Source organism: Profundibacterium mesophilum KAUST100406-0324 (assembly GCF_009835145.1).
Taxonomy (GTDB): domain Bacteria; phylum Pseudomonadota; class Alphaproteobacteria; order Rhodobacterales; family Rhodobacteraceae; genus Profundibacterium; species Profundibacterium mesophilum.
Map to the genome: position 1 here is coordinate 54,931 of NZ_APKE01000007.1, position 54,689 is coordinate 109,619.

The window sequence follows — 54,689 nt, forward strand, 5'->3', positions numbered from 1 at the left end:
CTGCTCGATGTCGGCAACCGCGTTTCCGGCCTGGTCGATCACGATCTCGTTCGCCTGAACGTTGCCTGCCATCACCGCGATCACGGCCGCACTGGCCAGAAGTGTCTTCGAATTCATAATTTGTATCCCAACAATGCGAACACCATATTCTCGTCCGCTTTTTCAATCTCCCCGCGAATGAACGCGAGGCCCTTAAACCCAATCGATGAAACCTCGGAGCATGTCTGCCATATCCACAACCGGGCTGCCGTCTGTTCCTCCCTGCGCCGACGGTGGCGAAACGTCTGATCCCGACCTCACGAAAGTGAGATCAAGGGCACTATAGAAATTTTTTTTTGGGGAGTTCCAGAAAAAGTCATGGCCTAGACGGCTTAAAGACACAGGCATGACATGGTTTTGCCATCATTTGATGCAATAATACAACTGCTTCACAGCGTTTTCCTTTAGAGGAAACCTTTTGAGCATGTAAATTTTTCTGATCGCGCGATGTTGCGCGGTCATGGTTAATTAACCTTGATGTCTTGGATCGTATGCCAGCCGGGAACGATTCACTCGGGCGGGCGATCGAGAAGTGCCACGGCAGTGGAGATCGATTCACCCCCTTGCGGGCGGGAGCCGAGTGCAGGCTCGTCGGCGCTTGGGGCGGGTGGCGTCTCGTTCGCGGGGGAGGCGGGCGTCGGCATCTGCTGCGGCTGCGCGGCGCGCGGTGTTCCTGCGGGAAGTGGCCGGGTGACCTGAGTGACCTTTGCGGTTCGGCTGGGCGCCGGAGGCCGTGCAGCCGTCTGCACGACCGATGTCGGGTTCGCCGTGCTCACCCCGACCCTCGGCGCGGGCTCCAGCTGCATTCCGTTCCGATAGGCGGCGACGAGAGCGCGGCCTCCGGCGGGATCCGCGAAGTCCCATATCCCGATCTCGCTGCCTTCGAGGATCATCGCGATCACGGCTGCGTCGATGGCTTGGCGCACCGCGATATATCGTGGCTCGTTGATGCTGACGCCTGCTTCAGCCTCGAGAAGCTCCTCGAGGTTGATGAAACGGAACACGTTTCCCTGGGTCCGGATCGATGCGACCGCTTTCGAAGCGGTCACCGTGTTGAGCACCTCTCCCGTCTTGGCGGAGATCGCCCGCAGTGACACCGTGACGGTGTCGTGCTGGTATTTCTGATCCGCGCCGATCCCCAGAAGCCGCGCGCCGATACCGCCCGTTACGGTGTTGGTATCGTATCCGACGATCGCGCCTTCCATGATGATGGAGGCAGACAGAAGGGGGGGAAGCACGCTTGCTTCGACAGATTGTTCGCTGCGGTAGATGCGTCTCATCTCCGTCAGGATCTGGCGCTCCTGCAGCAGAATATCGAGCTCGGCGCGTTCCAGAACCGTGAACCATGTCCGTCCGCCCGCCTGCTGAAGGGCACGCATCAGCATGGGCGCGCCGCCTTGCGTGACGGCACGGCTGAGGGTCTGGCCGTTATCCTGTTCCTTGTATTGTCCCGTCAGGTCTTCGTTGGAGTAGACCGCAACGGGAATACGCGCCCTTGGAGGGGGCAGGGACTGCAACGCGAGGCTGACGCGGGTCGGGGTCGCCGTCGTCGGGGCAATCGGGCTTTCGGGGAGGATGGTGGTGCATCCGGCAATCGCGAAGGCCAGAACGGTATAGCGAAGATGACCGGAAAGGATCTTGGGAAATCGCATTTTCAGTTGATAACCAGTTGCGGCACGACGATTTCGGTCTGCGTGTTTGCTGCGAAGTCGTTGATCACCAGGCGGATCGCCTCGGAGGTGCGTTCGAAGCTGACTTCGGTATCCCCGAAGGTGACGGTTCCGGCGTTTTGCTGGTTCTCGCCGAAGATCGCCTCCGTGACCTGCGCGGAGAGTGCCGAGAAAAGGCGCCCCTGAAGCTGGTTGAGAAAGAGCTCTGCCCTGGCATCGGTCGGCTCTTCATCGGCCTCGACGACGGTCGGCTCATCATCGGTCTCGACCACCACGTCGCGCGCGGTTGCGTTGCGCTGTGCGTTGGCGATGGCCAGAAGATGCCCCGAGTTGAGCCCGCTTCCTCCGAATGACGGGTTCGTCGGCGTATAGACAAGATCGCCAGACGCTCCGGGAGTGGCGATAAAAACGCCGAGTGCGGCTGCACCCAAAATTGCGATACTGCGCATAAGTGTCGCCCTTCCAAAGAGTAAGCGTCGAAGCACGTTCTGAAACAATACCCGGGAAGCGTTACCAGATCGGTGGAATATGGCAAGTTTGCCAAGGCTACCGAGCATGCAAGTGTTGCACAATGCAAACTCGGAGCGCCGGATGCGGCAGGGGCCTGTCCTGATATCCTGCTCTTCCTCCAGTTCGGGGTAGAGGCCGCTCAACTCAGGAGACGGACATGAAGCGATCGCGTTTCACGGAAGAGCGGATCATCGGAATGCTGGAGCAGGAGGCCTGGCTATCGACGGCCGAGATGGGCCGCAAGCACGGCGTCAGCCAAGCCACCTTCCACAGATACAAAGCGCGCTTTGGCGGGCTGGACGTGTCGGACGCGCGTCGCGCCTGCGGGCGCTCGAAAACGAGAACGTCAAGCTCGGGAAGCTGCGGGCCGAGCAGATGTTCGACGACGCTATCCTGCGGGATGTCGCGGCAAAGAAAGTGGGAGCGCCCGGTGTCAGGCGGGAGACGGTGGCTCCTGCCTGCATCGCACGGGGTGAGACAGCGCCGGGCGTGTCAGGCACTGGCGATGGATGGATCGATCGAGCATGCGCTACTGCAGCGTTCGGCGCGGCTGTCAATCGGGCAGCATCGCTTTGGCTGTCTTGAGGCCCGCAAGTCGGCTTGCAACAGCCTGGTGAGGGTCTGGAGCTGATCAAGACCTCCGAGGCAACATAGCACACTGGGCTGCGTGCCATCGACGGGTTGGATGTCGTGACGTTCCGAGCCAAGGCAGGCCCGGAGGCGTCATCGGGCCGAAAAGCGTGACCCTCCGCATCCGAGCAGTCGGCGCATGCGTGGTTCCGGGTGCAGAAGGCCCAGCGGGGGTGCCGCGAGAAACCCCGCACTACGGGAGGGACGCGGATCGTCTGACATTGCTCAGGACGACCCGGTCAGCGGGCAGCGGGGGAAGCTCCTTCGGATCGAGCGCCGTATTCTGCTCCGGCACATCATAGTCGAGCGACGTGGCGAGATAGCCGCAGAACGCCTCCATCTGGCTGATCGCGATCCACTCGCCGGGACAGCGGTGGTTCGTCCCGTGGCGGCCGCCCCCTTGCGGAATGAACGTGTAGGGATCGCCGTGCCAGTCCTGAAACCGTTCGGGCCGGAAGTCATGCGGCGCCGTCCACGAGCGCGGATCGGTGTTGGTGCCGTGAAGGTCGAGCAAGACCCTGCGGCCTTCCTCGAACCGATAGCCCCGCCATGAGAAACCCTGGTGCACCCGCGCGGCCACGGCCGGGAAGAACGGGTAGAACCGGCGGACCTCCTGCACGAAGGGCTCCAGCACCCTGTCATCCTCTTTCAGTTTTCGCGCCCAGTCGGGGTATCGGTGCATGGCATGCGCGGCCTGGACGATGAACACCGACACCGCGACCGTCGGGCGCAAGACGTTCAGCAGTTCCACGGCGGCGATCTGCGGGCTCAGCATCTCGCCATCGGGATCGCGCCAGGTCGCGATGACGTGTAAGGCGCATTCCTCGGGCGGTTTCAAATCGCCGCCGCGCACCTGCTCGATGATGCCGGTGGCCCAGCGCTCCGCGAGACGCCGCGATCGCCGTGCGCGCCAATGGCTCCACCCGACCGCCCCGGCATCTTGGAAAAGTGCCGTCAGCTGCGCCGTCCGGATCCTGACATCGGTCTCGGGCAGGGGCACCCCGGCCCATGTGCAAACCGCCCTCGTCAGGATCTCGCGCACCTCGTCGTAGAGAATGACCGCACCGGTGCGCTCCCACTGCCGCGCGTAGACGTCCAGCAAGCCGAGCGATATGCGCCGCAGTTCGGCTATCCGCTCGCTGCCCATGAGCGTCATGAACATCCGCTTGCGGTGACGGTGCGCATGGCCGTCCAGATGTTGAACGCCGCCATCCCCGAGCAATGTCTTGCGGATGCGCGCCGGCATCGCCCCCGCCCGCACGAGCCGATCCTCGCGATAGAAAAGCTCGGCCGCCGAGGCGCCGGTCATGCAGATCGTCCTGTGAAGGAGGATGCGGGTCTCGAACAGGTCGCCGCCAAGGTCCCGGCAGGTGTTCGCGATGAACCCGTAGGGGTCGCGAAGCAAGGCGAGCGTGCTGTCGCCGGCCTTGGCGGGGGGGCTGCCGGATATCGTCTCGGATTGCATGATCTTCCTCTTTCATCGAACCGAGCCGGCTTCCACCGCTGTCGGCGTCCCGCCATCGCCGACTGGCGCGTCGGTCCGGTTCCGGCTTTTCGAGCCAACAGGAGAACAGGCGCGCATGTTCCGGCCTTGATCGCCTCCACCGCGGCCGGGGCTGCGGTCTCGCAGCCCGCCTCCTGTGGGGCCAGGCAGGAACATCCTTCGCCTTCGCCGGTTTTTGGTCATGCCGGCGCATTGTCGGTCAGCAACTGTGAAGGGAGACGGACATGCCTGCGAAATCGGGAGCCCAGCAAAAGGCGGCGGGTGCGGCGCTGTCGGCCAAGCGCGGCGATACCAAGGTCGGGGACCTCCAGGGGCCGGCAAAGGACATGTACGATTCGATGTCCGAGCAGGAGCTTGAGGAGATGGCCGGGACCAGCCGCAAGGACAAGCCCGAGCACGACAGCAACTGAGACCAGGCGAGCCTTGCGCGCGCGGCTGGTCATCGGTGGGCCCCATCAGCCCCGCCCCGACGGTCCTCACCGCCTTGACCGGCGCGCCGTCACGGTGTGCCGGGCGGCGCCTGCGCCAGCGTCTTTCGAAGGTGAAGCCCCGGCGCTGGCCGGCGCACTTGCGCCTGTGGGTGCAAGGCGGCAGGGGCCCCAGGCATCGCGGCAAGGCAAACCGGCGGCGCTTCGGAACCTTTCCGAAACTGGCCGGTTCAAAAAGTACGAAGCGGAGCGCAGCGCGGTCCGCAACGCTGTGAAAGGAACGAGTAAATGGCTATTTTCTCTAAAGACATCAAAACGATGGACGACCTCTACCTGCATACCCTGCGCGATATCTACTACGCGGAGCAGCAGATCGAGAAGGCCCTGCCCAAGATGATCGACAAGGCCCGCAACCCGCAGCTCAGGGACGCATTCAGCAGCCACCTCGACGAGACGCGCCAGCATGTGCAGCGCCTCGAGCAGGTGTTCCAGGTGCTCGGTGAAAAGGCCAAGAGCGCGACGTGCCCGGCCATCGACGGCATCATCAAGGAGTCCGAGGATATCGCGGGAGACATCGAGGATGACAAGGTCCTCGACGCGGCCCTCGCCGCGGCGGCCCAGGCCGTCGAGCATTACGAGATGACCCGCTACGGCACCCTGATCGCGTGGTCCAAGGAGCTTGGCCGCAATGAGTGCGCCGAACTGCTGTCGCAGAATCTCGCGGATGAGAAATCCGCCGACCAGAAACTCACCCAGCTTGCGGAAAGCCGGTTGAACCAGGCCGCCTGAGGCTATTCGGGGGATCCCGGAGCCGTTCCGGGGTCCCCCGTCCGGGTTTTGCGCCGCCTTACTCGGGCTTCGCACCCGCGCGATGAACCCGCGCCAGGATGCTCTGCGGCACGACACCGGCCAGCATCGTCAGGATCTTGCTGGTGACACCCGGGACCACGCCGCGCTCGCCGCGCATCATGGCGTCATAGCCCGCCCGGGCGACCTCGACCGGATCGTCTTTTTGACTCTCGGCGATCGGCGCATCCGCCAGATCGTTTTCGGGCCGGTCGAAGACCTCCGTCTCCGTGGGACCGGGCATCAGGCAAGTCAGCGTCACCGGCCCGTCCTTCCACTCGTCCTGAAGCGCATAGCAGAAGCTGTCGAGATAGGCTTTCGTCGCGTTGTAGACCGCATCGTAAGGCCCCGGCACGAACCCGCCGATGGACCCGGTGACGAGGATCCGTCCAGACCCGCGGGCATGCATCTTGCGGCCGACCCTGTGCAGGAGCGATGTCGTCTGCAGGAGGTTCAGGTCGATGCGCCGCTTGATGGCCGCCCAGTCCTGATCGTGAAACGCCTCGCCGAGCGCGCGTCCTGCATTTGCGAAGAACAGGTCGATCTCGCGGTCCGCGATGGCCTGCCAGAAGCTGTCGACACCATGGCGGGTGGCCAGATCGACCACCATCGGCTCGACCTCCGCCCCGAGCCGTCTCAGCTTGTCGGCGGCCTCGTGGATCTTCTCCTCGTCGGCGCAGATGATCAGGCTGTATCCGTCCTCGGCCGCGAAACGGGCGAGCTGATACCCCAGGCCGGTCGAGGCGCCGGTCACGACGGCAATCTTGTCAGTCATTGCGGTGGCCCTCCGGTTCGGCGAGGTTGCGGTGCATCGAGGCCAGCACGCTGTCGGGCACCACGCCCGAGAGTGCCGCCTGCACCTTGTTCATGAAGCCCGTGGTCACCCCGGACGAGCCCTTGAGCATCGCGCGATAGCCCGCCCTGGCGACCTTGGCCGGGTCATCCTTGTCCTTCTGGCCGACCGGCGTGTCCTCCATGTCGGCGCGGACGAAGAACTCGGTATCGGTGGGGCCGGGCATCAGGCAGGTGACGGTGACGCCGCTGTCCTTCAGCTCGTCCCGGATGCCCCAGGACAGGGTATCCAGATAGGCTTTCGTCGCGTTGTAGACCGCCTGGAAACTGCCGGGGATGAGGCCAGCGATGGAGCCGACGATGAGGATGCGGCCCGTCTTTCGGGCGCGCATCAGGGGGATCATGCGGTGCAGCAGCGAGGTCGTGCCGGTCACGTTGACGTGGATCACGTCCTCGATCCTGTCCCAGTCCTGCTCGAGGAAGGCGTCGCCCAACCCGCGCCCGGCATTGGCCAGCAGGTAATCCACCTCCCGGTTCCGCACCGCGTTCCAGAGCGTATCGAGCCCCTGTTCGGTGCCCAGGTCCGCCTCCACGACATCGACCGTCACGCCGCTTTGCCGCAGGCTCTCGGCGGCGCTGTGGATCTGCGGCTCGTCGGCGCAGATGATGAGGTCGCAGCCGTCTTGCGCCGCGCATCGGGCCAGCTCCAGCCCGATGCCCGTCGAGGCGCCGGTGACGACGGCGAGCTTGCGCATCTGCGCCATCAGATCGTCTCCGTGCCGGGCTTCAGAACGACCTTGGTCCATTCGTTCTGGTTGAAGCGGAAGCTTTCATAGCCGCGCGCGGCTTCTTCGAGCGGCAACCGGTGCGAGATCATGAAAGTGGTGTCCAGCTCGCCCTCGCCGATCCGCCGCAAAAGGTCCTTCGTGTATCGCTGCACATGGGTCTGCCCGGTGCGGACCTGCAGGCCCTTCTCCATCAGGGCGCCCAGCGGAAACTTGTCGAGGAACCCGCCATAGACGCCCGGGATCGACAGCCGGCCGCCCTTGCGCACCGCCATGATCGCCTCGCGCAGGGCATGCGCGCTGTCGGCACCCACGCCCACGGTCTGCTTGATATTGTCGAGGATGGTGTCGGGCGCCATGCCATGTGCCTCCATCCCGACCGCGTCGATCACGGCATCGGGACCCATTCCGCCCGACATCTCCATCAGCGCCTCCAGCACGTTGGTCTGCTTGAAGTCGATCACCTCGGCGCCCATCTTGCGCGCCAGCGCAAGGCGGCCGGGATATTCGTCGATGGCGATCACCTTGCCCGCGCCCATCACGAAGGCCGACTGCACCGCGAACAGCCCCACCGGACCGCAGCCCCAGACGGCGACCGTGTCGCCCGGCTTGATGTCGCAGTTCTCGGCCGCCATCCAGCCGGTCGGCAGGATGTCCGACAGAAAGAGGACCTCGTCATCGTCCATCCCGTCCGGGATCACGATCGGGCCGACATCGCTGAACGGCACGCGGACATATTCCGCCTGGCCGCCCGGATAGCCCCCGGTCAGGTGCGAGTAGCCGAAGAGGGCCGACATCGCGTGGCCGTAGAGCTTCTCGCTGATATCCTGCTTGTCGGCGGGGTTGGAGTTGTCGCAGGCCGAGTAGAGGCTCTGCTCGCAGAAGAAGCACTTGCCGCAGGAGATGGTGAAGGGCACCACCACCCGCTGGCCTTTCTTCAACGTGCTCTTGGGGCCTGTCTCGACCACCTCGCCCATGAATTCGTGGCCGAGGATGTCGCCGGCCAGAACGCCGGGGATCACCCCGTCATAGAGGTGCAGGTCGGAGCCGCAGATGGCGGTGGACGTGACCTTGATGATCGCGTCGCGGGGATTGACGATTTCGGGGTCGGGCATTGTCTCGACGCGGACGTCGTGTTTGCCTTGCCAGGTCAGGGCGCGCATGAACTGTCTCCTCAGGCGGTTTTGCGGTTGGCATTGGTGGCGATTTCGCCGGTTTCCATCAGCATCTTCAGGCGTCGCAGCTCGCGCCGCCCCTGTATAGCGGGCTCGGCCTGGAAGGCCTTGGCAACCCAGCGACCCAGCTCTCCGGCAGGGGGCACATAGGCGATGATCGCCTCGACCTCGGTGCCGCGATCGGCCGGGGCATCGCGAAAGGTGACCTTGCCCTCGGTGTCGATGTCGCTGCCCTCGATCGAGCGCCAGGAAATCATCTCGCCCTCCACGTCCTGCACGATCCGAGTGCGCACCGTGACCTCGCGGTCGAGGGGCGCGCGGATGGTCCATTCGGTGACGTCGCCGACCTCGCGAACGTCATGGAGGTTTTCCATGAACTGCGGGAGGTTCTGGAAGCTGCGCCAGAAACGGTAGAGTTCCGCCCTGGGCTTGTTGATCGTCACCGTGCGCCCGGTAACGGCGTAGTTGCCATAGCGGCTTTGGCGCGATGTGCGTCCCGGCGCGTCGTCCGGCGGACGGTGGCCGACACGGTTGCGGGTGGCCGCCTGGTACCAGGCATAGCCGGCCGCGCCGGCCAGCACGCCCAGTCCCAGCACGACGGCGGTCGTGCCCCGGTCCGGCCTATAGGACCCCTCGTCGTAGCGACGAGGCGCGCCGTAAGGGCTGGGCAGAAAGCGAGGATCATCATTGTCAGAATACATCAGAGCTCCTTCCTGGAAGCTCGGCCGGCCGTAGAGGGGACCACGGCTGCCGCGCACCGATCTTGTCGAGGCCGCCGCGGCGTGGTCCGTCCCGTTCGATGCGGACCCTGCCGGGGCAGGCCATGTGACAGCAGAACGGACGCTACGTGAGAATGTTCCGACAGTCCGCGCGCGCCGGTGGATTTCAGCTTGGGGAAAGGGGCGCCGGCGGCGGGCTTCAGCGATGGGGACCCGAACTGCGAGACCTGTCTTTTAAGTGCGTTCCGGATGTGCTTGAGTGCCTTCGGGCCTTCGCGGCCGAACGGGAGGCTCCCTTGGAAAATTCGGAAACGTTGCCCCCGGAGGCGACGAGGGACAACACCCCGGTCTGCGCGATCGGGGCGTCGGCGGGTGGGGTGAAGGCGCTTCGCTCCCTGTTCCGGCAGTTGCCCGACGATCTCGGGCTTGCCTATGTCGTGATCGTGCACCTGTCGCCCGAGCATCCCAGCCTGCTCGCCGAGATCCTCTCGGGTTGCACCCGGATGCCGGTCCACCAGGTCGAGGACACGCCCGAACTGCACCCCGACTGCGTCTACGTGATTCCGCCCGACAAGGAGCTGGTGATCGACGGCAACAACATCCACGCCCGCGACTTCACCGAAGCGCGCGGCCGCCGTGCGCCGGTCGATCTGTTTTTCCGCTCCGTCGCCTCGGCGCGCGGCGATGGCATGGCGATCGTGCTGAGCGGCGCCGGCGCGGACGGCTCGATCGGCGTGCGCGCGATAGCGGAGGCCGGCGGCGTGGTCTTCGCGCAGGACCCCGCGGAGGCGGAATTCGGCGCCATGCCGCAGAACGCGATCGCCACCGGCGTCGTCAATTTCGTCGCCTCCATCTCCCCGCTGGTCGAGCGGATGGTCGAAGTGGCGAAGAGCAAGGAAGCCGTGCGCTCGCTGGATGCCGACAGTTCGGCCAATGACCTGCGCCGGATCGTGGCCTTTCTGCGTGCGCGGACCGGGCACGACTTCTCCAGCTACAAGCGTGCGACGGTGATGCGCCGCGTCCTGCGCCGGATGCAGGTCCAGCGGATCACGACCCTGGCGGCCTATGGCGAATTCGTGCGCTCGGCGCCCGAGGAGGCGCAGGAGCTCTTCGGCGATTTGTTGATCTCCGTGACCCAGTTCTTTCGCGACGAGGCGCATTTCGACGCCCTGAAGGACCGTGTCATCGTGCCGCTCTTGCAAGATGCCTCGAACAGGTCCGAGGATATCCGCATCTGGTCGGTCGGATGCGCGACCGGCGAGGAGGCCTACAGCCTGGCGATCACGATCCTCGAGGAGACCGACCGGCTCAGGCTGAACGTCCCGTTCCAGATATTCGCCAGCGACCTCGACGAAGGCGCGCTCGGCACGGCACGCGAGGGGCGTTACCCCAAGTCCATCGCCGCCGACGTGTCCCAGCAGCGGCTGAGCCGGTTCTTCGTCGACGAGGGCACGCATTTCCGCATCCGCAAGGAGGTGCGCGACGTCGTGCTCTTCGCCTCCCACAGCGTGCTGAAGGACCCGCCGTTCATGCGGCTCGACCTGATCACCTGTCGCAACCTGATGATCTATCTCGAACGCATGCTCCAGTCGCAGTTGCTGAACCTGATGCATTACGCGTTGAACCCGAACGGCTACCTGTTTCTCGGCTCGGCGGAGACCGCCGATGCCACTTCGGAATTCTTCACGCCACTCGACCGCGATGCCCGGATATATCGCGCCAAGCCCACGGGGCGGCGGAACATGCCCGCCCTGCCGCATGTCTCGGCCGAGGATCTGAGCCGCTCGCGACGAAAACAGATCGAGGCACGCCGCAGCCGCCATGACGTACCGATCGCCTTGCACGCCGAGGCCCTGGAAAGCGCTGCGCCGCCGAGCGTCTTGGTCGATGAAAGCGCCCAGATCTTGCATCTGTCGCCCAATGCCGGCCGCTACATCCTGCATTCGTCGGGCACGTTTTCGGGCAGGCTGACGGATGTCGTGCGCCCCGAACTGCGCCTCGATCTCAAGATCGCGATCGACCGCGCCGCCGAGGGGCTGCCGTCGCTGACCCATCCCGTGCAGGTCGACTTCACCGGCGAGGCACGCCGTGTCGCGATGCAGATATCGCCCGTGCCGGTCGGCGACAACGCCACCAGGCGCGCGCTGGTGCTGTTTCTCGACGCCGGGCAGGCGCAGGCCGATGGCCCCGAGCAGGAGGAGGCTTTCGGTGGCGACAACACCGAGGAGCGCCGGCTCCATGCCGAGCTCAAGGCCGCGCAGCAGGCGCTGGTGATCAGCCGGGCCGAGCATGAAACCGCCATCGAGGATCTGCGCGCCGCCAACGAGGAGCTGCAATCGACCAACGAGGAATACCGCTCGACCTCCGAAGAGCTGGAGACCTCGAAGGAGGAATTGCAGTCGATGAACGAGGAGCTTCAGACGGTGAACGCCGAGCTGAAGTCCAAGCTCGAGAGTATTTCGACCGCCCATAGCGACTTGCAGAACCTGACCTCGGCCACCGAGATCGGCACGCTGTTCCTGGATGCCAAGCTGCGGATCCGCATTTTCACCCCGCCGACCGCCGACCTGTTCAACATCACCGAAATGGATGTCGGCCGCCCGATCACCGATTTCACCCATCGGCTCAGCCATGACGAGATCGAGGGCGAAGCGCGCCGCGTTCTGCGTGACCTGTCTCCGATCGAGACCGAGCTTCAAAGTCGCGACGGTCGCTGGTTCATGATGCGTATCCGCCCCTACCGGACCGTCGAGGACAGGATCGAGGGGGTGGTGCTGACCTTCGTGGATATCACCCGGCGGCGCGAATCCGAACATCAGTTGGAGAGCAGCCGCCAGGAATACGAGATGCTGTTCAACTCGATCGACGAAGGGTTCAGCATGCTCGAGGTCTGCCTCGGTGAGGGTGATGCCGAGACGGATATACGCTTCATCGAGGTCAACGCCGCATTCGCCCGCCAGACCGGGCTTGCGGATGTCGAAGGCAGGACGACACGCGAACTCGTACCGGATCTCGAGGCGCACTGGTACGAGGTGTGCACGCGGGTCGTCAGGACGAGCGGATCCGAACGCATCGAAGGCCTTGTTGCGCCACTCGGCCGGTTCTACGAATGCTACGTCTTCCCAGTCCCCAACGCGGGCGAAAACCGCATCGGATGCCTCTTCCGCGACATCAGCGAGCGCAAGCGGACCGAGCAGCGGCAGGACATGCTGACCCACGAACTTTCGCACCGGGTCAAGAACACGCTGGCAGTGGTGCAGGCCATCGCCCGCCGCCCGGTCAAACCGGACATGAGCATCGAGGACTTCCGCAAGACCTTCGTCGGGCGGATACGGGCGCTGTCGCATGCCCATGACCAACTGCTCGACACGCGCTGGGAATCGGCCGAGCTCGGCAAGTTGGTCGAGGCGACACTGAAAACCTATGGCGAACCCGGGGATGGCCGTATTCAATGCAGCGGCCCGGACATCCTGCTCTCGCCGCGACAGGCGCTCTGCCTCGCGCTCGTGCTTCATGAGCTTGGAACGAACGCCGCCAAGTACGGCGCCCTGTCGTCGCATGAGGGCCGTTTGTCCGTAACCTGGACGATCGAACGCAAGGAGGGTGTATCGGGGGCGCATATGACCTGGTGCGAACGGGACGGCCCTCCCATCGACCCCGGGGCGGCGCCCGAGAATGGCTTCGGCATGCAATTGCTCAAACAGGCCGCCGCTTTCGAACTCGGGGGCACCGTGGATGTCGTACTCGGCGCCGAAGGTCTGAGGGCTGCTATCGCGTTCCCCCTGGAATGAGGGTCCGCAAGCCTCGCGCGCCGGCAAGCATCGCCGCGCCGCAAATGGCATGGAAACGCCCCGAAGCCACGGGCAGTACCGCCGTATCCGCGCGAACCGGGGGGGTCGCGGGATGGTCCCGCGGCAGGCCCCTGGTCAGGCATTCCGGCAGGCTTAGGTCCGGCAGGAAAGGCGCCTTCGGGCATGCGCGGGAAAGGACGTAACGATGCCGCATGATCATGGCCACGCACATATGGATCCCGCCTCCGGCGACCGGCGTGTCTCGATCGCCATATGGGCCAATGCGCTCCTGACGGTGGCGCAGATCATCGGCGGCATCCTCTCAGGCAGTCTCGCCCTGGTCGCCGACGCTCTGCACAACCTGTCGGACATGGCCTCGCTGGTCATCGCTTTCGTGGCCCGCAAGATCGCCCGGCGCCCCGCGGACGCGCGCATGACCTTCGGCTACGGCCGGATCGAGATCGTGGCCGCGCTGATCAACTACACCACGCTGATCCTCGTTGGCGTCTACCTGGTCTACGAGGGGGCGATGCGGTTGATCGAGCCGACCGGGGTCGCCGGCTGGACGGTGGTGATCATCGGCGCCGTGGCGCTCGCGGTGGACGCGCTGACGGCCTGGCTGACCTGGTCGATGCAGAAGGGGAGCGTGAACATGCGGGCGCTCTTCGTGCACAATCTCAGCGACGCCCTGGCCTCGGTTGCGGTCATCGTCGGCGGCGTGCTCATTCTTCGCTACGACATGCGCTGGGTCGATCCGGCGATCACGATCCTGATCGCGCTCTATATCCTCTACCTTGCCCTGACCGAGATCGGCGGGCCGATCCGCACGCTCATGCTGGGCAGCCCGCCCGACATGGACGCCCGCGCGGTGGTGCGCGCGATGACCGAGGTGAGCGGGGTCGCGGATGTCCACCACGTCCACCTGTGGCAGATGCAGGAGCACGCGGTGGCGCTCGATTGTCACGTCGTGCTGAACGAGGAGGGCTGGAGCCGGATCGAGCCCGTCAAGGCCGAGATCAAGGAGCGCCTGAGGGCGGAATTCGGCATCACCTGGTCGAGCCTCGAGTTCGAGACCATCCATCGCGCGCATCAGGGTGCCGATCTCTTCGGTCACGGGAGCCATGGCGGCCATGAGGATGCGAGGGACGCAGGCCCGTGATGGCAGGGCAGTCTATGCCCGGAGGCGGCTTTGATTGAGAACATCGAGGAGCGGGCATTCGGGGGTATCGGCTCCGCTGCATCGGGCGATCGTGTCCGAAAGCCGGGTTTCGATCGCCTGGAGATCGCGGATCTTGGCGCGCACCACGCCAAGGTGATGCCGGCCGACGCCCTCCACCTCGGCGCAGGTATGGCCGCCGCGATCGACCAGTGACAGGAGCCCGCGGATCTCCTCCATGGTGAAACCCAGCTCCCGCGCCCGCATCACGAAGCTCAGCCGTTCGACATGGGCCCTGCCATAGCGGCGATGACCCGCGGGGCTGCGCGGCGGGTCCGGCATCAAGCCGACATTCTCGTAATACCGAATGGTCTCCAGATTGCAGCCGGTGAGCCGTGCCAGCTCGGAGCGTTTCAGATCGCTCGCGGGGGCGTGATCGTCGGGCACGAGATTTCTCCTTGATCCTGTAGCGGCTACAGACCCTACCTTGTCCCTCATCGAACGACAACGGGGCGGTGCGATGACGACGAGAGCGATCGGGAACGATCGAGAACGAAGGACGGCCCTGGCATTCCCCTATCTCGCCCGCTGCATCCTGACATTCTGAAACGGAGCCATTCCATGAAACTGCCTCTCGCCGCGTTCCTTGCCATCCTGCCCACGACGATCCTCGCGGCCGAGGCCGAGCGCCTGGAAACGGTCGAGATCGCGGGGTTTTCCGGGGGCACGGCCGGGGATGGCACCTACGTCCTCCGCCATGACGACGCCGTCACCGCGCCCGAGGCACTGGGCGCCGCGATCACCGGCACCGGCTACGGTGCGGCGCTCGTTGCCGGAGCCGGGTCATGAGCGCGCGCGAAACGCCCCCCGCCCGGAATGACCGCCTCCTGAAATCCGGCCTGATCGGCACCGCCATCGTGGCGCTGTGCTGCTTCACCCCGGTTCTGGTGATCCTGCTGGGCGCGGTCGGGCTCTCGGCCATGCTCGGCTGGCTCGACATCGTGCTCCTGCCGGCGCTTGCGGTCTTCATCGGCATCACCCTCTACGCGCTTTGGCGGCGCCAACGCACGAGTTGAAGAAGGAGAGCGACATGAAAGATTTCACCACATCCGGGGGCGGCGACTGCGACCTTGCAGTGATCGGGGCCGGATCGGCCGGGTTCTCGGCCGCGATCACTGCCGCCGAGGCCGGCGCGCGGGTCGCCCTGATCGGGGCCGGGACCATCGGCGGCACCTGCGTCAACGTGGGCTGTGTGCCCTCCAAGGCGCTGATCCGCGCGGTGGAAAGCTTGCACCACGCCCGTGCCGCGGGCCGGTTCGACGGCATCGAGGCCGAGGGCCGCGTTACCGACTGGGCTGCGACGGTCGCGCAGAAACAGGCGCTCGTCGAGGAGCTGCGCGCGGCGAAATACGCCGACGTGCTGCCCCGGCATGAAAATATCGTCTATGTCGAAGGGCGCGCCCGGTTCGACCCGAAGGGCCGGCTCACCGTGGACGGCGATATATTTCCGGCGTCGAAGATCATCCTCGCCACAGGATCGCGCCCCCACGTGCCGGCGATTTCCGGCATTGAGAAGGCCGGCGCCCTCGACAGCACCTCGGCGCTGGAACTCACCGCGCTGCCCGCCTCGATGCTGGTTCTCGGCGCGGGCTATATCGGGGTGGAGCTGGCGCAGATCTTCGCCCGCGCGGGCGTCGCGGTGACGCTGGTCAGCCGCCGCGGCGTGTTGCCGGAGGCTGAGCCGGAGATCTCCGAGGCGCTGACGGGCTATCTCGCCGCCGAGGGCATTCGCATGGAGCGGCTCGCCGGCTACGGGAGCGTGGCGCGCGAGGCGGGTGGCCTGTGCCTCACCGGGACCGCGGGCGAAACCTTCACGGCGGAGCGGCTGCTGCTGGCCACGGGGCGGGTGCCGAACAGCGATGGCCTGAATCTCGCCGCCGCGGGGGTCGAGACGGGCGCGCGGGGCGGCATCGTGGTGGACGCGCAGATGCGAACCGCGAACCCGAATGTCTGGGCCGCGGGCGACGTCACCGGGCGCGATCAGTTCGTCTACATGGCGGCCTATGGCGCGAAGATCGCCGCCCGGAACGCGGTGGCGGGCGAGGCGCGCGCCTACGACAATGCCGCGATGCCCTGGGTGGTGTTCTCGGACCCGCAGGTGGCGGGCGCGGGACTGAGCGAGGCGCAGGCCCGCGCCGCCGGGCACGAGGTGGTCACCTCGGTCCTACCGCTCGACGCGGTCCCCCGCGCGCTCGCCGCCCGGGACACGCGCGGGCTGATCAAGCTGGTGGCGGAGGCGGGCAGCAAACGCCTGCTGGGCGCGCAGATCCTCGCCCCCGAGGGCGCAGACAGCATCCAGGCGGCAGCAATGGCGCTGAAGGCCGGACTTACTTACGAAGAGCTGGGCGACACGATCATGCCCTATCTTACCACCGTCGAGGGGTTGAAACTTGCCGCCCAGACCTTCGAGAAGGACGTGGCCGCGCTCAGCTGCTGCGCGGGGTAGCGGCCGCGATCGCCGCACAATACGGGGGAGAAGCCCATGCCGACCCTTGCCGCCTATATCTGCGCAGCCCTCGCCGAGATTGCCGGATGCTTCGCCTTCTGGGCCTGGCTCCGGCTCGACAAGCCGATATGGTGGATTGGGCCGGGCATGGCTTCGCTCGCGCTCTTCGCCTTCCTGCTGACTCTGGCCGACAGCGCGGCCGCCGGACGCGCCTACGCGGCCTATGGCGGCATCTACATCGCGGCCTCGCTGGCCTGGCTCTGGGCAGTCGAGGGGGTGCGGCCGGACCGGTGGGATCTGATCGGCGTCAGCCTTTGCCTACTGGGCGCCTTGATCATCGTGGCCGGCCCCCGGACACCCGTCTGAGATCGAAAACCTCACCACGATCCAAAGGGGCGCCGAAGTGACCGATACGCTCGACCTGATCGTGATCGGCGCCGGGATAACCGCCGCGAAGACATGCGCGCGTGCCGGCCGGATCGTCGCCATCGCCGACGAGCGGCCCCATGGCGGCACCTGCGCGCTCAGGGGGTGCGATCCGAAGAAGTTGCTGCGCGCCGGATCGTCCTCGTCGGTGGCGGCTACATCTCTTCCGAGTTCGCGCATATCGCGGAGCGAGCCGGGTGCCCGCCACCGATCATCTCGCCCTCGCCGCCAGGACCGAGGCCGAGCATGGCGGGGTGAACGTCGCGCCGTGGCTGCAATCGCCAGCGAACGCGCGCATCTACGCCGCCGGTGACGCCGCCGCCTCCCCGGCAAGCCCCTGACCCCGGTCGCGGTATTGGAGGGCAAGATCGCCGCCACAAACATGCTGAAAGGCAAGCGGACCGAGCCGGACTGCACCGGGATGCCGGGCGTGGTGTTCACCATCCCCGAACTGGCGCGGGTCGGCTTGCAGAATGAGGCCCGCGAGAAAGGTGATGTGGAGGTGAGCATCACCGACACCCAGGGCTGGTTCTCGCAGAAACGCATCGGCAAGGGCCATGCGGGCGCGAGAATCATCACCGGCAAAGACGGCCATGGCCCTTGGCCTTCACATGCTCGGGCCGGACCATGCGGACCTGATCGACGTCTTCTCGCTGGCAATCAAGCCGGGACTGACGGCGGCGCAGGTCGGGGCGATGCCGGCGGCCTGCCCGGCGGGGGCTTCGGATCCGGGCTCGCTGGTCTGTCCGGGTCGCGAAAGGCGCGTCATCAGGATTTGTTGAAGGGCAGGGGGCGAGGCAAACCTCGACAGGCCGGATGGAACTGCCTACACAACGGTCATGCGCATCCTGCTCCGCCTTGCCACGCTCTGCCTGTCGCTTGCCCTTCTGGGCGGCGTGCTGATGCATGACCTGGCCGGTGCGAGAATGTCACTGGACATGGCCAGCGCGGCCACGGCGCCGGACGTGGAGCAGGGCGAGCTCTGTCCCGCCTGCTCCGAGGACATGGCCGAGGTTCCCCTGTGCGACATGGATTGCACGGCCCCGGTCCACGTGTCGGGCAAAGCGCAGCAACTCTCGCCCCTGACCTTGCGGACCACGGCCCTGGGACAATCGGGCGATGACAGGTTGGTGGGGCTCGATCCCGGTTCGGACCCCTTTCCCCCGCGAAACAGCGTCCTCGCCTGACCGGCCGCACCTGGGGGTGACGGCCCGGTCCCGCCATGCCTGCCAAAGACCGGCCGGCGCGATCGACGCTACCTGTCACCTTCGGGAACTGTCTCAATGTCTGTCTTCTCTCCGCGAGACCTCTCGCGCCGGCGCTTTCTGGGCCGCGGTCTTGCCGCGTTCTGCGCGCCGCTGATCCTTCCCCGTGCCATCCTCGCCGCTCCTGATACCGCAGTCCGCGCGCTTGCCTTCGATGCCGGCGCGCCGGTCGTCGCCACCCGGGCCGGGCTCTGGCGCCTGCACCCCGAGGGGGCCGAAAAGCTGCCCCTCGCCGAGCCGGTGACGTGTCTTGCCAGCCACCCGCGGCGCGCCGGGGCACTCGTCGCCGCCCTCGCGGGCGGTGGGCTGCGGCGCAGCGCCGACGGAGGCCAGAGCTGGAGCGATGCCGCCGGTCTGCCGGATGCCCAGATCACCGCGCTGACCATCGCCGCGCTTGAGCCCGACATGATCTATGCCGCGCTCGAAGGCGACGGGCTCTGGCGCAGCCGGGATGCCGGGGAAACCTGGGAGTTCGTGATGGACAGGCCCTATCTTGCCGGGGCCGAACATGACGTGCTGAGCCTCGTCTCGCTCGCCAGCCCGACCGGCATGGGCGGTATCTGGCTTTATGCCGGGACGAAGGCGGGGCTGACGCGCGTGCCCGATTGCTTTTGCCGCTGGCAGGACGTGACGGCGGGCGGTGCGATGGATGCGCTTGCCGCCGGCAGGACGCCGCCGCCGGCCAATCCCCTGCCCGAGGGCGAGCCGGTCGGCCGCCTGGCCCTCGCCCCGGAGACGCCGCTGCGGCTCTATGCCGGCTTGCGCAGCGGCCTCTGGGCCTCTGCGGATGCCGGGGTGAACTGGACCCTCGCCTCGGCCGGGGCAATCGAGGCGCTGGCCGTCGATCCGGGCGATCCGAACCACCTTGTCGCCGGCCGCGCGGGCGGCCTGTCCGTCAGCGACGACGGCGGTGCGACCTGGACCCTCTCAACATCTTTCAAGGATATCTGACATGAAAACGAAACGCACACTTGGCGCGGCCGCCACACTGACCGCCGCCGGCATCCTCGGGTTCGCGACGCTCGGCCTCGCCGGGGACGACACCGCGAGTGACATGGCGGCGACGGTTGCCGCGGACCGGCAAATGACCATCTGGCGCGACCCATCCTGCGGCTGTTGCGATGCCTATGCAGATTACATGGAAGGCGAAGGCTATCACGTCACCCGCATCGACGACCGCGATTTCGACAAGCGTTCCGTCGAGGTCGGCGTTCCGGAGCAGGGGCTCGGCTGTCACCTGGCGGAGGTGGACGGCTACTATGTCAGCGGGCTCGTGCCCGCCGACATCATCGACCGCCTGACCACCGAGCGGCCCGAGATCACGGGCATCACCCTGCCGGGAATGCCAAGCAACGCGCCCGGCATGGCGGGCAAGAGCGGCACGCTCAAGACCTATGCCTTCGGGGAGGACGGGGTCACCGTCTATTCCAATGAGTGAGTGTCCGATGATGGACATGATGGGCGGCCCGATGATGGCCGCGATGATGGGGTTCGGCGGGCTGGTGCTGATCTTGATGGTGGGGGTGCTGGTCCTTGGCATGCTGGCCCTGGTGAAGTTTCTGCGGAGGCCGGCATGAGGCGGCTGATCCTGGGCGGGACGGCCGGCGCCGCGGCGCTTCTGGGGCTGGCGGTTTGGGCGGGGGGCGAGAAGGACATGCCCCCGCTTGCCTTCATGGGCGAGTCCGTGGACGGCGCGGTGCTCGAGCGGGGCCGGGAGGTCTATGCCGAAAACTGCGCCTCCTGCCACGGCGCGGAGCGCGAGGGGCAGCCCGATTGGCGGCGGCGGCTTGAAAATGGCCGCATGCCGGCCCCCCCGCATGACGAGACGGGCCATAGCTGGCATCACGCGGATGGGCAGCTCTTTACCATCACCAAATTCGGGGTCGGCGCCGTCGTCCCCGGCTACGAAAGCGACATGCCCGCCTTCGAGGGTATCCTTGGCGATGACGAGATCGCCGCCGTTCTCGCCTATATCAAGAGCACATGGCCGGAACGCGAGCGCGCCTTCCAGGCGGAGGTGACCGGCAATGTGGAGGGCGGCTCATGAGCGGGGGCGCCCCGCGCGCCCGGGGTGATGCCGGCCCCGCGCACCGTTCGGCCGCAGGGCCGGGCGGCGCACCGTCCGGATTTGCATCATGACCGACATCACACCCGCCCGCCGCCGGCTCATCAAGGCCCTGTGGGCCGGCAGCATCATCGCCGCCATCCTGGTCGCGGCCCTCGTCATGCCGGGAACGGGCGCGGATCATGGGCACCGGGTCTCCTATACCGGCGAGGCCGATATCCGTTCGGAGTTCAGGCTTGTCGATCACCATGGAAAGACCGTCACCCAAGGCGATTTTGCGGGCCGGTGGCAACTCGTCTTCTTCGGGTTCACGCAATGCCCCGACATCTGCCCCACGACGCTGGCCTACATGGGCGGCGTGCTCGATCTGCTGGGGGCGGAGGCGGGCCGTGTCGCGCCGCTCTTCGTGACGGTCGACCCCGAGCACGACACGCCCGAAGTCCTCGCCGAATACGTCACCGCCTTCCATCCCCGGCTGCTCGGCCTGACGGGAAGCGAGGCGCAGATCGCCGATGCCGCCGAGGCCTTCAAGGTCTACCACGAGCGGCTCGAGAACGCGGATGCGCCCCACGGCTATATGATGGCCCATGCGGGGCACATCTATCTCATGCGCCCGGACGGTGCCTTCGAGGCGGTGTTCATCGAGGGCGATCAGCCGCCAGAAGCCCTTGCCGAAGAGATCTCGATGCGCATCGCGAAGGAGGCGAGCAAGGGATGATCTCCGACCCATCCTCTGCCCCATGCCTCGGGTGCGGCTCCCACCTGCGCCGGGCATCGGGGCAACGGATCCCCGTCTCATCGTCATCGGCTTGCTGCGAGCTGCAGGGCCAACCCGAAGGAAGCAGGCGATGAGGGGTGGCGGAATGATGTTCGGCAGGGGGTCCGGGGGCCTCCGATCCTCCTGAACCCTGATGCCCATGCTCGCGGCGCTCGTGGAATGCCTGCGCGGGTCGGCGCCATTTCACGCAGCGGATGGACGAGCCTGTCATCCCCGTCGCGGGCCCGGGTGGTCACTTGCGCGGCGGCGCGCTGTTCTCCCTCGCCGCCGGCGCCGCGCCGGCGGGCGCATCCGCGCCTTGCCTGACCGCGTTCTCCCAGGCCCTGAGGAAATTGCGGCGGTTCAGCCTGTCGAGATTGACCATCAGCCCCGGACCCAGGCGGATGGGGCCGAAGCCGGCGGCCTGGGCGGCATCGATACCGCTCAGCGCGGGAAGCGGCCACGATCCGGCGGCGGAGCGCAGGCCGATCCCGATCAGGTGATCGATGAAGGCGCCGGCCAGTTCCGGGGCATCGGCCTGGCGCGGAATGATCGCGGTGCGCAGCATGACATTGGCGAAATCCTCCATCTCGACCACCGCGAGGGCATCGGAGGCCGACGCGGCGAGCCTGTCCCGCGCATAGCTTCCCAGCACGTTGTAGGCGAGGACGAGTTCGCCCTCCACCAGCGCGTCGATCATCTGGGCCGAACAGCAGTAAAGCTCCGGATCGAGCCGCCCCATCACTTCCGACAGGCGCCAATAGGCGTCCGTGGCCCGTGCATCCTGCGTGGCGAAGAGATATCCCAGCCCGCTCTTGCGCACGTCATAGGTGCCAATCCGGCCACGGAACCGGCCGGGATGCTCGCGCAGCAGGGTGATGAGGTCGCGGCGCGTGGCGGGGATCTCGAGACCTGCGAGGGCATCTTGCGCGATGACGATGACGGCGGGTTCGGCGGTGAAGGCGAAGATGAGGTCGCGCCAGCCCGCCCAGCCGGGAAGGGCCTGCGTCGCCTCCGAGCGGTAGCGCCGGGCGTGGCCGTCATTGGCGAGCTTGAACTGCAGATCCATCGCCGATGACAGGGCGAGGTCATAGGCGGCGCCCTTGCGGATCATCCGCGCCAGGTCTGCCGAGGAGACCACGCTGTAATCGATGCCGATCGCCGGGTTCGCCCGGTGAAAGGCGGCCAGGTAGGGATCGAAGACCGACAGGTCCGCGGTCGACAGAATGCGCAGAACGGTCGGCGAGGAGCCCTCGTAGACATGACGGTCCTCGATCGCCGGCTGCGCGGACAGGGTGCCGGCCAGCAGGATCAGGCCGAGGGCAAGATGAGCGAGACGCATGCGCCGCCTCCTTCTTTCGGATCGCGGTTCGACAGGATCAGCCTGCCGCCATGGGCGCGCAGGACATCGCGCGTGATGGTCAGGCCGAGCCCCGATCCCACGTGCCCCGCCGCCGTCTCGCCGCGCCGGAACCGCTCGGTCAGCGCGTCGAGCGGCCCGCCGCCGAGGCCGGGCCCCTGATCGCAGACCCGGACGAAGGCCTCGCCCCCCTCCACGCCGACGGCAATGTGGATGTCGGTGGCGACGGGGGAGTATTTCACGGCGTTGTCGAGCACGTTGCGAAGCGCCGTATCGAGCAGGACCGCGTCCCCCGACACTAGCGCGGGATCGGCGCGCAGGGAGATCTCGATGTCGCGCATCGTCGCGGTCGGGCGGATCGCGTCGGCGGTTCTCAGTGCGAGCTTCGACAGATCGACCGGATCGCGCGCCAGGTCCTCGGCGCGGAAGGCGACGGTGGCGTGGTCGAGAAGCTGGCCCGCCGAGCGCGAGCTTTCATCCACGGCGCGGATGATCAGGCGCAGGCGCGCGCGGTCGGAGGACGTGCGCGCCTCGCCCAAAGCGAGTTCCGATTGCATCCTGACGCTCGCCAGCGGGGTCCTGATGCGGTGGGCGGCTTCGGCGATGAAATCCTCGGAGCGGCGCAGCGAGCCGGCCAGCCGCAGCATCAGCCTGTCCAGCGCCTCGATCAGCGGCGAAAGCTCGGCCGGGGCGCGCCGCCGCAGGGGGCGCATGTCCGAGGGGCCGCGCCGGGCGACCGCGCCGGCGATCTCGGAGAGGGGTTTGAGCGAGGCGCGCGCGGCGATGGCCGAGAGCGTGACGGCGATGCAAAAGAAGGCGACCGACAGCAGCGCCGCCATCCGCGACAGGTCCCTGGCCACCTGCGTGATGCCGGTCGTCGTCTGCGCCACGGTGACGGAGACGGGGACCCGGTTGCCGGCGACCGCCACGATGCGCGTGGCGCTGGCCATGCGGATCGTCTCGCCGACATAGTCGGCGGTCGCGAAGACGACGCCGCCGGGCTCGGGCGGCTCGGGGCGTGGTTCGGGAAGATCGCCGTATCCCGTCAGCAGAAGCCCGCCCGCCACCGCGCGGTAGAAGACCCGGTCCTCGCTGATCGCGCCGAGCATCGAGAAGGCCGAGTAGGGGAGCTCGAGCTGAACCTCGCCCTCCTCGGCGCGCAGGGTCTCCACGATGCTCGTGACCGAGGCGGCGAGGACGTTGTCCTGCGCACGCCCCACGGCACGGCGCGCGAATTCCGACACGGTCAGCCAGGACAGGATCGACAGGACCGCCGCCACGCCGGCCAGCAGGAATGTCAGGCGCTGGCGGATCGAGGCGAGGGGCCTCATCGTGGCAGGTCGAGCCGGTAGCCCAGGCCGCGCACCGTCTCGATCCTCGCATCGGTGCCCTCGAGGCGCTTGCGCAGCCGCCCGACATAAACCTCGATGGCATTCTCGGTCACGTCCGCATCGAAGGAGAACAGGCTGTCGAGCAGGCGTTCCTTCGACATCACCTGGCCGGCATGGCGCGCGAGGGCCTCGAGCAGCCGGGTCTCGCGATTGCGTAGCTCGGTCGTTTCGTTGCCCTTGCGCAGGCGGCCGGAACTGGGATCGAAGAAGGCGGTGCCGATCGCGATCTCGTTGCGCGGCGAGCCGCCGCGGCGGCGCAGGACGGCGCGGCAGCGCGCCTCCAGTTCGGAGAAGTCGAAGGGCTTCGTGATGTAGTCGTCGGCCCCCTGGTCAAGCATGCTCACCCTGTCGCAGATCTGCGAGCGTGCGGTCAGCATGATCACCGGCGTGCCGCCATCGGCCCGGCTTCGGCGCAGCAGCTCGCGCCCGTCGCCATCGGGCAGCATCACGTCGAGCAGGATGAGATCGTAGCTGGCCGTCTCGAGCCAGTCCTGCGCCTCGGCGACCGATCCGGCATGATCGACGGCATGTCCGTCGAGCATCAGCCGCTTCAGGATCGCGGCGGCAAGCTCGGCGTTGTCCTCGACCAGCAGATACCGCATTCCCGTCCCCCGCAGCGCGTCGGGACCGTGTCAGGTCCATGTCAGCTTCCCGTGATGGACTACAGGAATGGACGGTTCGCAACCGCCTGTCAAACGGGAGGAATACCAATGAAGACGACCATCACGCGTCGCGCGGCCCTGCTGGCCGCGACGGCCGCATTCGCATTCGGGGGCATGGCCCATGCCGAGCAGCACATGGCCGAGCAGGTCATCGAGGAGCTGCATTTCATCATCCCGGGCGGGGCTGGCGGCGGCTGGGACGGCACGGCGCGCGGCACCGGCGAGGCACTGACCAAATCCGGTCTCGTGGGCTCGGCAAGCTACGAGAACATGTCGGGCGGCGGCGGCGGCAAGGCGATCAACTACATGATCGAGAACGCCGACAGCCTCGACAATACCGTGATGGTGAACTCGACCCCCATCGTGATCCGTTCGCTGACCGGCGTTTTCCCGCAATCCTTCCGCGACCTGACGCTGGTTGCCGGCACGATCGGCGATTACGCCGCCATCGTGGTTCCGAACGATAGCGAGATCGAGGACATGCAGGGCCTTCTGGAGGCCTACGAGGCGCAGGGCGACGGCTTCGCCGTGGGCGGCGGCTCCGTTCCGGGCGGCATGGATCACCTTGTCGCGGCGCTGGTGATGCGCGCGGCGGGCGAGGACCCGACCATGCTGAACTACATCCCCTACGACGCGGGCGGCGAGGCGATGGCCGGGCTCCTGTCGGGCGAGATCGATGCGCTCTCCACCGGCTTCTCCGAGGCGGTCGCACTGGCCGAGCAGGACGAGGTACGCATCCTCGGGGTGACCGCCGCCGAGCGCGTCCCCGCCTATGACAGCGCGCCGACCTTCAAGGAGCAGGACATCGACACCGAGTTCGTCAACTGGCGCGGTTTCTTCGCGGCGCCTGGCCTGGCGGAGGAGCAGGTCTCGGCGATGCAGGAGGCCTTGTCGAAGATGTACGAGACGGATGCCTGGGAAGAGGTCCGCGCCCGCAACGGCTGGGTGAACATCCACAATGACGGCGAGGCGTTCCGCACCTTCCTCGAACAGCAGGAACAGGAAATCGGCGATCTGATGCGTCAGCTCGGCTTCCTCTGACACCGCCTGTCCGGGCGCGCCCTTGATGCGCGCGCCCGGACACACGGATATTTTCTCGACGGGAGGAGACAACATGGCGCTGGATCGCTGGATCGCGCTGATCTTCGTCGCATTCTGCTGCGCTTACGGGTATCTGGCCTTCTTCACGATGGACGAGCTGCTGCCGCCCTTCATGCAGCGCAACCCGGTCTGGCCCTCGACCTTTCCAAAGGTGCTGAGCGTTCTGGGCATCATCGCCGGGCTGATCGTTCTCACCGGCCTCGAAGCGCATGACGAGGCCGAGCCCGACCCTTCGGCGATCAACTGGCGACGGCTACACGACTACAATCTCGGACAGGCGCTTTTGCTCCTGGGACTGATGGTGGTCTATGCGCTGGCCCTGCGCCCGGCCGGCTTCCTGCCCTCGACGGTGCTCTTTCTGGCCCTCGGGGCGGCGATCCTGGGCGAGCGGCGCTGGATCGTCACGATCCTCGTGGCCGTCCTGGCCTCCGGTTTCGTCTGGTGGCTGGTGGAGCGCGTGCTCGGCATCTTCCTGCGTCCCTTCCCGACCTTCCTGTGAAAGGCTGATCCATGCTCGAAGGCATCCTGCTGGGCCTTTCGGCCGCCATGTCGTTCCAGAACCTGGCCATGGTGGTCGCCGGCTGCCTGATCGGCACCTTCATCGGCATGTTGCCGGGGCTGGGGCCGATGTCGATCATCGCCATCATGATCCCCGTGGCGATCACCCTTGGCGATCCGACGGCGGCGCTGATCCTGCTGGCCGGCGTCTATTACGGGGCGATCTTCGGGGGGTCGACCTCGTCGATCCTGCTGAACGCGCCGGGGGTGGCGGGCACCGTCGCCACCAGTTTCGACGGCTACCCGATGGCGCGCAAGGGGCAGGCGGGAAAGGCACTAACCATCGCCGCCGTCTCGAGCTTCGCGGGGGGCACGATCGGGGCGATCCTGCTGGCGATCTTCGCGCCGGCACTCTCGACGGTGGCACTGCTGTTCCATTCGGCGGAGTATTTCGCGCTCATGGTGGTGGGCCTGTCGGCGATCGCGGCCTTCGCCGGCACGGGGCAGGTCGCGAAGGCGCTGATGATGACCCTACTGGGCCTGATGCTCGCGACCGTGGGCGAGGGCGCCCTGTTCAACATGCCGCGTTTCACGCTGGGCCTGATGGACCTGCAGTCGGGCATCAGCTTCATCACCCTGGCCATGGCGATGTTCGCCCTGCCCGAGGCGATCTACCTCGTGCTCGATCCCAAACGGTCACAGACCGAGGGCGGCGGGTCCGGCAAGATCGGCAACCTGCGCTTCTCGCGCGCCGAGGGGCGCGCCATGCTGCCGGTGATCGGACGCCAGTCGGTCCAGGGCTTCTTCATCGGGGTCCTGCCCGGTGCCGGCGCGACCATCGCGTCCTTCCTTGGCTACGCGGTGGAGCGCAACATCGCGTCCGAGGAGGAGCAGAAGGAGTTCGGCAAGGGATCGGTCAAGGGTCTCGCCGCACCGGAGACCGCCAACAACGCCGCCTGCACCGGCTCCTTCGTGCCGCTGCTGACGCTGGGCATTCCGGGATCGGGGACCACCGCGATCCTGCTGGGCGCGCTCATCGCGCTCAACGTCACGCCGGGTCCGCGCCTGATGACCGACGAGCCGGACATCTTCTGGGCGGTGATCATCTCGATGTATATCGGCAACCTGGTGCTCCTGATCCTGAACCTGCCGCTCATTCCCTACATCGCCAAGATCCTGACGATCCCGCGCACCTTCCTGATCCCCTTCATCCTCTTCTTCACGCTGATGGGCGCCTATATCGGGCAGAATAACGCGACCGAGCTTCTGATGCTGGTGGGACTCGGCGTGATGGCGACGATCTTCAAGTTCGCCGACTATCCGCTCGCGCCGTTGCTCATCGGCTTCATCCTGGGCACGATGCTCGAGGATAACTTCGCCCGCTCGATGCAGCTTTATCGCGGGATCGAGTTCATCTGGGAGCGGCCGATGACGCTGGGTCTGCTGGTCTTCGCCGCGATCCTCGTGCTGCTGCCGGGTTTCCGGGCCCGCCGGGCGCGGGCGCGGGCACGCGGAGTGGCCGACGGTGACTGACACGGCAAAGCCCCTTGACGGGATCAGGGTGCTCGACCTGACCAATGTCCTGGCCGGCCCCTTCGCCTGCCACCAGCTCGCCCATCTGGGGGCCGAGGTCATCAAGGTCGAGGCGCCGGGACGCGGCGATCTCGCGCGCGAGCTTGGCGCCGATCCCGCGCTGTCGCGTCGGGGAATGGGGATCAGCTACCTCGCCCAGAACGCCGGCAAGAAGTCGGTCACGCTCGATCTGAAGTCGGCCGGGGGCAAGGAGGCGCTCAAGCGGCTCGTCGCCACCGCGGATGTGCTGGTGGAGAATTTCCGCCCCGGTGTCATGGACCGCCTGGGGCTGGGGCCGCGCGTCCTGCGGGACCGCAATCCGCGCCTCGTCTACTGCGCGATCTCTGGCTTCGGACAGGATGGCCCCTGGGCCGGCCGGCCCGCCTATGACCAGATCGTGCAGGGTGCAGCCGGCGTCATGTCGATCACCGGCGGCGCCAAGGCCGCGCCGCAACGCGTGGGCTATCCGCTCGCCGACACGGTCGGCGGGCTGACCGCGGCCATGGCCGTCTGCGCCGCGCTGAACGCAGAGCCGCGCGGCTGCGTGATCGATGTCTCGATGCTCGATTCGATGTTGGCGACGATGGGATGGGTGGTGTCGAACCACCTGATCGGGGGAAATGCGCCCGCGCCGCACGGCAACGAGAACCCCACATCCGCCCCCTCCGGCAGCTTCCAATGCGCCGACGGGCTGCTGAACATCGCCGCCAATCGCGACGTGCAATGGGAAAGCCTGGCCCGGGCGCTGGGCCGGGCCGACCTGCTGGAGCGTGCCGATTATGCCGACCGCGAGGCGCGCAAGGCCAATCGCCTGACACTCAAGGCCGAACTCGAGACGGTGCTGACCACCCGGTCGGCCACCCATTGGGCCGACGCGCTCAACGCCGTGGGGGTGCCGGCGGGGGCCGTGATGAGCGTGCCCGCGATCCTGTCGCATCCACAGGTGGCGGATCGCGATTTCCTGGCCCGCTTCGAGGACGTTCCGGGCATCGAGCGCGAAATCGAGCTGATGCGGATCGGCGCGATGATCGACGGGCGGCGGCCCTCCGTCGAGACCCCTCCGCCGACCCTGGGCGCACAGACTGGCGCAATACTGCGGGAGCTGGGATACACGTCCGAAGAGATCGCGCGGATGAAAGAGCAGGGTGTGACATGAGCGACGTATCCGACTGGTGGCGCACCTCGATCATCGAGATGGAGCCGGGGCGCATCGCGCTGCGCGGCACGCCCATCGAGCAGATCATCGGCAAGATGGGGTTCGCCGAAACCATCTGGCTTCTGGTCATGGGCGAGCGGATCGAGGGACCGCGTGCCGCCCTTTTCGAGGCGGCGCTCGTCTCGGCGGTGGATCACGGCCCCCAAGCGCCCTCCATCGCGGCCGCGCGGATGGCGGCGACCTGCGGGATCGGGCTGCAATCGGCGATGGCGACCGGGCTGAACATGCTGGGCGATGTGCATGGGGGCGCCGGCGAGCAGGCGGTGGCGCTTTTCGGCGCCTGCGCGGGTCTCGAGGGGAGCGAGCTGGAGGCCGTTCTGGCCGATTGGCGTGCGCGGAACGGCAAGTATCTTCCCGGCTTCGGCCATCGCTTCCACAAGCCGGTCGACCCGCGCGCGCCATGCCTTCTGTCGCTGGTCGATGCGGCCGCGGCCGAAGGGGCGGTGACGGGACGCCATGCCGCCTCGGCCCGCGCGATCGGCGCCCTGCTCGCGCAGCAGCGCGGCGCCCCCGTGCCGCTCAACATCGATGGTGCCACGGCCGTGATCTATGCCGAGCTCGGTTGCCCGGCCGCCCTCGCGCGGGGCTTCTTCGGCCTGTCGCGATCGGTCGGCCTTCTGGCCCATGCCTGGGAGCAAACCGAGCAGGGCGGGCGCAACAAGGGCCCCACGCCGCCACGATACCTCTGGACGCATGACGCAGGCTGACCGCCCGATCGCCACGCTTGCCCTCGCGGCGGCCGGCGCGGGCATCTTCTGGCTGCTGGGCTTCCCCGCCGCCCCCCTGACCGGACCGGCCGCCTTCGTCGCGGTCGGGGCGATGTTCGGCCTGCGCGCTTCCGTTCCGCACCGGCTGCGCGATGCCATCTTCGTCGTCCTCGGCCTGTCGATCGGAACCTCCGTGACGCCGGAGGTGCTCGGGTTGATCGTGACCTTGCCAGTCTCGCTCGCGGTCCTCGTGGCGACGCTGCTTCTGTCGATCGCGCTCAACCGGCTGCTCCTGCGCCGGCTTTTCGGCTTCACGCCCCTGAATGCCCTTCTGGCCGCCACACCGGGGCATCTGAGCTTCATCATGGGCCTGTCCGACGATCTGAAGGCCGACCTGCCGCGCATCACCCTCGTGCAATCCATCCGCGTGGTCCTGCTGACGTTGCTTGTGCCGGTGATCATCGCCGCGTGGGGTGTCGAAGGCACCGCGCGGGGCATCCCGGCCGCGACCATCGGGCCGGCGGCATTCACCGTGCTTTCGGCGCTTTCACTGGGCGCGGGGCTGCTCTTTCGCCGTCTGGCGGTGCCCGCCGCGCTTCTTCTGGGGGCGCTCGGGGTATCGGCGCTGGGCCACGGCAGCGGCCTGACCCCGGGCGCGCTCCCGGACTGGCTCGTCACCGCGGCGCTGACGGGCATGGGCGGGCTGATCGGAAGCCGGTTCCGCGGCTTCGCCTTCTCCGAGCTGACCGGCGCGCTCCTGGCCGGCGTCTTGGCGACGCTGGTCTCGTGCATCTGCGCGGCCATCGGCGCGCTCATCGTCGCGGCCGTGCTGGACCTGCCGGTGGCGGGACTGCTCCTGGCTTTCGCGCCCGGCGGGGTCGAGGTCATGGCCGCCATCGCCATCGAGACGGGGCTCGGCGCGGCGGTGGTCGCGATGCATCATGTCTTCCGTCTACTCGTCCTCTCCGCGCTCATCCCGGTGCTCGTGCGCCGCGTCGGCGGGCGGGCCGAGGGGCGCTGAGCGGCGCGGCGACCCGGCGAGACGGCAGCAGGCCTCGTGCTGGCTGAGGAAGACCTCGCCGCTCAGATCGTCCAGGAAGGAGCTGCGGCGCAGGCGGTCCATGACCGGTCCCTTCACCTCCGACAGGTGCAGCGTGACGCCGGCATCCGCGAGGCGGGCATTGATCGCCTCGAGCGATTCCAGTGCCGAAAGGTCGATCTCGTTCACGGCGGGGAACATCAGGACCACGTCGGTCAGCTGCGGTTTCTCGACGATGCAGGCGGCGAGCTGATCCTCCAGGTAGCGGGCATTGGGAAAATAGAGACTCTCGTCGACACGCAGGCTCAGCACATGCGGCTGCGTCTCGACATCGTGGCGCAGGACATTGCGGAAATGCTCGGTTCCCGGCACCCGGCCGACCACCGCGATATGGGGGCGGGAGGTCTTGTAGAGATGCACGAAGATCGAGGTGGCGACCCCCGCCACGACACCCGTCTCCACACCCAGCACGAGGGTCAGCGCGATGGTCACCGAGACGGCGGCGAAATCGGCCCGGCTGAAGCCCCAGGCGCGTTTCAGGATGGACAGGTCGACGAGGCTGAGCACCGCGACGATGATCGTGGCCGCGAGCGTCGCCTTGGGCAGGTGATGGATCAGCGGGGTGAGAAAGAGCGCGGCGAATGCGAGGCCCGCCGCCGTGTAGGCCCCCGCGGCAGGGGTCGCGGCGCCGGCATCGTAATTGACGACCGAGCGCGAGAAGCCGCCGGTAACCGGGAACCCGCCGGTGAAGGCGGCCCCGATATTGGCCGCGCCCAGTCCGATCAGTTCCTGGTCGGGGTCGATCCGCTGGCGTTTCTTGGCCGCGAGGGTCTGTGCCACGGAGATCGATTCGACGAAGCCGATCACCGAGATCAGCAGCGCCGGCATGAAAAGCTGCGAGAGCAGGGCGGGCGAGACGGAGGGCAGGGTCAGCGGCGGCAGGCTCTGTGGCACCTCGCCGACGACGGCAACGCCGCGCGCGCCCAGATCGAAGGCCCAGACCGCCAGCGTCGTGACGACGATGGCCAGAACGGGCCCCAGCTTGGCGCCCAGATCGGCCTGGCGCGGCCCGAGCCCGAGGCGGCGCAGGAGCGGCTTCAACCCCGTGCGGACCCAGAACAGGAAGGCGGTGGCCGTGACGCCCAGCGCGGCGGTGATGAGGTTGACCTCGCCCAGATGCGCAAGAAGGCCGGTCGCGATCTCGATCAGCGTATGGCCCTCGCCCTGGATGCCGAGAATGTGGCGCAGCTGGCTCGCCGCGATCAGGATGCCGGAGGCGGTGATGAAGCCGGCGATCACCGGGTGCGACAGGAAGTTGGCGAGGAACCCGAGGCGGAACAGTCCCAACGCCAGCAGCATCGCGCCCGACAGGAACGCCAGTGTCAGCGCCGCCGTCACGTAGCCCGCCGTGCCGCTCTGGGCGATGTCGCCCACGGCTGCCGCGGTCATCAGTGATACCACCGCGACCGGCCCCACGGCGAGTGCGCGGCTCGTGCCGAAGACCGCGTAGAGGACGATCGGCGCGATCGAGGCGTAGATGCCGGCCTCGGGCGGCATGCCCGCGAGCAGCGCATAGGCCAGCGATTGCGGGATCAGCATGATCGTCACGATCACCGCGGCGAGCAAGTCGCCGCTCAGCGCAGTGCGGTCGTAATGCCGGCCCCAGTCGAGGATCGGCAGGTGGCGCGACAGGGAGGACAGGATCATCGGGCCCTCTGGGCGATTGGGGGGAGGGGAAGGCCGCCACGGGCACCGCCGCGGCGATCGGGGGCGGGCCGGACATGGGCGCCGGCCCGCCGCGTCTTCACTGCGCGCCGCCGAAGCGGTTCAGCGGAAGCTTGAGGTAGTGGTTGCCGTCATCCTCCGCCTGCGGGAGACGACCGCCGCGCAGGTTGATCTGCAACGCGGCGAGGATGCGGTCGGGCAGGGGCAGCGTTGCATCGCGCTCCTTGCGCCGTGCGATCCAGTCCTCCCGCCGGGTGCCGTCCTTCACATGGACGTTCCGGGCCTTGTGCTCCTGCACGCTTGCCTCCCAGCGGGGCTCCTTGCGGCTCTGCGTGCCGTAGTCGTGGCCGACGAAGAGGCGCGTCTCGCCGGGCAGGGCCAGGATGTCCTGGATGGACTGCCACAGCTCGGCTGTATCGCCGCCCGGAAAATCGGACCGGGAGGTGCCGACATCGGGTTGCATCAGGGTGTCATGCACGAAGGCGGCATCGCCGCACCGGTAGGTGATCGAGCCGAGCGTATGGCCCGGCGAGAGCATCACGTCGATCTCGAGCGCACCAAGCTCGATGCGCTCGCCCTCCTTCAGGAGCCTGTCGAAGTCCCGGGCGGGATCGAAGACACCGTGCAGGTTGTAAAGATCGGCCCAGATGCCGGCGATCCGGGGCACCAGCGCGCCGATCGCGTTGGGCGCGCCGGTGCGGTCCTTGAGCTGGGCCGAGGCCATGACGTGATCGGCATGGGGATGCGTGTCGAGCACCCAGACGACCTCGAGCCCGTGTTCGCGCACCAGATCGAGTATGCGGTCCATGCTCTCGGTGGAGAGGCCGTAATTCTTGGGATCGAAATCCCAGGCCACGTCGATCAGCGCGGCTTTCCGCGTGCCGGGATCGGCGCAGACATACTGGATCGAGCCCGTCTCCGGCTCGTAGATGCCCCAGACATCGGGGCTGTTCGGGCCGGTGGAAGGGGAGTGGCGGATCACGGGCTTGTCCAGGGGGGAATCGCTCATTGGATCAATCCTTTCTTTCCCAGAAGTGCGAGATCGGGCGTATGGCGTGCAAGATACATGCCGCCCAGCATGAAGGGCACGAAGACGAGCGTGCCGCTCGCCGCGATCGGCAGCGCGGTCAGGGCGGGGCCGGGGCAGAAGCCGCCAAGACCCCAGCCGATGCCGAAGATCGCCGCTCCGGTCAGCAGGTTCGGGTCGAGGTCGGTGCGGGTGGGCAGGTGGAACGTGTCGCCGAAGAACGGTGCCCGGCGGCTGCGGGTGACCCAGGCAAGGCCGGGCGCGCTGACCGCGACGGCGCCGCCGATGACGAAGGCGAGGCTCGGATCCCAGCTTCCGAAGACATCGAGGAAGTTGAGCACCTTGGCCGGATCGGACATGCCCGAGATGATCAGCCCGAAACCGAAGATCAGCCCGCAGAGCAGGGCGAAGAGCTGTTTCATGGATTATCCTCCGATCAGGTGACGGGTGACCAGCACGGTCGCGAAGGCGCTGGCCATGAACGTGACCGTCGCCACGATGGAGCGTGCCGAGCCGCGCGAGATGCCGCAAACCCCGTGCCCGGAGGTGCAGCCATTGCCGAGGATCGCGCCGAAGCCCACCAGCAGTCCCGCGATCGCCATCAGGGGCAGGTTGCCCGGCACCCATTGCGTTGGCCACTCGCCGTTCAGCGCCAGCCAGATCGGCGCGGCGAGCAGCAGTCCGAGCACGAAGAAGATCGAAACGCCGCGCGCCTCGCCAGACGTGCCGCGCGCGAAGGCCCGCGAGGTCAGCCCGCTGATCCCGGCAATACGGCCATTCGTCGCCATCAGCAGAACGGCGGAGGCGCCGATCAGCATGCCGCCGGCAAGAGAAAGCCAGGGTGTGAATTCCGTGTCCACGGGTGTATCTCCTTAACCATGTCCGCGATGCGACATCGCTTGAACCTTGTCTGGGGATTCATATATGGTGCTAATCATATATTCAATGGCGATGATATGAATGCTACCGAAGGTTTTCTCGAGGGCGACATCAAGGCGGCCGCCGAGCTGATGGGGATGCTGGCCTCCGAGGCGCGGTTGCAGATCCTGTGCCGGCTGCTGGATGGCGAGCGCTCGGTGAACGATCTGGCGCGGGCCTGCGGCCTGTCGCAGCCGTCGATGTCGCAGCAGCTCAAGCGGCTGAAGGAGGCGGGGCTGGTCGTGGGGCGCCGCGACGGGCAGACGATCTTCTACTCGGTGCAGAGCGACGCGGTCGCGGCGGTGCTCGCGACGCTGCACGACCTTTATTGCAGCAGGCCCGAAAGCGCCGCGAGCCCGGCGCGCGGCGCCGGCATCCAGGCCGCGCCGGACAGGGGCGCGCAGGCGGGCGAGGGCGCCAAGACCTGACGTCCGGGTGTCTGGCCGGGCACGGGTCGGGCGCGGGGGAAGGCGGGGGAGCGCGGGGTTCAGCCGCCGGGCGGCGTCTCCAGCGCCTTCGCGCCCGTCGCGTCGAGGACCATCTGCTGCACCGTGGCGATATAGGTCTCGATCGTCACGCCGCGCCGACGGTACTTGGCGCGCTTGACATACCATTCCTGCAGGAGGGGCTTGATCAGGGCGGGCATCAGCGGCGATGTCGATCCTGCGAAAGCGCCCGATGCGATCCCGCGCGCGATCACATTCGCGAAGTAACTCTCGGTCAGTGCCTCGCTGTCGATCGCGGCGCGGCGCTCGGCGAGCGGGAAGTTCTTGGCTTCCATGTAGGAGAAGGTGAACCAGGGCAGCATCTGTTCGGTCAGCCTGACATGCGTGTCGATCAGCCAGAGCAGGTGGGCCCTGGGATCGGCTTCGACCTCGGGTGGCGGGTCGGCAAGCGCCCCCTCCACCGCGCCGGACACCCCGCTCAGGATCATCTTGAGCAGCGTCGTCTTGCTGTCGAAATACTGGTAGAGGCCGCCCATGCTGATCCCGGAAGCGCGGGACAGATCGCGCAGGCTCATCGCCTGGAAACCCTTGCCGTTCGACAGCTCGAGCGCCGATGTCAGGATCAACTCCAGCTTGCGCAGCGCCACGTCCGGCTTCTGGATGGCGATCTTCTCGCGATTGCTGTCGAGTACGGAGCGGCACAGATCGGACAGGCTCGGCATCGCGATCCCGGTGCCGGTCGCGGCGGTCTGCGTGGCGGCGCGGGTCATGGGGGATGGGCTCATGATCGGGTTCTCCTGCCGGTGCGGGCCATGCTCGGCGATCATCTTCCGGTGGCGCAACACAAGACTTGCCAGCGACGTAACGTTCGTGCAACTGATAAAGCGAGCGTTCGCTCGGAAACGGGGAGGAAAGCCAATGACAGCAGGTGCCAGTGATCCCGCGACAGGGCGGTTGAGCTTCGATCTGAGTGGCCGCAGGGCGCTTGTCACGGGAGCGTCCTCCGGGCTCGGCATCCATTTCGCCGGGGTCCTCGCCGCGCATGGCGCCGCCGTCACGCTGGCCGCGCGGCGCCACGAGAAGGCCGCCGCCCTCGCAAGCGAGATCACCGGATCGGGCGGCCGCGCCGATGCCTGCGCGCTCGATGTTCGCGATCCCGACTCGGTCCGCGACGCCTTCGAGGGCGCGCCCTATGACATCGTGATCAACAATGCCGGCATCGCTGCCGACGGGCCGGCGCTCGACACCGCGGAGCAGGACTGGCAGGCGGTTCTCGATACCGATCTGGGCGGCGTCTTTCGCGTCTCGCAGGCCGCCGCGCGCAGTCTGAAGGCCGCCGGGACGCCCGGAAGCATCGTCAACATCGCCTCGATCACCGGGCACCGCGTCGCCGGCGGGCTCGCGGCCTACGCGGCCGCCAAGGCCGGGGTGATCCAGCTGACCCGCGCGCTCGCCCTGGAATGGGCGCGCCACCGCATCAGGGTCAACGCGATCTGCCCGGGATATATCGCGACGGAGATCAACAGGGACTTTTTCGAGGGCGAGGCCGGTCAGGCATTGATCCGGCGCATTCCAATGCGCAGGCTCGGCCGGATGGAGGAGCTCGACGCGCCGCTTCTGATGCTGGCTTCCGATCACGGCAGCTTCATCACCGGCTCGGATATCGTGGTCGATGGCGGCCACCTCGTGACATCACTCTAAGGGAAGGGAACGGCGATGGATTTCAGGATATCTCCGAAAATCGAGGAGACGCGGGCGGCCATCGCGCGCTTCGTGGAGGAGGAGATCATCCCGCTCGAGGCGGATCGCGGGGCCTATGACGCGCATGGCAACATCAACAAGGCCCATCTCGAGCCCCTGCGCCGCAAGGCCAAGGAGGCCGGCCTGTGGTGCCTGCAGCTGTCGCGCGAAACCGGCGGCGGCGGGCTCGACAAGGTCGGGATGGCGGTCTGCTACGAGGAGATGAACCGCTCGATCTTCGGCCCGGTCGTGTTCAACTCGGCCGCGCCCGATGACGGCAACATGATGGTGCTCGAGAAGGCTGCGACGCCGGAGCAGAAGACCCGCTGGCTCGACCCGATCGTCTCGGGCGAGGTCAGCTCGGCCTTCGCGATGACCGAGCCCGCGCCCGGCTCGGGCTCCGATCCCTCGATGACGATGACGACCGCCGAGCGCCGGGGCGACAAATACGTGATCAACGGACGCAAGTGGTTCATTACCGGCGCCGAGAGCGCACAGCATTTCATCGTGATGGCCAAGACCTCCGACGATCCGCGCCGGGGCCTCACGGCCTTTCTCTTCGACGCCGATCAGCCCGGCTGGAAGATCGAGCGGCGCATTCCGATCATGGGCCCCGAGGAGCATGGCGGGCATTGCGAGCTGAGCTTCGACGGGCTGGAGGTCGATGCTTCCAACGTGCTGCTGGGCGAGGGGCTGGGGCTGAAGCTCACGCAGATGCGGCTCGGGCCGGCGCGGCTGACCCATTGCATGCGCTGGCTCGGCCTGTCGAAACGGTCCGTCGAGATCGCGCAGGCCTATGCCGCCGAGCGCGAGGGCTTCGGCGTGCGGCTCGCCGAGCGCGAGACGATCCGCCAGATGCTCGGCGACCTGGCGATGCAGATCGAGGTCGGCCGCCTGCTGGTGATGAAGGCCGCATGGGCGCTCGATCAGGGCAGCTTCGCGCGCAAGGAGGTCTCCATGGCGAAGGTCCACGTGGCCAACCTGCTGCACAAGGCCGCCGATACCGGCATCCAGATCAACGGCGCGCGCGGCTATTCGACCGACACGCCGCTCGAATGGATCTACCGCTATGCCCGGCAGGCCCGGCTGGTGGACGGCGCCGACGAGGTGCACAAGATGGTGCTCGAGCAGCATCTCACCAAGGAGGACCGCGGGTTCTGGAGCTGGGACGTGATGGCGGAGTGATCCGCTCTCATGCGGCCGTGCCGGGGAGGGTGCGGCCGCATGGCAGACATTTGATCCAAGGCAGAGGAGGTGCCGCATGTTCGATGATCCGCATCTAGCGCCGCGCGCCGCGAATTTCCGGCCGCTCACACCGATCGATTTCCTGACCCGCAGCCTCGAGCAGCACCCCGACCGCCCCGCCGTCGCGTGGCGCGAACATCGCTGGAGCTATGCCGAGTTCGGCGCCATCGTCGCGCGCATGGCCGGCTGGCTGCGCGACCAGGGCATCGGCCCCGGCGATGTCGTCTCGGTGATGCTGAGCAACCGTCCCGAGATGCTGGCCGCCCATTTCGCGGCTCCCGCCATCGGCGCGGTGCTCAACACGCTCAACACCCGTCTCGCGCCCGACGATCTGCATTACATCGTCACCCATGCCGGCGCGCGCATCGTGCTGTGCGAGCCGGGCGCGGCCGGTGCGCTCGATGGCTCCGGCATCGCCGGCGCGGAGCTTTGCCGCGAGCCGGGCGCGGGAGAGGGGCTCGATTTCTTCTCGGGTCCGGTGCCGCCGCTCGATATCCGGATGCCCGCCTCCGAGACGCAGGCGATCGCGTTGAATTACACGTCGGGAACGACCGGGCGGCCGAAGGGGGTGGTGCTTACCCACAGGGGCGCGACGATGAACGCGCTGGGCAACGTGCTGGCGCTGGGGCTGACGCGCATCAGCAGTTACCTGTGGACGCTGCCGATGTTCCACTGCAACGGCTGGTGCCACACTTGGGCGGTGACGGCGGCGGGCGGCATGCATGTCTGCCTCGACAAGGTCGAGCCGGCACCGATCCTCGATCTCATCGCGCGCCACGAAGTCAGCCACATGTGCTGTGCGCCGGTCGTCCTTTACATGATCCTCGATCATGGTGGTCCGGCCGCCGCGCATCCGGTGCTCGTGGTCACGGGCGGGGCGGCGCCCACGCCGACCCTGCTGGAGGGCATGGAAGCGCGCGGCTTCGAGTTGATCCACGCCTACGGGATGACCGAATGCTACGGCCCCTCCACCTTCAACGATCCGGGCCCCGCGGCGCCCGGCAGCGTCGAGGAGCGGGCGGCGGGCCTGTCGCGCCAGGGCCTGCGTCACCTGACGGTCGGCGGCGTGCGCGTCGTCGGCGAGGATGGCCGGGACGTTCCGGCAGACGGCGAGAGCATCGGCGAGATCACGATGAGCGGCAACACGGTCATGGCGGGCTACTACCGCGATCCCGAGGCCAGCGAGGCGGTGTTCTCGGGTGGTGCGCTGCATAGCGGCGATCTCGCGGTGATGCATGCCGATGGCCAGATCGAGATCCGCGACAGGATGAAGGACGTGATCATCTCCGGCGGCGAGAACATCTCCAGCCTCGAGGTCGAGACGGTGCTGCACCGCCATCCGGAGGTGTTGCTGGCCGCGGTGGTGGCCGCGCCCGATCCCAAATGGGGCGAGACCCCCTGTGCCTTCGTCGAGATCCGGTCCGGCAGCGCGCTGGACGCGACGGGGCTCGAGGCGTTCTGCAAGGAGCATCTGACCGGCTTCAAGCGCCCGCGCCGTTTCGTCTTCGGGGTGCTGCCGCGCACCGCGACGGGCAAGATTCAGAAATTCGCGCTGCGCCAGCGTGCAAGGGACGAGGCTTCTTCATGAGTTCTCTCGACGAAACCGCGCTGCGCGCCTGGCTGGAGCGCCATTTCCCGCAAGGCGGCCCGGACATGGCGGCGACGCCGATCGACGGCGGGCAGTCCAACCCGACCTATTTCCTCGACTGGGGCGAGATGCGGATGGTCCTGCGGCGCAAGCCGCTCGGCCCGATCCTGCCCGGCGCCCATGCGGTCGAGCGCGAATACAGGGTCATGGACGCCCTCGCCGGGACCGCGCTTCCGGTCCCCCGGATGCTGCGCCTCGAGGAGGAGCCTTCGGTCCTCGGCGCGCCCTTCTACGTGATGGAGCGGCTCGAGGGCCGCGTCTTCTCCGATTGCGCCCTGCCGGGTCTGGACCCCGATGAGCGCCGCGGGATGTATCTGTCGATGGCCCGCACGCTCGCCGCGCTGCACGCGCTGCGCCCCGACGAGATCGGCCTTGGCGATTACGGCCGCCCGGGCAACTATTTCGAGCGCCAGATCGGGCGCTGGAGCAAGCAATACCGCCAGAGCGAGGGGCCGCGTATCGCCGCGCTCGACACACTTGCCGAATGGCTGCCGGCGAACATGCCGCCCGATGACGGCGCCAGCGCCATCGCGCACGGGGATTTCCGCCTCGGCAACATGATGTTCCACCCGACCGAGCCGCGGGTCATCGCGGTGCTCGACTGGGAACTCTCGACCCTGGGCCACCCGCTCGCGGATCTGGGGTTCTGCGTGATGCCGTGGCAGACGCTCCCCGAGGAATATGGCGGCATCCTGGGCCTTGACCGCGAGGCCCTCGGGATCCCGTCCAAGGAGGAGTTCGTCGCCGAATACTACGCCCATGCGCGGCCGACCCCGCCGCTCGGCGCGTTCCACGAGGCCTTCGCGCTCTTCCGCTTCGCCGTGATCTTCGTGGGCATCGCGGACCGGGCACGGGCCGGCAACGCGGCATCGAGCGAGGCCGAGGAGCTGGGTCCGCTCGCCGAGCGCTTTGCCCGGCGCGCCCTCGAGGCGGCGGGCCTCGCGCCGCGTCCTCAAGGAGAAGCCTCATGAAATTCCTCAACATGATCGAGCGGTTCAACATCGCCGTCGGCAAGGCGGTCAGCTTCCTGATCTGGGCCGGCATCGTGGTGCTCTGCTACGAGGTGGTGGCGCGCTACGTCTTCAACGCGCCGACGATCTGGGCGCATGGCTACACGCAGCGCATCTTCGGCGCCTATTTCGTGATGATCGGCGCCTATACCCTGGTGCGCGGCAGCCATGTCAGGGTCGATCTTCTGACCAAGACGCGCTGGCCGCGCTTCAATGCCTGCCTCGATCTTCTGAACTGCATCTTCCTGCTGATCTGGGGCGGCGTCCTGATCTGGGAGGGGTGGTGGTTCTTCGAGGATGCCTGGGCCTTCGGCGAGCTCGACGACAGCGTGCTGCGTCACCCGATGTGGCCGATCAAGCTGTCGCTCTTCGCCGGCGCGCTGCTCATCACCGCGCAGGGCCTCGTCGAGGCGGCGCGCTCAATCATCCTGATCATCAATCCCAATGCCGATGTCGGGCGTGCCACGCCGGACCTGCTGGGAGGAGCATAGACAATGAGCCCCGAACTTCTCACCATCGGCATGTTCGGCATGGTCCTGCTGGCGATCATGTCCGGCGTCTCGCTGGCCTTCGCCATGGGCGGAACCGCCGTCATCTTCGGCCTGCTGAGCTTCGGCTCCTACGGCATGTATTCCGTCATCACGACGATGTTCGGCTCGATGTGGTCGATCCTGCTCTCGGCCATCCCGCTTTTCGTCTTCATCGGGGTGGCGCTGGCCCGCTCGCGCATCGCCCATGACCTCTACCAGGCCTTCTACCTGTGGTCGGGACGCACCCATGGCGGGCTGCTGCTGGGCACCTCCGGCTTTGCCGCGACCCTCTCGGCGATGACCGGAAGCTGCGCGGCCTCGACCATGACCACCGGTCTCGTCGGCATCCCGGCGATGGACAAGCGCGGATATGACCGATCCTTCGTTCTGGGCACGATCGGCGCGTCCGGAACGCTCGGCATCCTGATCCCGCCCTCGATCACCCTGATCGTCATCGGGATGCAGACCGGGCAATCGGTCGGCCGGCTGTTTCTCGGCGGGCTGGTCTCGGGACTGCTGCTGCTGGCGGTCTTCCTGCTCTATATCGGGCTGCGCAGCCACTTCAATCCGGCGCTGGCGCCGGGCGCGGCGGAGCGCGCGCCGCTGCGCGAACGGCTCCGGGCACTGCGTTCGGTCTTCCTGCCGCTGCTGATCATCCTGTCGGTCCTGATCTCGATCTTCGCCGGTATCGCGACGCCCACCGAGGCGGCGGCGGTCGGCGCGGCGGCGGTGGTGATCTCGGTCGCGATCCGCGGCGAGCTGAACTGGCGCTACATTCGCGATGTCAGCTACGAGACCGGCGCCATGACCGGCATGGTCATCTGGATCGTCTTCGGGGCCAGCGCCTTCATCGCCGTCTATGGCGGGGCGGGCGGCACCGCGTTTATGCAGGATTTCCTCAGGGGAATCGATGTCAGCCCGACGGTGATGGTCCTGATCATCCAGGCGATCACCCTGCTGCTGGGCATGTTCCTCGATCCGATCGGCATCATCCTTCTGATGCTCCCGATCTTCTTTCCCATCGTCGTGGAACTCGGCTTCGACCCGATCTGGTTCTGCGTCCTGTTCCAGCTGAACCTGTGCATCGGGTATATCTCGCCGCCCTTCGGCTATAACCTGTTCTACCTCAAGATCCTCAGCCCGGAGACGCCGATCAGCGCCATCTACCGCTCGATCGCCCCGTTCTTCTTGCTGATGATCCTGACCGGAGCGCTGATCTTCCTCTTTCCGGGGATCATCACCCGCTTCACCGACCTGCCGACGCAGCTCTGACGCGCGGCGGGCATATCAAGGCCCGCGCGGCCGGCCGGGAGGACCAGTCCGGCAGCGCGGAGCCAATACGGCATGAATCAAACAGGAGGAGTATCACCATGCCCAGGACCAGACCCCAGATTACCCGCCGCGGCCTTCTCGGCAGCGCAGCCGCAGCAGCCGGCGGCGGCGCCATGCTCGCCGCCCCGCCCGCCATCGCGCAGGGCAAGACGACATGGCGCATGCAGACCCATTGGCCGACCGGCAACTGGTATTACGAGGATGTCTTCGTCAAGTTCGCCGACCGGGTGACCGCGGCGACCAATGGCGAGCTGACCATCGAGCCGGTGCAGAATGACGGTATCGTGCCAACCGGCGAAGTGCTCAACGCGGTCCGCCGCGGCCTGCTGGAGAGCGCGTTCATCTACCCGTCCTACTGGATGGGCCGGATCCCCGTCGCGGGTCATCTGAACGGCAATATCGGCACCTTCGGCAGCCACGAAGAGATGCACATGTTCATGTACGAGATGGGCGCTCTCGACGTGATCCGCGAAGCCTATGCCGAGCAGGGCGTCTACCAGGCCGGACCCGTCTCCTATGCCGGTCTCGCGCTCTATTCCAACCGTCCGCTGCGCACGGCTGCCGATTTCGACGGCTGGCGTGTCCGCTCCACCGGCACCGCCGCGATGGTCTTCGAGAAGATGGGCGCATCGCCCGTGGCGATCCCCGGCGGCGAGCTCTACCAGGCGCTGCAGACGGGCGTGGTCGAAGGGGCGCATTGGGGCTCCATCTCCACCGGCTGGGGCATGAACTTCCAGGAAGTCACCAAGTACATCGTCCAGCCGGACCTCGTGAGCCAGCTCAACGGCGAGGTCATCGTCGGAATGCAGCAATGGGAGAAGCTCGGCGATGACCTGAAGGCGACCTTCAACGAGATCGTCCGGGCCACCAGCGCCGATGCCAGCGCGCATTTCCTGCACCAGGACCTGGTGCGCAAGGACGAGTTCGTGAAGGAGCTTGGGGGCGAGATCACCACGCTCGAGCCGGCGGTGGTCGAGGAGCTGCGCCAGAAGTCGCTCGAGGTCGTCGCCGAATTCGCCGAGCGCGACCCCCAGTATTCGGGCCGCGTCGCCGAGATCCTCAACGAGTTCATGCGCCTCACCGGCAAGGCATGACCAAGTGGCGGGCCGGGGCCGCGTGCCCGGCCCGCCATGCCCCGCGCGCGCCGGCACGATCCGCCATGCCGCGCGGTGACACGCGACAGGAGAGACAGGACATGACCATTCCCAAGACCATGCGCGCCATTCGCCTCGACGGTCACGGAGGCCCGGAGGTGCTCCGTCCCTTCGAGACGGAGGTGCCCGAGCCGGGACCCGGACAGGTCCTCATCCGTCTCGCCTATGCCGGGGTGAACCGCCCCGACGCGCTGCAACGTGCCGGCCTCTACGCCCCGCCGCCCGACGCCTCGCCCCTGCCGGGGCTCGAAGGGGCGGGCGAGATCGCGGCCATCGGCGAGGGGGTCACGCGCTGGTCGGTGGGCGATGCGGTGACCGCGCTCCTGCCCGGCGGCGGCTATGCCGAATATGCCGTGACCGACGCGGCGCAGGCCCTTCCGGTACCAGGCGGCATGGACATGGCGCGCGCGGCGGCGCTCTGCGAGACCTACTTCACCGTCTGGAGCAACGTCTTCATGCGCGGCGCGCTGAGCGAGGGAGAGACGTTCCTCGTGCATGGCGGCTCCTCGGGCATCGGAACGACCGCGATCCAGCTGGCGGTGATGAACGGCGCGCGGGTCATCGCGACCGCCGGCTCGGCCGGGAAATGCGCCGCCTGCACCGATCTGGGCGCGGCGCGGGCGATCAATTACCGCGAGGAGGATTTCGTCGAGATCCTCAAATCCGAGGGCGGCGCCGACCTGATCCTCGACATGGTCGGTGGTGACTACATGCAGCGCAACATCTCGGCGCTGGCGATGGATGGCCGCCTCGTGCAGATCGCGTTCCTGCAAGGCTCCAAGGCCAAGCTCGACATGATGCAGGTGATGACCCGCCGCCTGACGCTGACCGGCTCCACCCTGCGCCCGCAATCCAACGCGGCGAAGGCGGCGATCGCCGGCGCTCTCGAGGCGGAGGTCTGGCCGCATCTTGCCAGCGGCCGCATCGGGCCGGTGATGGACAGCGAGTTCCCGCTCGAGCAGGCCGCCGCCGCCCATGAGCGTCTCGAAGGGTCGACGCATATCGGCAAGATCGTCCTCAAGGTCGCCCCGTGACACGGCGCGCCCGCTCCGAAAGCCATTTCGTGCCCGGGGCAGGCGACGCACCGCCGTTGCACCTTGCGGCGTGCGGGGCGGAGCGGGGGGCAGAGCGGGGGCGTCCCCCCCTTCTGATGGTTCATGGCGCGACCTTCTCCGGGCGGATGTTCGACATCGACTGCGACGGGGTGAACTGGCTCGCCGCCGCGGCCGATGCGGGTTTCGCCGCCTATGCGGTCGATCTGAGGGGCTACGGCCGCTCCGCGCCACCGGACTGGCGCCGCGCGGCCTTCGCCGACGGGGCTCCGCCGGCCTGCTCCGGGGCGCAGGCCATCGCGGATATCGGCCGCGCGGCCGACTGGATCGCCGCGCGCCATGGCGACGCCGCGCTCTCCCTGATCGGCTGGTCCTGGGGCACCACCACGGCCGCCCGCTACGCGATCGGGCCGGGGCGGGACCGTGTCAGGCGCCTGGCGCTCTACGCGCCGGTCCATGCCGCGCCGAACCCCGCCTGGCTCGAAATGCTCGGCGAGCCGGAAGACCCGCGACAGAAGCGCGCCTTCGCACCCTACCGCCTCGTCACGCCGCAAGATGTGCGCGCCCGCTGGAACGAGCAGATCCCGCCCGGTGCGGACTGGCGCCCCGAAGGCGCGCTCGAGGCGCTGGTGCAGGCCAGCCTGGACGACGATCCGCAATCGGGCGGCGAAGGGTTCAGGGTGCCCAACGGCACGTTCGAGGACCTGTGGCACTGCTTCAACGGCCGGCCCCTCTACGACCCCGCGACCCTGCGCTGCCCGGTCCTCGTGGTGCGCGGACGCGCGGATCCGACATCGACCCGCGCCGACGCGCTCGGTCTTTTCGATGCGCTGGAAGGCGTCGAGCGGCAGTATCACGAGATCGCCGATTCCACACATTTCGCAAATGCCGAGCATGGCGCGCCCCAATTGCACCGCGCGGTGCACGCGTTCCTGCGCGCCGGCCTGTAACAGACTGGAGTAAGTATTCATGACCGTTCGCAAAGTCGCGATCATCGGAGCCGGAACGATGGGCGGGGGGATCGCGATGACCTGCCTTGCCGCCGGGCTGCGGGTGACCGTTCTCGAAGCCGACGCCGCACAGGCCGAGGCGCTCGCGCCGCGGGTGTCGCGTTTCGTCTCGCGCGCCGTCGAGAAGGGACGGATGACGCGAGAAGCCGCCGACGAGGCGCTCGGCGCGCTGCAGGTCACGGACCGCGCGGAGGCGATCGCGGGCAGCGACCTGGTGATCGAGGCGGTGTTCGAGGATGCCGAGGTCAAGCGCACGCTCTTTGCCCGGATCGCGCCGCATCTGGGGCCAAAGACGGTGCTCGCCACCAATACCAGCGCCCTGCGGGTGGACGAGCTGGCCCGGGCCGCGCCCGATCCGGAGCGGTTCATCGGCCTGCATTACTTCAGCCCCGCCGAGGTCAACCCGTTGGTCGAGCTGGTGGTCGGCACGCGCAGCTCCGCCGAGGCGGTGCAGACGGCGCGCGCCTTTCTCGAGATGACGGGCCGCACCGTGCTGGAATGCCGGGATGCGCCCGGCTTCGTGGTCAACCGCTTCTTCTGTCCCTACAGCAACGAGGCGGTGCGCTGCCTGGAGGACGGGATCGGGGACACGGCGCAGATCGACGCCGTCGCCTGCGAGATCTTCGGCCTGCCGATGGGGCCCTTCGCGGTGATGAACATCATCAAGCCGCGCGTGAATCTGCATGCCTTGCGCAACCTCTCCACGCTGGGCGCGCTTTACGAGCCGGCCGCGCCGCTGGTCGAGCTTGGCGAGCGCGGCGGCGCCTGGGACATCGCGGAGGCGCCTTCGCGGATCGACGCGCAGACACACGCGCAGATCGCCGCCCGCCTGCGCGGGGCGACCTTCCTGTCGATCCTCGAAGCGCTGGATGAAGAGGTCGCGGAGCCGGATGCCTTCGATCTGGGCGCGGAGCGGGCGCTGCGCTTCGGCCTGCCTCCCGTCGCGCAGATGCGCCGGCTGGGACGCGAGGAAACCTCTGCCCTCGCGCGGCGCGTCGCCGATGCGCATGGCGCGGCGCTGCCGGATGGCGGGCTGGAGGCGGTCTTCGCGGGCTGAGGCGGGGCCGCCCGTCAGGGCTGCGCTACCGGCGCATCCGGTCCGGCTCCGGGCCGATATCGCACCGGCGAGCCGCGCCGGGCAGGAGGCCTTGATCCGCATCGGTGCGGGAATTAGGGCTTGCCTTTGCCCGGCCGCCGCTTCGATATTGCCGGCCAGCGCCAAGACGGCCCGAAGGAGTTCGACAGCATGCGTCCCTACCGTGCCGCCCTTTCATGGGTCGCGGCAGCCTTCTGCACCGCGGCCATGCCGGCCCCGGGGGCCGCGGCGGACCTGCTGGTCTTCGCCGCGGCCAGCCTGGGCACCGCGCTCGAGCGGATCGAGGCCGATTGGGAAGCGCGCACGGGATCGGATATCGCGATCTCCTATGCCGGCTCGTCGCAACTCGCCCGGCAGATCGAGCTCGGCGCGCCGGCCGATCTCTTCATCTCGGCCAATGGCGACTGGATGGATCATCTGGTGGCGGGCGGGCTGATCGATGGGCAATCGCGGCGCGACATCCTCGGCAATACCCTCGTGCTGATCGCCCAAGGGCGGGGCGCGGCGCCCCACGATGCGCTCGCCGCGGGCGCAATGACGGCACGCCTCGGGGAGGGACGGCTCGCGATGGCGCTCGTCGATGCGGTTCCCGCCGGCATCTACGGCCGTGCCGCCCTGGTCTCGCTCGGTCTTTGGGAAGAGGTTTCGGACCGGGTGGCGCAGGCCGACAACGTGCGCGCGGCCCTCGCGCTCGTGGCCTCGGGCGCAGCCCCCCTCGGCATCGTCTATGCAAGCGACGCCACGGCGCAGGATGACGTGAGCGTGATCGCGACCTTTCCCGAAGGCAGCCACGCGCCGATCCGCTATCCCGCCGCGCTAACCGCCGGGGCCCGGCCGGAGGCACGGGCCTTCCTCGATCACCTCGGCAGCCCGGAGGCACAGGACATCTTCGCGCAGGCCGGCTTCATCCCCGCCGGGACCTAGCGCCGTGCTCGACACGATCAGCGCGGCCGAATGGGACGCCTTGCGCCTGTCGCTGAAAGTGTCCGCGGTGGCCGTCGCGGCCAGTCTTCCCCTCGGGCTCCTGACCGCGCACGCCCTGGCGCGGTGGCGCTTCCCGGGGCGGCAAATCCTCAACGGGCTGGTGCATCTGCCGCTGATCCTGCCGCCGGTGGTGACGGGCTACCTGCTGCTCCTGGGGTTCGGGCGCACGGGACCCATCGGCGCGCCGCTCGAGGCCTGGTTCGGCATCGGTTTCGCCTTCCGCTGGACGGGGGCGGCCCTTGCCGCGGGGATCATGGCCTTCCCGCTGATGGTCCGTGCCATCAGGCTGAGCATCGAGGCGGTCGATCCCAAGCTCGAGCAGGCGGCCGCCACGCTCGGCGCCTCGCGCCCCTGGGTCTGGATCACCGTGACCCTGCCGCTGATCGCGCCCGGGGTGGTGGCGGGCGGCATTCTCGCCTTCGCCAAGGCGATGGGCGAGTTCGGAGCGACGATCACCTTCGTGTCGAATATTCCTGGCGAGACGCGCACCTTGCCCTCGGCGATCTATGCCTTCCTGCAGGTGCCGGGCGGGGAGGGGGCGGCGATGCGCCTCGTGCTGATCTCGGTCGTGGTCTCGATGGGGGCGCTGCTCCTGTCGGAATGGCTGGGCCGGCGCATCGCCCGGCGCCTGGGCGGCACGTGAGCCTGCGCGTCTCCCTGCGTCATGCCCTGCCGGGCTTCACGCTCGATGCGCGTTTCGAGGCGCCCGAGGGGGTGACGGCGCTGTTTGGTCCGTCCGGCGCGGGCAAGAGCACGGTGGTGCTGGCGATCGCCGGTCTGGTGCGTCCCGACGCGGGACGGATCGAGGTGAACGGGCGCGTGCTGCTCGACACCGACAGGGGCATCGCGCTCGCCGCCCATCGCCGGCGGGTCGGCTGCGTCTTCCAGGAGGGTCGGCTTTTCCCGCATCTGACGGTGCGCCAGAATCTCGGTTATGGACGGTGGTTCGCGGGCCGGCATGCCGCGGCTCAGCCCGGCCGCGTGGTCGAGATGCTCGGCATCGGCGATCTGCTGGGCCGGATGCCGGCCGATCTGTCGGGCGGCGAGAAGCAGCGCGTGGCGATCGGCCGCGCGCTTCTCGCCGCGCCGCGCCTGCTGCTGATGGACGAGCCGCTGGCCGCGCTCGACGCGCAACGCAAGGCCGGCATCCTGCCCTATCTGGAGCGGCTGCGGGACGAGACGCGCATCCCCATCCTCTATGTCAGCCACGCGGTCTCCGAGGTGGCGCGGCTGGCGACCACGGTGGTGGCGCTGCGCGCGGGGCGGGTGCTCAGGGCCGGCCCCACGGCCGAGCTTCTGGCCGATCCCGAGGCGGTGCCCGTCCTGGGGCCGCGCGACGCGGGCTCGGTTCTCGAGGGGCGGCTCGTGGCGCATCACGAGGACGGTCTCAGCGAGGTCGAGATCTCGGGTGGCAAGCTGCTCCTGCCGCGCATCGAGGGAGCGCCCGGCGCGCGGGTGAGGGTGCGGATCGGTGCGCAGGACGTGATTCTCGCCTGCCTGGCCCCGCAAGGGCTCTCGGCGCTCAACATCCTGCGCGGGGAGGTCAGCGCGCTGCGCAGCGGCAGTGGCCCCGGGGTGATCGTGCAGTTGCGCATCGGCGAGGACAGCCTTCTTGCCCGGATCACCAAGCGCTCTGCCGCCGCGCTCGATCTGGCGCCGGGGCAGACCTGCTACGCGATCGCCAAATCCGTCGCGGTTGCGCCGGCCGATATCGGCGGCGCGGCGCCGGCCCCCTTGCCGGAGTGATCCGGCCCCGCGGCGGGGACCGGGTGCCGACGCGCCGCGGTATCTCGAGCCGGGACCACTTCCGCGCCTCGTCCTCCGATATCCGCAGCGCCCGTTCGCGCGCCTTGTCACGGGTGGTATCCCGTGCACTGCACATGAAGATATTCCCCTCCGGCACCGCGACCCGGGACAGCCCCCTGTTGCTGTTATCCTTGCGGCGTTGGCGGTTCTTGGACTGCGGGGGCGTTGCCAGGGCGGGGCGCGCCGGGCCGATCGTTTGTGCCAGCACCCTGCCACGCACGCCGTGCCGTGCGGGCGGGCGCATTCCGTGCATCCACCTCCCTCGCGCCCAACGCCACATGGCCGACCGGGTTTCGCGTGAATTTACAGGCGATTACCTGGTGATGCCGCAAACTGCCGGGAATGTCGTATTTCGCCTTGTTTCCCATGCGCCGGATCTTTAAACGGGTCAGCGGAGATGTGGCCGAGTGGTCGAAGGCGCTCCCCTGCTAAGGGAGTAGGCCCGGAAGGGTCTCGTGGGTTCGAATCCCATCGTCTCCGCCACTGCCCCCCCCCTTTTTAGATCGATCTCCTTCCGCGCATTTGGATGGGAATGCTCGTCTGCGCAGGGCAGGGGGAAGAAAGGTCCGGGCAAACCGGGCGGATGGTTCAAAGGCGGATGATCTTCGCCTCGGTGACGTCGGTCATGTAGGCGAGGGCGCAATAGATGGTTCCGATCTCGTCATGCACCGGCTTCATCTGGCACCGAATGATCCGCGTGGTGCCATCCTCGTGCTGCAGGTCATAGTAGTATTCGTGCACCTTGCCGCCGAGGCAGCGATCGAACATTTCCCGTGCGCGGTCGTTGAATCGTGACAGCCCGATGATCTCCACCACGTGCATGCCGATCATCCCGACCTGCGAGCGGCGGTTGAAGCTGGCATTGGTCGCGCTCGTTGCCAGGTAGCGGTAGTCCCGGTCGACCGCGCAGACCCGTTCAGGCGAATGAAAGACGTAGGAGGACATCCTCTGGTCGCTTGATGGCGCGGCGTTGCGCGGCGCCGGTGATCGGGGATGCGCCACCTCCTGCCGGGGCGCGAGCGTCCGGAATTGCGGCGAATGCCGGTGCAAAAGGCGCAGGGCGATCTCGGTGTCGCGCTCACGGGTGACACTGCGCTTGGCGCGGCTCGCGCGGATCATGAAGAACTGGACCTGCTCGCGCAGTTCGGCTTCCGTGTCGGGGACGTAGCGCTCGATCGCATCCATGACGCGCGCGGCCTCGCGCACCAGCTCCGCCTGGATGCGGGCGGACCCTTCTTCCGCAAAGCTCGCGCGAAGGCGTGCCTGCGTGAATGTCAGGTCCGCGATCAACTGGCCGATGCGCATTTCTGCATACCCTGATCGTTGCATGCCGCATCGTGCACCGTGTCCGCACAATGCCGCAATAGCCATTGGTGACATGGCGCTGTCGCCGCTTCGCCGGAACCGCCGCTGCGCGCGCGGCTTGTGGGTGCAGGAACGGCAGGCTCTGAAGGTCGGGGCATGATCTGCCGGGACCGTCCGAAGACCCGGCCACGTTCACCATTCGGCGCCCCCCGGGGGGGCGTGTCACGGCACCATGCCATTTTTGCGAAAGGACGACTGACATGTCGCAACCCGAAGAACTGAGAACCGACCCGCGCAAGCGTATCTTCAAGGAACTCGACGATGTCAGGGCGGGAATGCTCGGGATCGAGGGCTCCGAGCAGCTGAGCCAGCCGATGACCCACCATGCCTTTCCCGAGGAGGGGGTGCTGCGCTTCATCACGTCCCGGCAGACCGATCTTGCCGAGGCGATCGGGTCCGGGCGGACGGCCCGCTACGTGGTGATCAGCAAGAACCACGATTTCTGGATGACCCTGCGCGGCGAGATGACGGTCTCGAACGACCGGGAGAAGATCGACGAGATCTGGTCGCGCGTCTCCGCCGCCTGGTTCGACGAGGGGCGCGAGGATCCGGAGGTCACGATGCTCGAGCTGCGCCTGACCGACGGCTCGGCCTGGGCGGCGACGGGCAACCCGCTGGTCTTCGGCTGGGAAATCCTGCGCGCCAACATGGACGAGGAGCACAAGCCGGAGATCGGCGAGCAGGCGGAGATCCGTTTCTGAGCGGCCGCATGCCGGGCGGGCATGATGGCCCGCCCCCCTTTCGGTCCCCGCCAGCCTCCGCGCGCCCCTGTTTATCTGTAGGTCTCGTCCGGGCCGGGAAAGCTGCGCTCTCTGACATCCTCGGCATAGCGGCGCACCGATGCCTCGATCTGCGCGCCCAGGTCGCCGTAGACCCTGACGAATTTCGGCGGGCGGCTGCCGAGCCCCAGCATGTCCTCGAGCACGAGGATCTGCCCGTCGCAATCGGCGCTGGCCCCGATGCCGATGGTCGGGATCGGCACGGCCTCGGTGATCTGGCGCGCCAGGGGCTCGACCACGCCCTCCACCACGAGGGCGAAGGCGCCGGCCTCCGCCACGGCCCTGGCATCGGCGATATGGGCCGGCCAGCTGTCCTCGTCGCGCCCTTGCGTCTTGAAGCCGCCCATCACATGGCTCGATTGCGGGGTCAGGCCGATATGCGCCATGACCGGGATGCCGCGCTCGGTCAGGAAGCGGATCGTCTCGGCCATCCGCGCCCCGCCCTCGAGCTTGACGGCGCCGCACTGGGTCTCCTTCATGATCGTCGCCGCGTTGCGAAAGGCCACGTTCGGGCTCTCCTCGTAGCTGCCGAAGGGCATGTCCACGACGATGAGCGCGCGCTTCGTGCCGCGCACCACGGCGCGCCCGTGCATGATCATTAGCTCGATCGGCACACCGACCGTCGTCTCCATCCCGTGCATCACCATCCCGAGCGAATCGCCCACCAGGATGAAATCGGCATGCTCATCCACGATCGCCGCCGTGTGGGCATGATAGGAGGTGAGCGACACGATCGGGGTTCCGCCCTTGCGCGCGGCGATCTGCGGTACGGTGATCCGGCGGACCGGCTTGCTGGGTTCGGTGGACATCGGCTCAGGCCCCTCGGCTGACAACATGTTGATCTATCAGTAGCACGTCACCGAAGCGGACCGCCAGAAGCACCACCGCCGGCCGCTCCAGGGGGCCGCGCAAAGGCGCGAGGCTCTGCGCGTCGCGTATGTCGATGGCGCGGATGTCGGCCCCTTCGGCGGCATCGATGCGGGCCCGGATCGCGGCGCGCATCCGCGCAGTGCCGGCGCCTTGCGCGGCGAGGGTCTCGGCCTCGCGCAGCGCGGCGCGAAGGGCGGGGGCGGCGGCCCTGTGCTCGGGGGTGAGCCTGACATTGCGCGACGACATCGCAAGCCCGTCGGCCTCGCGCACGGTCGGCACCCCGACGATCTCGGGGCTCATGTCGAGATCGCGCACCATCCGGCGGATCACCGCCAGCTGCTGGTAATCCTTCTCGCCGAAGAAGGCCATATCAGGTGCGGCGAGGTTGAGCAGCTTGCACACCACCGTCGCCACGCCCCTGAAATGCCCCGGACGCAGCCGCCCCATGAGCATCCGCGAAAGGCGCGCCGTCTCGACGCTCGTCTCGTGATCGGGGTGGTAGATCTCGGAAGGCAGGGGGGTGAAGACCGCGTCCACCCCTTCGGGCGCGAGCAGGGCCAGATCACGGTCGAGATCGCGCGGGTAGCTCTCGAGATCCTCGTTCGGGCCGAATTGCGCCGGGTTCACGAAGATGGTGACGACGACGCGCGCGCAGCGTTCCCGCGCCGCGCGCACCAGGCTCAGATGGCCCTCGTGAAGGTAGCCCATGGTCGGCACGAGCCCGACGCTCTCGCCCGCCCCGGCCCATGCCGCGCGCAGGGCGCGCAGTTCGGCTTTCGTTCTGCACTGCTCCATTCCACCTCTCCCGGTTCGGCACTCGGGGCGCGCTGTCGCTTTTCGCGGCGCCCGTGCCGGGACGGGCCGCGACCCTCCCGCCCGTCCTAGCGTGGGCGCCGCGGGGCCCGCAAGACGCGGCGCGCGCAGGGCGGCAGGGGAGCGGCCGGGCGCGCGCTCCGCATGCGACAATCGCCGCCAAAAGCGGTCCCGCCTCCCGGTTTGCATGGCACCCGGCAACCCCGCGCGCTACGTCGGGGGAGGGCGGAATCGCGCATGGGGGAACGGCGGCATGGGGCAAGACAAGGCCAAGGGGCGCGGCGGGGCGGCACGGGCCGGCATGCTGGCCGCGGCTCTCCTCACGGTGCCGGGCGTCTCTTCCTCGGTCGCGCAGGAGCGCACCTTCCTGGGAACCAGCCGTATCTTCAGCAATGATTCGCTCGGCGATGGCCAGGATCGCTGGCGCAGCGGCAGCTACGGCATCGGTGTCTTCTTCGGGCCGCGCCCTTCCTCCGGCAGCCGCCCGATCGCCGATCCCGGCGCCCCTGACGTCACCGGCTCCATGCCGCGATCGGACGCGGTCCCGGACGGCGCGCGCGGCCTCGGGCGGTTCGGCGAGACGCTCGAATTCCGGCTTTCGGGGCAGATCGTCGCGCCGGCGAACCTGGTGCGTCCCGCCCGCCGCGACCGCCCGCATGCAAGTGTCGTGAGCGCGGGCATCTTCACCCATCTCGCATGGGGCGAGGCGCAGGCATCCACCGGCTTCGGAGCCGAGATCACCGGCCCGTCGACCGGGCTGATGCGGTTCCAGGACCGCGCGCACGCCGCGCTGGGCCTCGAGGCGCGGGGGGATGGTCCGGTCATCCCGGACGCCGTGCACCCGATGCTCGATTTCGAGCTAGCGGGAGGACATGCGGCGCCCCTGACCCGCCTGCGGCCCTTCGCGCAGGTGCATGTCGGGGTGGAGAGCCTTGCGCGCGCGGGCATCGACCTGCTGATCGGTCATGGCAGCGGCGCGCCCGTCTTCACCCGCGATCCGGTGACCGGCCACCTGATGCGCGGCCCCGCGGGGCGCAGCGACGGGCCGGGGGCGGGGCTCGCGGCGGGGGCGGACATCGCGCGGGTCTGGCACAGCGATCTTTTCGAGGGCAGCCCGGTGCGCACGCGCGATTGGCGCGGCCGCGCGCGGCTCGGGATCTCGGCCCGGCTTGGCGGATACGGGGTTTTTTACGGGGTGAGCTATCTCGGCCCCGAATTCGAGGGGCAGGGCGGCGGGCAGCTGGTCGGCTCGCTGCGGCTCGGCACCGCGTTCTGAGGCAGCGGCACGGCCATTGACACCCCGCCGGGGCGGAGTATAAGGCGCGCCTGTCCCGGCGGATCGTCCGGCGGGGCGTCTTTGGTGTTGGTGGACCCCGCGAGGGGAACCCTGTCAGGCCTCGGCCAGAGGACAACGCCCTTCACGCCGCCCCCGCGCGGCACAATGACGAAGGAGATCAGACGGTGACCAAACGCACCTCTGCCAAGTACAAGATCGACCGCCGCATGGGCGAGAACATCTGGGGACGTCC

60 protein-coding genes and 1 tRNA gene (2 of these 61 only partly in view) are annotated in these 54,689 nt (G+C 67.8%); 41 read left to right on the forward strand and 20 right to left on the reverse strand.

The genetic code is table 11. The annotated features are described in order from the left end of the window. The 3 genes from PMES_RS02320 to PMES_RS02330 all read right to left on the reverse strand — a co-directional run. A protein-coding gene (locus PMES_RS02320; protein WP_159963923.1) for a hypothetical protein crosses the window boundary here: on the reverse strand, positions 1–117 show its 5' portion. 1,386 nt of this gene lie to the left of the window's left edge; only the first 117 of its 1,503 coding nucleotides appear in the window; it begins with the start codon at positions 115–117; its stop codon lies beyond the left edge, outside the window. 431 nt (positions 118–548) lie between these two features. Beyond that, positions 549–1,691 (reverse strand): CsgG/HfaB family protein, encoded by a 1,143-nt coding sequence (locus tag PMES_RS02325; RefSeq protein ID WP_159963924.1) that lies wholly within the window; start codon positions 1,689–1,691, stop codon positions 549–551. Positions 1,692–1,693: 2 nt separating this feature from the next. Then, positions 1,694–2,140, reverse strand: coding sequence for a curli assembly protein CsgF (locus PMES_RS02330; RefSeq protein ID WP_201288940.1), 447 nt, complete (start codon positions 2,138–2,140; stop codon positions 1,694–1,696). Positions 2,141–2,376: 236 nt separating this feature from the next. Between PMES_RS02330 and PMES_RS02335 the strand changes: the two genes are divergently transcribed. After that, on the forward strand, positions 2,377–2,850 hold the full coding sequence (locus PMES_RS02335) for a transposase (RefSeq protein WP_159963925.1): 474 nt from the start codon (positions 2,377–2,379) through the stop codon (positions 2,848–2,850). Positions 2,851–3,042: 192 nt separating this feature from the next. Here the strand turns inward: PMES_RS02335 and PMES_RS02340 are convergent, their stop codons facing one another. Beyond that, positions 3,043–4,314 (reverse strand): cytochrome P450, encoded by a 1,272-nt coding sequence (locus PMES_RS02340; protein ID WP_159963926.1) that lies wholly within the window; start codon positions 4,312–4,314, stop codon positions 3,043–3,045. Between the two features lie 263 nt (positions 4,315–4,577). Here PMES_RS02340 and PMES_RS02345 point away from each other — a divergent pair, with 263 nt between their 5' ends. Both PMES_RS02345 and PMES_RS02350 read left to right on the forward strand, forming a co-directional pair. Next, the gene (locus tag PMES_RS02345; RefSeq protein ID WP_159963927.1) at positions 4,578–4,763 is read left to right on the forward strand and encodes a DUF3008 family protein; all 186 of its coding nucleotides are present in this window, start codon (positions 4,578–4,580) and stop codon (positions 4,761–4,763) included. Between the two features lie 306 nt (positions 4,764–5,069). Beyond that, complete coding sequence (locus tag PMES_RS02350) at positions 5,070–5,570, forward strand: YciE/YciF ferroxidase family protein (RefSeq protein ID WP_159963928.1); 501 nt, start codon at positions 5,070–5,072, stop codon at positions 5,568–5,570. Between the two features lie 58 nt (positions 5,571–5,628). Here PMES_RS02350 and PMES_RS02355 read toward each other — a convergent pair whose 3' ends face one another. Genes PMES_RS02355 through PMES_RS02370 form a run of 4 tightly spaced genes read right to left on the reverse strand, consistent with a single transcriptional unit; the run spans position 5,629 to position 9,080 of the window. After that, positions 5,629–6,402, reverse strand: a complete 774-nt coding sequence (locus PMES_RS02355) for an SDR family NAD(P)-dependent oxidoreductase (RefSeq protein WP_159963929.1) — start codon at positions 6,400–6,402, stop codon at positions 5,629–5,631. Next, positions 6,395–7,183 (reverse strand): SDR family NAD(P)-dependent oxidoreductase, encoded by a 789-nt coding sequence (locus PMES_RS02360; protein ID WP_159963930.1) that lies wholly within the window; start codon positions 7,181–7,183, stop codon positions 6,395–6,397. Before PMES_RS02360 ends, PMES_RS02355 begins: the two co-directional genes overlap by 8 nt. After that, on the reverse strand, positions 7,183–8,367 hold the full coding sequence (locus PMES_RS02365) for a zinc-dependent alcohol dehydrogenase (RefSeq protein WP_159963931.1): 1,185 nt from the start codon (positions 8,365–8,367) through the stop codon (positions 7,183–7,185). Before PMES_RS02365 ends, PMES_RS02360 begins: the two co-directional genes overlap by 1 nt. An 11-nt stretch (positions 8,368–8,378) precedes the next feature. Continuing rightward, positions 8,379–9,080 (reverse strand): SRPBCC family protein, encoded by a 702-nt coding sequence (locus tag PMES_RS02370; RefSeq protein WP_159963932.1) that lies wholly within the window; start codon positions 9,078–9,080, stop codon positions 8,379–8,381. Positions 9,081–9,394: 314 nt separating this feature from the next. Here PMES_RS02370 and PMES_RS02375 point away from each other — a divergent pair, with 314 nt between their 5' ends. Together PMES_RS02375 and PMES_RS02380 are read left to right on the forward strand one after the other, a co-directional pair. Further along, positions 9,395–12,889: a CheR family methyltransferase gene (locus PMES_RS02375; protein WP_201288941.1), complete on the forward strand. Its 3,495-nt coding sequence runs from the start codon at positions 9,395–9,397 to the stop codon at positions 12,887–12,889. Between the two features lie 205 nt (positions 12,890–13,094). Then, positions 13,095–14,048, forward strand: a complete 954-nt coding sequence (locus PMES_RS02380) for a cation diffusion facilitator family transporter (RefSeq protein WP_159963934.1) — start codon at positions 13,095–13,097, stop codon at positions 14,046–14,048. A gap of 12 nt (positions 14,049–14,060) precedes the next feature. Here PMES_RS02380 and PMES_RS02385 read toward each other — a convergent pair whose 3' ends face one another. Beyond that, a complete protein-coding gene (locus PMES_RS02385; protein WP_159963935.1) occupies positions 14,061–14,492 on the reverse strand; it encodes a MerR family transcriptional regulator in 432 nt (143 codons plus the stop codon). A 174-nt stretch (positions 14,493–14,666) separates the two neighbouring features. On the opposite strand from PMES_RS02385, the gene PMES_RS02390 reads away from it, so the two are divergent. The 12 genes from PMES_RS02390 (at position 14,667) to PMES_RS02435 (ending at position 21,025) form a co-directional block, all read left to right on the forward strand. Then, a complete protein-coding gene (locus PMES_RS02390; protein WP_159963936.1) occupies positions 14,667–14,894 on the forward strand; it encodes a hypothetical protein in 228 nt (75 codons plus the stop codon). Then, on the forward strand, positions 14,891–15,121 hold the full coding sequence (gene merF / locus PMES_RS02395) for a mercury resistance system transport protein MerF (protein WP_159963937.1): 231 nt from the start codon (positions 14,891–14,893) through the stop codon (positions 15,119–15,121). Before PMES_RS02390 ends, merF begins: the two co-directional genes overlap by 4 nt. Before the next feature lie 14 nt (positions 15,122–15,135). Continuing rightward, positions 15,136–16,551: a mercury(II) reductase gene (merA, locus tag PMES_RS02400; protein WP_159963938.1), complete on the forward strand. Its 1,416-nt coding sequence runs from the start codon at positions 15,136–15,138 to the stop codon at positions 16,549–16,551. Between the two features lie 36 nt (positions 16,552–16,587). Continuing rightward, on the forward strand, positions 16,588–16,917 hold the full coding sequence (locus tag PMES_RS02405; protein ID WP_159963939.1) for a YnfA family protein: 330 nt from the start codon (positions 16,588–16,590) through the stop codon (positions 16,915–16,917). A 257-nt stretch (positions 16,918–17,174) separates the two neighbouring features. Continuing rightward, positions 17,175–17,318, forward strand: coding sequence for a hypothetical protein (locus PMES_RS16640; protein ID WP_236549666.1), 144 nt, complete (start codon positions 17,175–17,177; stop codon positions 17,316–17,318). 252 nt (positions 17,319–17,570) lie between these two features. Then, complete coding sequence (locus tag PMES_RS16645) at positions 17,571–17,759, forward strand: hypothetical protein (protein WP_236549667.1); 189 nt, start codon at positions 17,571–17,573, stop codon at positions 17,757–17,759. Between the two features lie 57 nt (positions 17,760–17,816). Then, positions 17,817–18,164, forward strand: a complete 348-nt coding sequence (locus PMES_RS02415; RefSeq protein WP_159963940.1) for a hypothetical protein — start codon at positions 17,817–17,819, stop codon at positions 18,162–18,164. 96 nt (positions 18,165–18,260) lie between these two features. Continuing rightward, a complete protein-coding gene (locus PMES_RS02420) occupies positions 18,261–19,193 on the forward strand; it encodes a WD40/YVTN/BNR-like repeat-containing protein (protein WP_236549668.1) in 933 nt (310 codons plus the stop codon). Between the two features lies 1 nt (position 19,194). Further along, on the forward strand, positions 19,195–19,680 hold the full coding sequence (locus tag PMES_RS02425) for a DUF411 domain-containing protein (RefSeq protein WP_159963941.1): 486 nt from the start codon (positions 19,195–19,197) through the stop codon (positions 19,678–19,680). 7 nt (positions 19,681–19,687) lie between these two features. Then, positions 19,688–19,819 carry a hypothetical protein gene (locus PMES_RS16825; RefSeq protein ID WP_268892402.1) on the forward strand — a complete coding sequence of 44 codons (132 nt, stop codon included), beginning with the start codon at positions 19,688–19,690 and terminating at the stop codon, positions 19,817–19,819. Next, entirely contained in the window at positions 19,816–20,289 is a 474-nt protein-coding gene (locus PMES_RS02430) for a c-type cytochrome (RefSeq protein WP_159963942.1), read from the forward strand. The genes PMES_RS16825 and PMES_RS02430 overlap by 4 nt, the downstream gene beginning before the upstream one ends. Before the next feature lie 88 nt (positions 20,290–20,377). Continuing rightward, positions 20,378–21,025: an SCO family protein gene (locus PMES_RS02435; protein WP_159963943.1), complete on the forward strand. Its 648-nt coding sequence runs from the start codon at positions 20,378–20,380 to the stop codon at positions 21,023–21,025. 292 nt (positions 21,026–21,317) lie between these two features. On the opposite strand, the gene PMES_RS02440 is transcribed toward PMES_RS02435, so the two are convergent. Genes PMES_RS02440 through PMES_RS02450 form a run of 3 tightly spaced genes read right to left on the reverse strand, consistent with a single transcriptional unit; the run spans position 21,318 to position 24,417 of the window. Further along, entirely contained in the window at positions 21,318–22,406 is a 1,089-nt protein-coding gene (locus PMES_RS02440; protein WP_159963944.1) for an ABC transporter substrate-binding protein, read from the reverse strand. Further along, positions 22,376–23,755 carry a sensor histidine kinase gene (locus PMES_RS02445; RefSeq protein ID WP_159963945.1) on the reverse strand — a complete coding sequence of 460 codons (1,380 nt, stop codon included), beginning with the start codon at positions 23,753–23,755 and terminating at the stop codon, positions 22,376–22,378. Before PMES_RS02445 ends, PMES_RS02440 begins: the two co-directional genes overlap by 31 nt. Continuing rightward, positions 23,752–24,417, reverse strand: a complete 666-nt coding sequence (locus PMES_RS02450; protein ID WP_159963946.1) for a response regulator transcription factor — start codon at positions 24,415–24,417, stop codon at positions 23,752–23,754. The genes PMES_RS02445 and PMES_RS02450 overlap by 4 nt, the downstream gene beginning before the upstream one ends. A gap of 108 nt (positions 24,418–24,525) precedes the next feature. Here PMES_RS02450 and PMES_RS02455 point away from each other — a divergent pair, with 108 nt between their 5' ends. The 6 genes from PMES_RS02455 to PMES_RS02480 all read left to right on the forward strand — a co-directional run bounded on the left by PMES_RS02455 (position 24,526) and on the right by PMES_RS02480 (position 30,592). Next, entirely contained in the window at positions 24,526–25,518 is a 993-nt protein-coding gene (locus tag PMES_RS02455) for a tripartite tricarboxylate transporter substrate binding protein (RefSeq protein ID WP_159963947.1), read from the forward strand. A gap of 73 nt (positions 25,519–25,591) precedes the next feature. Continuing rightward, positions 25,592–26,077 carry a tripartite tricarboxylate transporter TctB family protein gene (locus tag PMES_RS02460; protein WP_159963948.1) on the forward strand — a complete coding sequence of 162 codons (486 nt, stop codon included), beginning with the start codon at positions 25,592–25,594 and terminating at the stop codon, positions 26,075–26,077. Between the two features lie 11 nt (positions 26,078–26,088). Next, positions 26,089–27,609: a tripartite tricarboxylate transporter permease gene (locus PMES_RS02465; protein ID WP_159963949.1), complete on the forward strand. Its 1,521-nt coding sequence runs from the start codon at positions 26,089–26,091 to the stop codon at positions 27,607–27,609. After that, complete coding sequence (locus tag PMES_RS02470; protein WP_236549669.1) at positions 27,602–28,804, forward strand: CaiB/BaiF CoA transferase family protein; 1,203 nt, start codon at positions 27,602–27,604, stop codon at positions 28,802–28,804. The genes PMES_RS02465 and PMES_RS02470 overlap by 8 nt, the downstream gene beginning before the upstream one ends. Beyond that, on the forward strand, positions 28,801–29,571 hold the full coding sequence (locus tag PMES_RS02475; RefSeq protein ID WP_159963950.1) for a citryl-CoA lyase: 771 nt from the start codon (positions 28,801–28,803) through the stop codon (positions 29,569–29,571). Before PMES_RS02470 ends, PMES_RS02475 begins: the two co-directional genes overlap by 4 nt. Beyond that, the gene (locus PMES_RS02480; RefSeq protein ID WP_159963951.1) at positions 29,558–30,592 is read left to right on the forward strand and encodes an AbrB family transcriptional regulator; all 1,035 of its coding nucleotides are present in this window, start codon (positions 29,558–29,560) and stop codon (positions 30,590–30,592) included. The genes PMES_RS02475 and PMES_RS02480 overlap by 14 nt, the downstream gene beginning before the upstream one ends. Here the strand turns inward: PMES_RS02480 and PMES_RS02485 are convergent. The 4 genes from PMES_RS02485 to PMES_RS02500 form a co-directional block, all read right to left on the reverse strand. Continuing rightward, the gene (locus PMES_RS02485) at positions 30,524–32,317 is read right to left on the reverse strand and encodes a SulP family inorganic anion transporter (RefSeq protein WP_159963952.1); all 1,794 of its coding nucleotides are present in this window, start codon (positions 32,315–32,317) and stop codon (positions 30,524–30,526) included. The genes PMES_RS02480 and PMES_RS02485 overlap by 69 nt on opposite strands. A gap of 97 nt (positions 32,318–32,414) precedes the next feature. Beyond that, on the reverse strand, positions 32,415–33,344 hold the full coding sequence (locus PMES_RS02490) for an MBL fold metallo-hydrolase (RefSeq protein WP_159963953.1): 930 nt from the start codon (positions 33,342–33,344) through the stop codon (positions 32,415–32,417). Then, entirely contained in the window at positions 33,341–33,784 is a 444-nt protein-coding gene (locus tag PMES_RS02495; protein WP_159963954.1) for a YeeE/YedE family protein, read from the reverse strand. Before PMES_RS02495 ends, PMES_RS02490 begins: the two co-directional genes overlap by 4 nt. 3 nt (positions 33,785–33,787) lie before the next feature. Then, positions 33,788–34,222 (reverse strand): YeeE/YedE family protein, encoded by a 435-nt coding sequence (locus tag PMES_RS02500; protein WP_159963955.1) that lies wholly within the window; start codon positions 34,220–34,222, stop codon positions 33,788–33,790. Positions 34,223–34,318: 96 nt separating this feature from the next. Here PMES_RS02500 and PMES_RS02505 point away from each other — a divergent pair, with 96 nt between their 5' ends. Further along, positions 34,319–34,708 carry an ArsR/SmtB family transcription factor gene (locus PMES_RS02505; RefSeq protein ID WP_159963956.1) on the forward strand — a complete coding sequence of 130 codons (390 nt, stop codon included), beginning with the start codon at positions 34,319–34,321 and terminating at the stop codon, positions 34,706–34,708. Between the two features lie 59 nt (positions 34,709–34,767). Here the strand turns inward: PMES_RS02505 and PMES_RS02510 are convergent, their stop codons facing one another. Next, the gene (locus PMES_RS02510; RefSeq protein ID WP_236549670.1) at positions 34,768–35,511 is read right to left on the reverse strand and encodes a TetR/AcrR family transcriptional regulator; all 744 of its coding nucleotides are present in this window, start codon (positions 35,509–35,511) and stop codon (positions 34,768–34,770) included. A 133-nt stretch (positions 35,512–35,644) separates the two neighbouring features. Between PMES_RS02510 and PMES_RS02515 the strand changes: the two genes are divergently transcribed. The 14 genes from PMES_RS02515 (at position 35,645) to PMES_RS02580 (ending at position 49,816) form a co-directional block, all read left to right on the forward strand. Further along, positions 35,645–36,427, forward strand: a complete 783-nt coding sequence (locus tag PMES_RS02515; protein ID WP_159963957.1) for an SDR family NAD(P)-dependent oxidoreductase — start codon at positions 35,645–35,647, stop codon at positions 36,425–36,427. A gap of 15 nt (positions 36,428–36,442) precedes the next feature. After that, complete coding sequence (locus PMES_RS02520; RefSeq protein WP_159963958.1) at positions 36,443–37,651, forward strand: acyl-CoA dehydrogenase family protein; 1,209 nt, start codon at positions 36,443–36,445, stop codon at positions 37,649–37,651. A gap of 76 nt (positions 37,652–37,727) precedes the next feature. Further along, positions 37,728–39,299, forward strand: coding sequence for an AMP-binding protein (locus tag PMES_RS02525; protein ID WP_159963959.1), 1,572 nt, complete (start codon positions 37,728–37,730; stop codon positions 39,297–39,299). Continuing rightward, positions 39,296–40,330 (forward strand): phosphotransferase family protein, encoded by a 1,035-nt coding sequence (locus PMES_RS02530; protein ID WP_159963960.1) that lies wholly within the window; start codon positions 39,296–39,298, stop codon positions 40,328–40,330. Before PMES_RS02525 ends, PMES_RS02530 begins: the two co-directional genes overlap by 4 nt. Further along, positions 40,327–40,860 carry a TRAP transporter small permease subunit gene (locus PMES_RS02535; RefSeq protein WP_236549671.1) on the forward strand — a complete coding sequence of 178 codons (534 nt, stop codon included), beginning with the start codon at positions 40,327–40,329 and terminating at the stop codon, positions 40,858–40,860. The genes PMES_RS02530 and PMES_RS02535 overlap by 4 nt, the downstream gene beginning before the upstream one ends. A gap of 3 nt (positions 40,861–40,863) precedes the next feature. Next, positions 40,864–42,171 carry a TRAP transporter large permease gene (locus PMES_RS02540; protein ID WP_159963961.1) on the forward strand — a complete coding sequence of 436 codons (1,308 nt, stop codon included), beginning with the start codon at positions 40,864–40,866 and terminating at the stop codon, positions 42,169–42,171. Between the two features lie 98 nt (positions 42,172–42,269). Beyond that, positions 42,270–43,325 (forward strand): TRAP transporter substrate-binding protein, encoded by a 1,056-nt coding sequence (locus tag PMES_RS02545; protein WP_159963962.1) that lies wholly within the window; start codon positions 42,270–42,272, stop codon positions 43,323–43,325. A 101-nt stretch (positions 43,326–43,426) separates the two neighbouring features. Beyond that, a complete protein-coding gene (locus PMES_RS02550; protein ID WP_159963963.1) occupies positions 43,427–44,419 on the forward strand; it encodes an NAD(P)H-quinone oxidoreductase in 993 nt (330 codons plus the stop codon). Further along, positions 44,416–45,387: an alpha/beta fold hydrolase gene (locus PMES_RS02555; protein ID WP_159963964.1), complete on the forward strand. Its 972-nt coding sequence runs from the start codon at positions 44,416–44,418 to the stop codon at positions 45,385–45,387. Before PMES_RS02550 ends, PMES_RS02555 begins: the two co-directional genes overlap by 4 nt. Before the next feature lie 19 nt (positions 45,388–45,406). Further along, complete coding sequence (locus PMES_RS02560) at positions 45,407–46,504, forward strand: 3-hydroxyacyl-CoA dehydrogenase family protein (protein WP_159963965.1); 1,098 nt, start codon at positions 45,407–45,409, stop codon at positions 46,502–46,504. 189 nt (positions 46,505–46,693) lie between these two features. Further along, positions 46,694–47,467 carry a molybdate ABC transporter substrate-binding protein gene (gene modA, locus PMES_RS02565; protein WP_159963966.1) on the forward strand — a complete coding sequence of 258 codons (774 nt, stop codon included), beginning with the start codon at positions 46,694–46,696 and terminating at the stop codon, positions 47,465–47,467. 4 nt (positions 47,468–47,471) lie between these two features. Continuing rightward, a complete protein-coding gene (gene modB / locus PMES_RS02570) occupies positions 47,472–48,170 on the forward strand; it encodes a molybdate ABC transporter permease subunit (RefSeq protein ID WP_159963967.1) in 699 nt (232 codons plus the stop codon). Then, positions 48,167–49,273 (forward strand): molybdenum ABC transporter ATP-binding protein, encoded by a 1,107-nt coding sequence (gene modC / locus PMES_RS02575; RefSeq protein ID WP_159963968.1) that lies wholly within the window; start codon positions 48,167–48,169, stop codon positions 49,271–49,273. Before modB ends, modC begins: the two co-directional genes overlap by 4 nt. Positions 49,274–49,726: 453 nt before the next feature. Further along, positions 49,727–49,816: transfer RNA gene (locus PMES_RS02580), tRNA-Ser, on the forward strand. 105 nt (positions 49,817–49,921) lie between these two features. Here the strand turns inward: PMES_RS02580 and PMES_RS02585 are convergent. Further along, complete coding sequence (locus tag PMES_RS02585) at positions 49,922–50,662, reverse strand: PAS domain-containing protein (RefSeq protein ID WP_159963969.1); 741 nt, start codon at positions 50,660–50,662, stop codon at positions 49,922–49,924. 236 nt (positions 50,663–50,898) lie between these two features. On the opposite strand from PMES_RS02585, the gene PMES_RS02590 reads away from it, so the two are divergent. Beyond that, positions 50,899–51,399, forward strand: coding sequence for a pyridoxamine 5'-phosphate oxidase family protein (locus PMES_RS02590; protein ID WP_159963970.1), 501 nt, complete (start codon positions 50,899–50,901; stop codon positions 51,397–51,399). A gap of 71 nt (positions 51,400–51,470) precedes the next feature. Here the strand turns inward: PMES_RS02590 and panB are convergent, their stop codons facing one another. Next, the gene (gene panB / locus PMES_RS02595) at positions 51,471–52,286 is read right to left on the reverse strand and encodes a 3-methyl-2-oxobutanoate hydroxymethyltransferase (protein ID WP_159963971.1); all 816 of its coding nucleotides are present in this window, start codon (positions 52,284–52,286) and stop codon (positions 51,471–51,473) included. A 4-nt stretch (positions 52,287–52,290) separates the two neighbouring features. Further along, positions 52,291–53,142 (reverse strand): pantoate--beta-alanine ligase, encoded by an 852-nt coding sequence (gene panC / locus PMES_RS02600; protein WP_159963972.1) that lies wholly within the window; start codon positions 53,140–53,142, stop codon positions 52,291–52,293. Between the two features lie 271 nt (positions 53,143–53,413). Here panC and PMES_RS02605 point away from each other — a divergent pair, with 271 nt between their 5' ends. Together PMES_RS02605 and rpsD are read left to right on the forward strand one after the other, a co-directional pair. Beyond that, on the forward strand, positions 53,414–54,436 hold the full coding sequence (locus PMES_RS02605) for a lipid A-modifier LpxR family protein (RefSeq protein WP_159963973.1): 1,023 nt from the start codon (positions 53,414–53,416) through the stop codon (positions 54,434–54,436). Positions 54,437–54,621: 185 nt separating this feature from the next. Continuing rightward, positions 54,622–54,689, forward strand: partial view of a 30S ribosomal protein S4 gene (gene rpsD, locus PMES_RS02610; protein ID WP_159963974.1) — the 5' portion only. 553 nt of this gene lie beyond the right edge of the window; the window shows 68 of its 621 coding nt (coding positions 1–68); the start codon lies at positions 54,622–54,624; its stop codon lies off the right edge, out of view.

Coding starts and splice junctions, on each gene's coding strand:
- PMES_RS02325 (WP_159963924.1), bottom strand. CDS start 1,691: ATGCGATTTCCCAAGATCCTTTCCGGTCATCTTCGCTATACCGTTCTG.
- PMES_RS02335 (WP_159963925.1), top strand. CDS start 2,377: ATGAAGCGATCGCGTTTCACGGAAGAGCGGATCATCGGAATGCTGGAG.
- PMES_RS02340 (WP_159963926.1), bottom strand. CDS start 4,314: ATGCAATCCGAGACGATATCCGGCAGCCCCCCCGCCAAGGCCGGCGAC.
- PMES_RS02345 (WP_159963927.1), top strand. CDS start 4,578: ATGCCTGCGAAATCGGGAGCCCAGCAAAAGGCGGCGGGTGCGGCGCTG.
- PMES_RS02350 (WP_159963928.1), top strand. CDS start 5,070: ATGGCTATTTTCTCTAAAGACATCAAAACGATGGACGACCTCTACCTG.
- PMES_RS02355 (WP_159963929.1), bottom strand. CDS start 6,402: ATGACTGACAAGATTGCCGTCGTGACCGGCGCCTCGACCGGCCTGGGG.
- PMES_RS02360 (WP_159963930.1), bottom strand. CDS start 7,183: ATGGCGCAGATGCGCAAGCTCGCCGTCGTCACCGGCGCCTCGACGGGC.
- PMES_RS02365 (WP_159963931.1), bottom strand. CDS start 8,367: ATGCGCGCCCTGACCTGGCAAGGCAAACACGACGTCCGCGTCGAGACA.
- PMES_RS02370 (WP_159963932.1), bottom strand. CDS start 9,080: ATGTATTCTGACAATGATGATCCTCGCTTTCTGCCCAGCCCTTACGGC.
- PMES_RS02380 (WP_159963934.1), top strand. CDS start 13,095: ATGCCGCATGATCATGGCCACGCACATATGGATCCCGCCTCCGGCGAC.
- PMES_RS02390 (WP_159963936.1), top strand. CDS start 14,667: ATGAAACTGCCTCTCGCCGCGTTCCTTGCCATCCTGCCCACGACGATC.
- merF (WP_159963937.1), top strand. CDS start 14,891: ATGAGCGCGCGCGAAACGCCCCCCGCCCGGAATGACCGCCTCCTGAAA.
- merA (WP_159963938.1), top strand. CDS start 15,136: ATGAAAGATTTCACCACATCCGGGGGCGGCGACTGCGACCTTGCAGTG.
- PMES_RS02405 (WP_159963939.1), top strand. CDS start 16,588: ATGCCGACCCTTGCCGCCTATATCTGCGCAGCCCTCGCCGAGATTGCC.
- PMES_RS16645 (WP_236549667.1), top strand. CDS start 17,571: ATGGCCCTTGGCCTTCACATGCTCGGGCCGGACCATGCGGACCTGATC.
- PMES_RS02415 (WP_159963940.1), top strand. CDS start 17,817: ATGCGCATCCTGCTCCGCCTTGCCACGCTCTGCCTGTCGCTTGCCCTT.
- PMES_RS02420 (WP_236549668.1), top strand. CDS start 18,261: ATGTCTGTCTTCTCTCCGCGAGACCTCTCGCGCCGGCGCTTTCTGGGC.
- PMES_RS02425 (WP_159963941.1), top strand. CDS start 19,195: ATGAAAACGAAACGCACACTTGGCGCGGCCGCCACACTGACCGCCGCC.
- PMES_RS16825 (WP_268892402.1), top strand. CDS start 19,688: ATGATGGACATGATGGGCGGCCCGATGATGGCCGCGATGATGGGGTTC.
- PMES_RS02430 (WP_159963942.1), top strand. CDS start 19,816: ATGAGGCGGCTGATCCTGGGCGGGACGGCCGGCGCCGCGGCGCTTCTG.
- PMES_RS02435 (WP_159963943.1), top strand. CDS start 20,378: ATGACCGACATCACACCCGCCCGCCGCCGGCTCATCAAGGCCCTGTGG.
- PMES_RS02440 (WP_159963944.1), bottom strand. CDS start 22,406: ATGCGTCTCGCTCATCTTGCCCTCGGCCTGATCCTGCTGGCCGGCACC.
- PMES_RS02445 (WP_159963945.1), bottom strand. CDS start 23,755: ATGAGGCCCCTCGCCTCGATCCGCCAGCGCCTGACATTCCTGCTGGCC.
- PMES_RS02450 (WP_159963946.1), bottom strand. CDS start 24,417: ATGCGGTATCTGCTGGTCGAGGACAACGCCGAGCTTGCCGCCGCGATC.
- PMES_RS02455 (WP_159963947.1), top strand. CDS start 24,526: ATGAAGACGACCATCACGCGTCGCGCGGCCCTGCTGGCCGCGACGGCC.
- PMES_RS02460 (WP_159963948.1), top strand. CDS start 25,592: ATGGCGCTGGATCGCTGGATCGCGCTGATCTTCGTCGCATTCTGCTGC.
- PMES_RS02465 (WP_159963949.1), top strand. CDS start 26,089: ATGCTCGAAGGCATCCTGCTGGGCCTTTCGGCCGCCATGTCGTTCCAG.
- PMES_RS02475 (WP_159963950.1), top strand. CDS start 28,801: ATGAGCGACGTATCCGACTGGTGGCGCACCTCGATCATCGAGATGGAG.
- PMES_RS02480 (WP_159963951.1), top strand. CDS start 29,558: ATGACGCAGGCTGACCGCCCGATCGCCACGCTTGCCCTCGCGGCGGCC.
- PMES_RS02485 (WP_159963952.1), bottom strand. CDS start 32,317: ATGATCCTGTCCTCCCTGTCGCGCCACCTGCCGATCCTCGACTGGGGC.
- PMES_RS02490 (WP_159963953.1), bottom strand. CDS start 33,344: ATGAGCGATTCCCCCCTGGACAAGCCCGTGATCCGCCACTCCCCTTCC.
- PMES_RS02495 (WP_159963954.1), bottom strand. CDS start 33,784: ATGAAACAGCTCTTCGCCCTGCTCTGCGGGCTGATCTTCGGTTTCGGG.
- PMES_RS02505 (WP_159963956.1), top strand. CDS start 34,319: ATGAATGCTACCGAAGGTTTTCTCGAGGGCGACATCAAGGCGGCCGCC.
- PMES_RS02510 (WP_236549670.1), bottom strand. CDS start 35,511: ATGAGCCCATCCCCCATGACCCGCGCCGCCACGCAGACCGCCGCGACC.
- PMES_RS02515 (WP_159963957.1), top strand. CDS start 35,645: ATGACAGCAGGTGCCAGTGATCCCGCGACAGGGCGGTTGAGCTTCGAT.
- PMES_RS02520 (WP_159963958.1), top strand. CDS start 36,443: ATGGATTTCAGGATATCTCCGAAAATCGAGGAGACGCGGGCGGCCATC.
- PMES_RS02525 (WP_159963959.1), top strand. CDS start 37,728: ATGTTCGATGATCCGCATCTAGCGCCGCGCGCCGCGAATTTCCGGCCG.
- PMES_RS02530 (WP_159963960.1), top strand. CDS start 39,296: ATGAGTTCTCTCGACGAAACCGCGCTGCGCGCCTGGCTGGAGCGCCAT.
- PMES_RS02535 (WP_236549671.1), top strand. CDS start 40,327: ATGAAATTCCTCAACATGATCGAGCGGTTCAACATCGCCGTCGGCAAG.
- PMES_RS02540 (WP_159963961.1), top strand. CDS start 40,864: ATGAGCCCCGAACTTCTCACCATCGGCATGTTCGGCATGGTCCTGCTG.
- PMES_RS02545 (WP_159963962.1), top strand. CDS start 42,270: ATGCCCAGGACCAGACCCCAGATTACCCGCCGCGGCCTTCTCGGCAGC.
- PMES_RS02550 (WP_159963963.1), top strand. CDS start 43,427: ATGACCATTCCCAAGACCATGCGCGCCATTCGCCTCGACGGTCACGGA.
- PMES_RS02560 (WP_159963965.1), top strand. CDS start 45,407: ATGACCGTTCGCAAAGTCGCGATCATCGGAGCCGGAACGATGGGCGGG.
- modA (WP_159963966.1), top strand. CDS start 46,694: ATGCGTCCCTACCGTGCCGCCCTTTCATGGGTCGCGGCAGCCTTCTGC.
- PMES_RS02585 (WP_159963969.1), bottom strand. CDS start 50,662: ATGCAACGATCAGGGTATGCAGAAATGCGCATCGGCCAGTTGATCGCG.
- PMES_RS02590 (WP_159963970.1), top strand. CDS start 50,899: ATGTCGCAACCCGAAGAACTGAGAACCGACCCGCGCAAGCGTATCTTC.
- panB (WP_159963971.1), bottom strand. CDS start 52,286: ATGTCCACCGAACCCAGCAAGCCGGTCCGCCGGATCACCGTACCGCAG.
- panC (WP_159963972.1), bottom strand. CDS start 53,142: ATGGAGCAGTGCAGAACGAAAGCCGAACTGCGCGCCCTGCGCGCGGCA.
- PMES_RS02605 (WP_159963973.1), top strand. CDS start 53,414: ATGGGGCAAGACAAGGCCAAGGGGCGCGGCGGGGCGGCACGGGCCGGC.